We start from the raw sequence: 57,671 nt of genomic DNA, 5'->3' as shown, positions 1-57,671 counted from the left end.
TCCCGCAACACGTATCCGCCGACCGGCACTTTCTTCTCGCCGCCGGAATCCTTCTTCGTCGATTTGCTTGCCATCTTGGAGTGCTCCTGACATCTCGGTCGGGCTACTGGATCGGAGAGTGCACGGTGACGAGCCGGCTACCGTCGAGGAACACCGCCTCGACCTGCACACGTGGAATCATCTCCGCGACACCGTCCATCACGTCGTCGACCGTCAAGGCGTGCGATGCGTCGGCCATGACCTCCTCGAGAGTCTTGCCCTCCCGAGCTCCCTCCAGGGCGGCTGCAGTGATGACTGCGACGGACTCCGGGTGATTGAGTTTGAGCCCCTTTGCCTTTCGCCTCAGTGCGACATCCGCCAACATGAGGATTGTCAGCTTGTCGAGTTCTCGCGGTGTCAGATGCATTCTGAACGCTCCTTGTCGATCATGCGGTAACTCCCTGTCGTCGAATACATGTCAGCTCCCCTGTTCCGTCGCTTCGGTGAGAGGTTCGGCCGCTTGCTGGACGAAACCGCTCCTCCTGCCGCCCGAGTACTCGTTGATCGCGTCCAGAACCGCCTGTGCATGTTCCGAGGCGACCAGCACCTCGACACGCAACCGCTCGGTGAACACGACGTCGTTGCGTTGTCCGCGGAACTTGAGCGAGGCCGAGTCACTCGCGGAGACATGCGCTTCCGATACGACTATCGACTCCGCTCCGGCGGCCAGCAGCGCCTCCCGTAGCTTCTCAGACTCGATGGTCTGCAATACCGCGGTGATGAGTTCGTGCTTCGGGGCGCCGAGGTTCGGAACAAGTTTTGCCCCCTCGACCAGGACCCCCGAGTCGAACCCGCTGGTCTGCGGCGCACCACCTGCGTCGACGAATGCGGCGTTGTAGCGGTATGCGTCCATGCCTTGCTGACGACGGTCGATGTCCACCTGGTCTTTTGGGGCCAGCTTGAGACCGATGGTCTTCTCGATGCCCGTGGCGATCAGCCAGGTCACCACGAACGAGAAAGCGATGACGACGATCAACGCCAGCGCCTGCTCGCCGAGTAGTCCTGCCCCGCCGCCGAAGAAGAGTCCGTCGCGGCCGATCGAATTGATGGCTTTTTCGCCGAACAAACCGAGAAGGAGTGAACCGAGGATGCCGCCGATGAAGTGGACCGCGATGACGTCGAGCGCGTCGTCGAACTTGAAGATCGACTTGAGCGCGAGCGCGAAGTGGCAGACCAGTCCGGCAAGCGCGCCGATCGCCAACGCGGAGAAGGTGCTGACGAAGCCGGCGCAAGGGGTGACGGTCGCGAGACCGGCTACCGCGCCGGTGATTCCGCCGATCGCCGTGGCCTTGCCCTCGGTGTACCTTTCGATGACGAGCCAGACGACCATACCGCCCGCTGCGGCGATGTGAGTGTTCATCAAGGCCTGTGCCGCAACACCATCGGCAGCCAATCCGTCGCCCGCGTTGAATCCGAACCAGCCGAACCACAGGATGCCTGCGCCGATCAACGCCAGAGGCACCGAGTGCGGGACTGCCTCGGCGTTGGGCCATCCCGGACGTTTACCTACCACCAGCAAGATTGCCAGGGCGGCGGCGCCGGCGGATGCGTGGACGACAATTCCGCCGGCCCAGTCCTGAGCTCCGCGGAGCGCCAACCAGCCTTCGGGATTGAAGAGCCAGTGCGCAATCGGGGGGTAGACGATGATCGACCACAGCACGAGCAGAACGGCCCAGCCCAAGGGCTTGAGCCGGTTTGCGGTCGCACCGGTGATCAGCGCAGGCGTGATGATCGCGAACATCATCTGATAGACCACGAACGCCAGAGTCGGTACCGCGACTGCACCTTCGATCAGGTGGAAGCCCGGGGCGGCGGCAGTGTGTATGTCCTGCAAGCCGAACAATTTGAGGTCACCGAGGAAGCCGGAACCCCAGTCTCCACTGAACGCGAAGCTGTATCCGAACACGACCCAGGTAATCGAGACGAGTCCGAGTGGGACGAGGTTCTGCTGCAACATGACGAGCGCACTGCTACCACGCACCAGACCGGCGTAGAAGAAGGCGAGTCCGGGAACCATGAAGAGAACCAGACCCGCGGAGATCAGCACCCACGCCGTGTCCCCACTGTCTATCACTGCTTCGGCTAACACCATTTCCATCGACATCGACGACCTCCGAGCATTATTCGGACCTGAACAAAGTCATTGGTTAGAGCAGCAATTCGCGATGTTCCGGTTCGCTGCGACAGTTACGCTACGCCCCATAGTTGCACCTTCTCAGCAAAATCGGGGGAACATCCGGTTTTCACGTTTAGTAGAGCATTGTTCTGGGAAAAGATGGGACTTTGCCTAAACATTGCGGACGCTCCACAACCTACAATTGCGGGACTAATTCTCGCCGAAAGTGGTTTAAATCTTGCAAAATGGGGAACGTAGCCGCAGGTAAGCGCCACTTTCGGAGCAGAAATGCCGTTTCCAGCTCGGGACTTAGCTCCCTAACCAAGACAGCTGCGAGCGCCTTATTTGATTACCAACGTCGGTGACCCGCCTATCCAATCGGGTAGGTAATTTCACCGAACATCTTCTCACCTGTTCAGATGATTAACCTTCACCGCACTGAGGGCAATCCTGTCGTTAATATGTTCTTCATCCGTACTGGATATTTCGACCGGAAAGTCGAAGATCACCTTTCGATAACCTTTAAAGGTGAAATAATTTTCGCTGTAACTATTTTGTTATGCAGAACCTAGAGGGGAGGATTGATCCCACCAGGCGAGCACTCGGATGCCGGACAAAGTCAGCCACTTCGACGGCTCCCCCGCCTTTGTGTCGACCTCGAACCACACCCGCCCCGGTTGGCGACCGGCCTGGAGCCACGTCCCATCCGAGGCTCGAGCGGCCCGGATCATCTCGATCGCGTCCGCCATTCGCGGATCAGGCTCATTTCCATACGACAACGACGCTTCACGGAAGTAGTCGGCCGCATTGAGCACGTTGTAACGCCACCGGAATGGATACGCGAACCGTCCGACCCAGGGCCCCAGCGGTTCGCCGGTCGAGAGTCGCCGGAACAGACCGCGCCGCAGTAAGAATTCCTCACCGGATCGCCGAGCCGCGCGCGTCTCATCTGTTCCCCCGGTCGCGATCTCGTACGCGAGAAGCCCTTTGAGTGAATTGAGCGTCGAATGGAACGACGATCGGGTCGAACCTTCGATCCACTCACAGTTCCACCCACCATCCGGAAGTTGATGCCGCACAAACCAATCAGCCAGTTCATCAACGGGCATGCCGAGCCAAACACCGTTTGCCACCGTCCAGGCGTTGATGCAGCAATCGACCTCACCGTCCCAGTACGGCCGGCCCTCGTACTCCCAGCGACAGTTCTCCGCGAGCAGTTCTGCAGTACGACGCTCCCGCAGAACACTGGCGTCGAGGCCCCACTCACGCAAGGAGTTGAGCGTCCAAGTAGTTGCTGTCCAGGGTTGCGAACCTTCTTCTGCTGCTTCGGGTCCCACGAAGTCGAATTCTGCCGGGAAGAACGCCCCACCCGCCCATTGGCCGTCTCGATCCTGCAATGAAAGCAGGCGTGCACCAAATCCTTTGGTAGCGATCGACGCGCGCGTCGCCGCCCACACAGTGGGCGCTTCGTTCAGCAGGTCGCGCTCCACCTGCCACCGAATCGCCGGATCCGAATCGAGGAGCCACGCGAGCAAGTCGGCTCGGGGTGCCATCTGGCAATACTATCGAAAGGCGAAGCAGGCCATCCGGTTAACACATTTCTCGACGTCTGATGCAATGGTGAACTCCGGACCCGTTGCGTGGCCTACACCGGATAACCCAACGCCGCCCGCACCGCCACGATGTCGGCGGCAGCGACCTGCATAGGCTTGTCCCCCAACCGAATCAACGTGCCAGTGGGCAGTTCCTCTACCACCGCAGATTGGGGCAGCGCGCTGCGATCGAACGTAACTCCTGAATGGAAGTATGTTTCCCATCCCACCTCGACCTCAGCTTTCGACCGCTTCTGAAGATCTATGTAGTCGCCGATGCTCCACCGAGCTCGATCCGGTTTCCAATGCTTGACGATAACTTTCATGATCGCGTCTCCGATGTCAGGGCCGAGCAGCTGCCGGGTGCTGTCGGTGAGCTGCGTCTCCGTCGGCAACGACACCCGGACACTGTTGGGGGCGCTGGTTTCTAAGCCGCCGACCCCGGCGATAATCCGCCGCGCGGTCCCGTCCTCGGGCGACAAACCGATGCTGTACCCCGGTCCGGGGGTGTCCGAATACCCCATCTCCTTCGAGCGGGAATGCTCGAAGATTTTCACCAACCCGTCCACACTGAGATCCGCGGGGCCTTTGTCCAGTTTTTTGGTGTACACCCACGGCAACGCCAACTCCGGGTCGATCTCTTCCAGATCGTCGAGGAAGGCCCGCATCGTCTGCGCCACTTCCTGACTCGACTGCACCCGCGTGCCCCAATATCCGATCACGGTCGGCCATCGCCCGACTATGCTCATCGCCCCGTCCTTTCCAATCCGACCTGATCTCCATAGCCCGACACTGCGCGCACTGCCACGATGTCGGCGGCATGGACGTGCATAGGCTTGTCTCCCAACCGGATCAACGTGTCAGTGGGTAGTTCCTCGATCACGGCGGCTTGGGGGAGCGCGCTGCGCTCAAGGCATGCCATGACATAGTTTCACCACGGCAAAGCATATGTAGGGCAAGTTGGTTCAGCCGAGCCATTCGGAGATGGTGGCGTTGTCGATGCCGCCACCGAAAGAGTGGAACACCAACAACGCTTGCCCCGACATCACCAGGCGGCCGTCCTCGGTGAGGCCGATATCGAGCATCCCCGCTTGCCCATGCACCTGACACCACACGAAGTCGGGAACCCGCAACAACCCCGACGCCGGGTCCGTATCGAGGTCCGCCGGATGAAGGGACACTTCACCGAAGACGTTGTCCTCGAACGCTTCCGCGGTCTCACGGTCCACCAACACCAGCGGGCCGGCACCGATCAGTCCGTCGGTAGGTTGCCGGGTCAACACGAAGTGCGCCCTCTCCACGGTCGGCGGCGAGGTTGCGGTATCGACAACTGTGCGATCCCCGACAAACCCTGGCTGTTCCGGGACGACGACCCAGTGGTCCATTGATTTCTCCTCTTGAAGTGTTGTGGTCGAAGTAAATTCGAGATTCTTGTACTCACATGGCTAGCCGTTGCCCAGGTCTTCGAGAACGTCGGCGAACACCGCCGGTAGCGCGCAGTGCTCACGTACCGTGGCACGTCGATGCTCGTCGAGCCACCGCAGTGTCCTCTCTCGATCACCGGCAGCAGCGACCTCACGAAACTGTTCCCAGAACATGACAAGTGGACCTGCCGGGTCGGCAGCCCGGCCGCGGAAGTATTCAATCGCGTTGTCGATAACCTCGAGCGGTGAACCGGTGTCAGTGATCACACGCAGCCCCGCCAAGATTGTCCAGCGTGCTGGACCCGACTGATTGCGCTCAAGGTACTGCTTCTCACGGAGTGGGGTGAGTGCCTCCACCGATCGTGCGTCGAACAGCTCGGATGCTGGCCCCTCAGCCCACCAGATCACTAGCTCGGCAGCGGAGACGGTATCAAAGATATCAATCTGGCGGCCATGGTAGTCGTGTCCGCTATGCCTGCTGTCGTAGTGGTCCTGCCACTCAGTGAGTGTTCCGGGATCGAGGGGTTCGATGAGTGGTAGGTGAGTAATCGTCAGTTTCTCACGGTTGGGAATCGGATCGATCCCGACGGTGTCGAAAAACCATCGCACCGGAGTGTGCAGCAGCTTGGCTCGCAACCCGCTCCCGATGATCGTCCAGTTCGGCCCGAGCTTCTTAACCGCCGCTCCCAACACCTTCTCCCACGCAGCGCCTCTCCCCTTTTTCGGAGTCAGGTCTGCGATCGCATCTATCGCCATCTCCCGCAACTGATCCCGGTCCATTCCCAGGGACTCCAGGACCTCAGTGACCGATTTCGGCGACTTAGGCTTGTCATCGCTCATGTGCATGCTTGCCATAAAGGACCATTCGTATTATTTGGTAGACGAAAAGGAGCGACTGTGCGCACCGCCAGCGGTTCTCCGACGCGGCGCGCGATCCATCCGATTCCACTCCCTCACGCCTACTTCCCTCGGCTACGAGTCCTCTGTATGGGAGATCACATCGGCAAACGCAGAATCCCGAAGCCCGTATGCATCCTTTACAGAACGACGTCGTTCTTCGTCCAGCCACTGCAATGTCGCTAGTCGGTCTCTGTTTTCCGCAACCGCGCGAAATTGTCGCCAGAAACTTTGGACGTGGCCACCGACATCACGGCGAGCCAACTCCCAGAGGACGCTGTCGATGACCTCGATTGGCGAACCGGTGTCAGCTATCACCCGCAGTCCAGCCGAAATCATCCAATCCCGGCGTGGCTTTTCCTCGCGGTCGGCATAAGCCTGCTCGGCTGCAGCGACCAAGTCAGGAAGCGGCGGTGCAGCAAAGAACTTGGTGGACGGACCAAGCGCCCACCAGCGCACGATCTCCGCAGCACCGCGGGTATCGAAGATGTCCATCTGAATATTCGGTGGTGCAGAATCTGTGGGACCAGGTTGATATGAACTCTGCCGAAAGGTGATAGTGCCCGGCGTGAATTCTCTCATCAGGGGGACATGACTGAAGGTCAGCTCTTCCCGATTCGGTTTGGGATCCAACCCAATGGAATTGAACCACCATCGCACTGGTAGATGGATCAACTCCGCCTGGGTGCCAGAGCGTGCCACAACCCATTCTGGGCCAAGGTTGCTCGCCGCAGCCTTCAACACCCGCTCCCATGCGGAACCGCGCCCCTTCCTCGGGGTCGACATGGCCAAGCCATCGATTCCCTCGAGGATGGAAGCCAACTTCGCTCTCCGGTGTATCAAACGATCGAGCGCTGCCAGTGGCTTTCTCCAGGTAAATCACGATAACGCAGCAAGAAGTCGGAAATGTTCCGCCCCACGATAGGCCAGTCCTCACGTCCGTCGAGAGTTGAAGCTAACAGAACATTGAAGTCGTTTTTTCTTGTGTCGAATACAATGAAATCTGGCTCGACCACCATTGTGCCGATTATTATGTCACTCTTCAAGAAGCGCCCATCCTCGTCATCCCAGAATTCCAGCTCGCGTTCCGTAACTTCTCGAGCTTTGGGCGGAGAAAGGAGTGTTATTCCGTCCTTTCCTAAGCCCCTATCGTGGTGAAGTCTGCATTCTCTCGCGCTTCTCCATAAATCGAAGAGATCTCTCGGCAGGGTATCTAGGTTCCAATACTGAGACACCTCTTCAGCCTCTGCCGGCGGGTCGTATGTGTTGTAGACGTCGAATGATCGGCCTGGATGCGTCGGGACTAGGACCCGCTGGATGTCGGGATAGGACTCCAGCGCATCAGTTATAGATATCGGCATAAAATTCCCACCATCGAGTGAAGAGTGCATGTATAGAAGTGGGCAGGGGAACTAGATTCCAGAATTCATTCGTACCTCCGTACTTTCGGGGAAGTATGTGATGCACCTCCCAGCGCCTTCGACCGCGCCGGAATCTCCCACATCGACTGGATCGCCGAAGGGTTCGACGCCATAGACAAAGGCCGCAGCCGGCCGCCCGCCTTCGAAAACGGTATGGTCTCCGCTGACCGCCTCACTACCGACCCACGAATCATCCGCACAATTAGCCCCGGCCTACCTGGCAGTCCGGACATCATCCCTCAGTATCAAGCACTATCTGCGAGGGTTCCGGAATCGCGGGATCCGGGCGTGCAGGTTCATTCACGGACGGAACAGAGGGTTGATCATGCTCGGCAGGTGGAACGGTACCGTCGATGGCGGGTATGCCGCGCGGTGGCACTCCACCCGGAGCGTCGATCAGCTGGTGCGTAGCCGGATCGGGATCGCGGCGCGGTAATTGCGGGCAGGCTGGTCGGTCCGCGCCATCCCTACCTGCAGGCAGCCCCGAGTGCGCCCAACGTAGGGCTCACAGCCGTCTGAAACCTTTGGGTAGAGGAATCTCCGGTCGTTCGGTCGGCAGTCCTGCTGCTGCGCGGATGCTTCGGATGTCCTCGACGGTTAACGGCGTGGACAGATTCTTCTGGATGACGATTGTGCCGTCATGGTAGGGAAATGCCTCCACGCTGGGCGGGAGCTGCGTTTCCTTGATCGGCAACTCAGGACCGAAGTAGGTGCAACTGCCCACGATTGCGTCACCCGGTACGTTGCGCTGAGGCGATGATTCGGTTCGGCGGTAGAGCACGGTGACACGCGAGTCCCAGATGTCGGCTAGTCCCTGTACGAGCTTCGATGCCAGCGAAATCAGTGATTCGTCGGCAAAGGCACATGCGAATGCGCCGGACCCTGAGGTGCCCCCGAAACTAACAACGACTTTGACGTCTCCAGCGGGTGAATACAGGGTCATATGTCGTCCCAATGAGAGGGGATACATACCGCCGGTGGCATCAGGGGATCGTCTGCGCTCGATCAATGCGGCTTCGATCGATTTTTCCGTCGGAGGCACAAGGATCTGACGGATATTCGACGCCAAGGCTTGCTCGACTCCGGCACCGTCGGGGAGGGCATCGCCTACTGTTTGGTACAAGTCGACGTCGAAGACAGGATCGATGTCGCGAAGCAATCGTAGCGAACGTGCAACGAGCGCGGCCGTGACGGCCTCGCTTTCAGGCGCACCCTTTCGTGGAATGACCTTCAATGTCAAGCCCGCCGTAGGATTGCGGCGCAGTGATGATGTAGGCACTCTTCACTCCCCTCCAAATACGATGATGTTGATGTTCTCCAGCCCGATTACCTCGTCGAACGCATCCTCCATTATCTGCGCAGCTTGTTCTTGCAGAAACACCCATTGGAGGTGTGCATCGCTGCCCGCAAGAGCTATGGCTCGGACCTGTCGCTCAGCTTGCTCAAGCATGCCATCGACAATATTGTCGCGCATGAAGTCTGGTACATGCGGTCTGAACAGCATGTCGTAATTACCTTTGACCTCTTGAAGAATATTGAGTTCTCGGATCCAGTTGTCGATACTGATGCGCCCGGTTGGTCTGAAAGGCGCCGGAAGGTAGTAAGTGAACGCTGGGTCAACTCCGGTAACCAACTGCTGAAAAGCTGCGTTGGGTGTCAAATTGCCGTTCTGGTCGAACATCGACGCGATCTCTGATGGATAGGCGTTGTCCCAAATACCGTGACCGCCCTCAGGATCTCCGAGTATCGGAATACGACCTGCAGGAACGTCTGCGGGTTCACCGGTTTCGATTCCGCCAGGATCCGTCTGCGTGTTTGTAATCGGAAGCGATACGCCTGGTTCGCCAGAATCGGGCTGTAGCGGCGGGGTAGCGACAGTCGGCCGGTCTGTCGGACCTGGAATAACACCTGGCTGCTCGATCGTGCTCGGATCGGTGGCGAAGGGGTCGAATTCCGGTGGTCCGGGTTGCTGCGGAGCGCCGGGAGCATCCGGATTCACCGGCACATGACCGACATCGGGCAAAGTCGGCACACTCGGTTCCTCGACGTGACCTGGCGAGGGAGCCTTCGGTTCTGGGTTCGACCCCGGATCAGCAACCTCACCGGGCGAGGGTGATTCCCACTCGCCACGATCGGGATCGCCGGGCGAAGTGGGTTGCGAGGGTTCCGGAATCGTGGGATCCGGGCGTGCAGGTTCATTTACAGACGGAACAGAGGGCTGGTCATGCTCGGCAGGTGGAACGGTGCCGTCGATGACGGGTATGCCGCGCGGTGGCACTCCACCCGGCCGGGGAACACTCTGCGCCGGAACAGACGGTGCGCTGGTCGGGGGCCGGGTCGGTGTTGTCCGGTTCGAGACGATCAGGTCTTCGGCCCGGACTGCGCCAGCAATCAGACGCCCCCCCCCACGCAATGGTGGGAGAACGAAGCTCATGATCTCGCCGGTGTAAGGCTGATCGAAAGCAACGCCCGGGTCCAGATAATGCGGGTCGCCGATCAGAACGGGTTCGCCGGTGCTCCAGTCGTACAGGTACAGAGTGGAGGTGTAGTTGTCGAAAACCCGATGCGGGCGACCCTGCTCGTCGTAGGTGACCTGCAGGTCGTGCTCTTCTCCCTGGGCGTCGGTGTACGTCCAACTCCACACGTTCGGCACTTTCGAGGCTGTGCCAGACCAGCTGGTTCCGTTTTCGTCCGTGAAGGAGGTGTCAGTGACGACAGGTTCGGTGGTGTAGTCCTGCCCGCCGATGTTCGAAGTGATCGGCTCCTGGGTTTGATTGGCGAGTATTGCGTCGCCGACAGGGTTTCCGGTTCCTGTTTCGGTGATCGGTGGTTCGGAGACCTCGGAGTTAGGGTCACCGGACATGAGATGGCCGAGGTCTGAATCTGCCGGGTCCGCAGGTTCTGTGGTGTAGTCCTGCCCGCCGATGTTCGAAGTGATCGGCTCCTGGGTTTGATTGGCGAGTATTGCGTCGCCGACAGGGTTTCCGGTTCCTGTTTCGGTGATCGGTGGTTCGGAGACCTCGGAGTTAGGGTCACCGAGCATGAGCTGCTCGAGGCCTGAATCTGCCGGCTCCGGGGGGGTGGCGGCGAGGACGTTTTGTGCGTCCCTGCGTGCTTGTTCGCCCTCCGGGGTCATCGGGCCGATGAAGTTCGCCTGCGCTTCGAGCGCAGCACGTTCTTCCGGTGTCAGCTCCGGGTCGGCGAGGATCGGGTACAGCAGGTTCTCTATGCCCGCGGTGTCGACGACCTGGACGAGTTGCCCGTCCCGGATCTCGTAGTGCGTCGGAACAGGAGTGCCGTTGGCGTCGTACGCCCACGGGGCATCGATTGTCGAGACCGGATTCCCGTCGGCGTCGAAGACGGTGACCGTGCCATCGGGGTTGACACTCATGTGACCGCCGGGCGGCACCGTCACCGGAATCACGGATTCGTGCGACGACGTTTCGTCGTGGATCAGGAAGAAGAACCGGCTTCCGCCGGTGATCGGATCGAACACCCGCAACGAGGACTGCCCGCCAGGTGCGTACGCAGTCAACGGCGACACGACAGTCCCGACCGCCTGGGAGAGTACTGATTCGGGCGTGCGGGGGCTGAAAGGTCCCGGCCGCCCGCGCACTCCGATACCCGCAGCGGTGAACGCCGCAGCGCCGATCAGGGCGAGTTCGAGATACCGGTCACGGCCCGAGTCCTCCCCGGCGGTGGAAACATCTGCTGCCGGGTCCGGAACCGTTTGAGCCGGTGCGATATTCGAATCCGAATCCGCGGGGATCGGTCCGGGACCACGATCGGTGGTGGTTCCCTCACCCGGGGTGGGTGTGGGTGAGGGAACCGCTGATGCCGATGCATTGGGGAATGCACCGACACCAGTTTCCGAGGCCGGGGACTCGGAAGCAATGGGCGGAACCTCGATCGTCGGCACAGGGACGATGGGGGTGCCGTTGTAGGTGGGAAAGTTCGTCGGACCATTGGCCCCGACATTCGGGCCACCGCCTGGAGCCTGTGCACCGGGGAGCCCGACGGTGGTCGTCGGCGCAGCTGTCGCCGTCGTGGACGGCGCGCTCAGGCACGGGTTGATGATCTCTGGCGGGATGGGTGCGCCAGGTGGCAGTGAGGCGATGAGATTCAGGTAGATCTGATGATCACGTGCCCGCACCGCCGCGCAGTCTTCTTCCGGCGTCGCGTTCGCCGGAGCGGCGGAGAGTGCAATTCCCGCACCGATCGCTCCGGCCGCTCCGGTCAACAGCGCCCCAGCGGCAAGCACTCCCGCGAGAGTCCGGCGAAGTCGTCTACCGGACTTCACCGGTGCGCACCACGATTGTCACTCTTCTTCGTTCGGAGTAGCGCGATGAGTTTGTCTGCGCCCCACCAGAACAACCGTCCGGAGATCGACATCCACAAGAAGAACGCCAGGTAAACCAGGACCGTCCCGTAGTCGTTCGCCCAGCCGGCAAGCTTCCCGATCACCGCGAATGCCGCGATCAGCAACCCCAGTCCGACTGCCGTAGCGATCACAGCCTTGGAGAGTGGACTGAGTTCACTCTCCGGATCCCAGTCATCAACGTCTGCAACGTCTTTGCTATCGACGGCAGCGGGTTCCGGTTGGACACTGCGACGTTCGGCGTTGTTGACGGTCATGGCTGGAACTCCAAACAGGATGGGAGAGCGGGGACAACGAGTCGCCGGTACTGGGCGTGTTATCAGTTCCAGTACTGCTCCGTCAGCACTATGTGCCCCTCACTGGCGGGGTGATTCGGGTCGGAGACAAAGACATTGGCATGCCCACCACGCGCGGCTGCTTCACCGAGCACAGCTCCTTCGAGGGCGTCGACCTTGCCATCGGTAACAGTTATCGCGGAACCAGGCGCCAACCAGACCCCCCTCAGCGAACCTGGAACGATGTTCGCAATCGCATCAGGAATCGGGCTCGCCGCCAATGCCGCGGTTTCCGCATTCGAGAGCGACAGACCGATCCGGCCATGTTCCGGTTCGACGATCGGAGTTGCGGCAGATGCCACGCCGGCGCCGAGAACACCGATCAGGGCGATACCTGCGGTGAGAGTTCCGGCAGTGGCCAAGGTACGAATCTTCATGATTTCTCCTTTGTGGGCGTGATGAGTAACCACCCCTGGACGGGGCGGATCGGGAATAGTCGCCAGCAGCGCTGACGACGGCTGCGTGGGTTAGAGCCAGGTGGGATCGGAGTACACGAACAACGTGTTGTCGGACGTCGCCGTCGACACCGAGAGTTGTGCGTACGAGCGGATCGTCACCGGCCCCATGCACGCATCAACCTTCACGTGCACGTTCTCTGCCGTGATCGACGCCTTCGACGACTCGAGATCCTTCTTCCCCAACGGAATCGTCGTGATCGTGCCCGGCGCAATCGTCGACTGAATACTCGGATTCACCGACGCATTCACACCCACGTTCGCCGACGGGACACCCGAAATACTCACACCGACAGACGGGCCGAGCGAAAAGCCAAGCCCCAAGCCAAGTCCGGAGGAAACATCGATCTGGCAGCCGATCTGCAATCCCTGCTCGACATAACCGGTCTTCACCGCCGAATCGCCCGCACCACCGATCGTGCCGGTCACCTTCGCCGACACGAACCCCTCACGAGTGAACGCCGTCGTCGCCAGATTCGGCACCGGATTCGCCGACAGTTTCGTGGCGACAAGATCCAACGACCAACCGTCATCGGTGACAGTGCTCGCGAACTTGTCCGCCAACGCCGTCGGCGTTGCCGATGCGCTCCCTGCGAAGACCACACCCGACGACAGCGCGGCAACCGCACACGCCGCGAGCCCTACCGCGGCCCTCGATCGACGGTGGGATACGCCATTTTGCGATTCGATCGACATGAACTGCTCCTCCACGTGACACAGCAACCAGAGCGGTAGCCGACAACTAACTGAATTAGTTACCGGACGGTACCAATCGTCCTGTTTGCCCGCCAGCGCGCCATCTCCCCCATCTTGGATTTAGGGTGAACTTTCGGTAACAGATATATATCGACAGGCTTATCAGCAGCGAAAAGGACCTAGGTCCCACTATGAGCAAGGTCACCGCTTGCGGACGAGAAGATCCCTCAGAAACAGTGCGGCAAATCGAATTGAATCCGCATTTCGCGGGCCTCAGAGCAGTTGAAGACCGAAAGTGCGGGCATCAAGCCAGCGCGCGTACTTGAATATGAAACAAACAGGCATTACTTGGCAATCAATCGTGAAGTACGGCGCCCGAGCGGGGCCTGGGAGCGCAACTCTGCACAGCTCACGCGGAGATACTCACTTCATGGTCGGCGCGAACTCGTAGGACCCACTCGCATCGCATCGTTAGCTTGTCAATCACTGAGACGTGCAGACGACGCGCCGAAGTAGTACGCAAGTACGAGAAAAGGCTCTGACCAAGACCGCAGTCCTTGATCAGAGCCTTACCGACTCGGGGTCGAAAGTTATGCCGGTTCTCTCATGATGCCGAGATGCCGCGCAGTCCCGGACACCCCGGGAACCTCCTGCACCGGAGACCAGGTGTTCAGCCCGTCCGTGCTGTCGGAGTAGAGATACTTTCCTTCGGTATAGGCGTCGAGATAGATCCGCCAGTCGCCGCTCGGCAACTGAACCACGGCCGGACCTTCGACAAGCGAACCCCAATTCCCGGGCGGGACAAACGAATAAGGTCCCGTCACCGACGGAGCGACCGCATGCTCGACGACCTTCCTCGTCTCGTTCTTGGTGAACGCGTGATAGGTCGATCCGACTTTGACCACGGTGGTGTCGATGTGGTCCGCACCGATCCCGGCGAGCGGAACAGGCGGGCTCCACAACCGGAGCGACGGTTCCAACGCCGTCATCAGATACGGCACAAATCCTCCACCGGTCGACATCGACAGGATGACGTTGACGCGATCGCCGTCCACAAACCATTCAGGCGCCCAGGCCTTGGTGACGAATGGTGACAGCGACGGTCCGTCGCTGAAACCAGCCGAACCCGAGAAGCCCGGGGGGCTCGCAGAACCGGTGCCGTCTCCCGTGCCAGGCATCAAGGCGCAGCAAAACGGAACCGGATAGTTCCCCAGCGGCGTCCAGTTGATGCGGTCGCTGCTGCGTGCGAACCCGATGTTCGCCCCACCACCCGTCGTGTAGGTGAGGTAGTACAACCCGTCCGTGTTCCGGAAGATGCTCGGATCACGCACGAGCCCAGACGGCGGCCTGTACGCCGACTGCTGGACGAGCTGAAAGCCGGTGCCGTCGGCCGACTCGTAGACATCCATGTCGCGGTCGCTGGCATTGCTGAACGCCACCATTGTGTATTTCCAGTCAGGCGGCGGCGCGGCGCTGCTGGCAGGGGCTGCGACCAGCAACCCCGCGACGACGAGGATCACCAGCGATACAACAGAAAGGCCGGTCCGTTTTGTCGGAATCACCGATGAAGTATGTATGACAGCAGGCCCTCCATGGGTAACTTCGGTCGGAGGCAGAGCAGGATCGTTACCTAAGTCGATTCGTCTTGTAGTGACGGCGGGACGGCGGCAAGGTCGGCCGTTAGCATCACGCCATGGAACTTGGGGTGCATTTCGCGCTGTCAGACAGCGTGGCAGCGGAACTTCTGGACGCGCGCGGCGACGACGACAAACTCGGCGCTGTGGTCGAGGACATCGAGGAGACGGGCCGATCCGAGTTCTCGTGCGACACGGACAAGGCGTGGGATCCGATCCTGTGCGCCCTCTCCAGCACAGGGTACGAGCGCGTGTCCGAGAACTGGCCGGCCTACGGCGTGATCTTGGGGGACGAAGACCTCAACACCGACACCGACGACCAACTCGTCACCTACCTGGCACCCGATCGGGTCGCCGAAGTCTCCTCGTACCTGGCGGAAGTCACCGAATCCGAGTTCGGCGTGCGCTACGACGCGATGCCACTCGACGACCGCAACCCGGAGTACGGTCCCGACGAGCGCGGGTACGCCTGGGGCTGGCTTCAGGAAGTGGCGGACTTTTTCCAGCGCGCGGCCCGAGAGCGTCGCCACGTGGTATTCACCGTGCGGTTCTGACGCCCACTACCCAAGCAGTGTGACTCCGAAAACAGTAAAGGCTCTGACCTGGACCGAAGTCCGAGGTCAGAGCCTTTGCTTTGGCGGAAGCGGAGGGATTTGAACCCCCGGTGGGTTTAACGCCACGTTCGCTTTCAAGGCGAGCGCGGGGAGAAATTCAGGATCCAGCAAGAGTTTGTCCTGGTCAGGTAGTTTACCTACGCGCGACCAATCCACACCTGACTATAACCCTCTCTATGTGTGTCACATCTGTGTCACATCAAGCCATCGTGACGTCACCTCGGATACTCGACAGTGACCAGCCCAGCCCGGCGCCACGCCGAACCACCCTCAACGAGAGGTTCGCCCGGGCCTGGACATCCCATTGTGCCTATCGCGCTGCACGGCTATCAACGAGTGCAGTGGCCAATCGCTGGCCGGAACCCCCACGACGGACCATATTCGGGAACCAACCGACCGACCGGGGGCGATCGCCCGACCACCACGTTCGATGCTTCGACGCCGAGCTCCCCGACGAGCGATTCGAGTTCGTCCTAGTGCACCACTCGTTGTGTCTATCACCGCAGCGCGAAAGGAATTCGCAGTGACCCGGCAGAGACGGAGTAGCCGCGAGCTCCGTCGAAACGTGCGCGACATCGGCCAGCACATCAGATCACGTAGACAACCTCGACGCTCTCTCCTTCAGCTCGCCAGAGGCCGACTGTCGCGATTCACACGGAGTCCATTCGTACGTAATCACTGTGAGCTGCCCGGTACCGGGGTCGAACGGGAGGACGCGAAAGTTGCCGGAATCGGGGTGGACATTCCCGCGTTCGTCGAATTGAATGCCAGACCAGATTCCCATGAAGCACTGCCCAGGGTATGCCTGCGCGTGCGCCACCTCCCCCCTCGTCACGAGCACCGCCGCGCCCGCCGACTGAGTGCCCTTCGCCTCGAGGAAGAGAACCCTGTCATCTTTGGTCGCCACGGCGTCGTACGGATGCCCGAGGTGAGTGTCGGCTACCTGCCACCCTCGACTCCGAAAGTCGTCCATCAGACGTTCCTGAGCCGCCGTCTCCACCTTGAGGCGAACGTCCAATTCGTGCTGGAAACCCTGACCTGACATCGACGGCGGAATGTCTGGGATGTTGCTCGGGTCGGACTCTCCTCTTGGTTCTGAATGCGTAATGAGAGAAGCACTCGGCGATTCAGTTTCACTGCCCGTGACGGCAACTGGCTTACCGATCGGGTCTGGGAACTTGCCCGCCTCCAGTTCATAGGCATCCCGGATTGTCTCAATCCACTTCCCGCACCGAAGCCGGACGGTACCGGACGACGGGGCACCACCCTGTTGTCGGGCCCAGGCGTCATACCCTTCGAATGTCGGACTCTCCACGTCGTTGAGGTAACTACGCACCCAGTGAAGACAATCCTCGCGCGTCCAGCTTCGGCTGTATTCACCACGAGGTGCTCTGCGTGCCTCAACGCCTGCCTCCTCGCATGCCGCAGACCATGATCCGAAGATCTGTATGAGGCGGGCGCTGGAAAGACCATCATTCCGGTGGCTGTCGTAGAACGGTCCGGACAATGGCGTCCCGCCGTCAAGAGACGCGACGCCGCGAATGCCCCCGAGGGCATGATCCCGCTCAGTCGCAGTCGTGACAATCTTTGCTCGGCGCCGGCGGGCCGACTCGGCCGATCCGAATAGTGATTCGACTTCCCGTACTGATAGCCCGGACCTGCGCGCCAACTCGTCCAAGTGGAAGTCTGCGTCAGCGCTCGCGAGATCGTGCGCTTGCTGAACCTTGAACTGGTGTCGGGCCGCGTCGCGTGCCTCCTTGAGATCTTTGGCGCTGAGTCCCGTGTGTTTCTTAACAACCTGCCGAACCCATTCGCGCGAGACATCGAACGCACGGCTAATGACGCTGAAGTCCTCTCCGTCCAAGGCTCTTCGGAGCATTTCGGACTCCCGATTGGCGATCACGACGTCCGGACCTGGCGGTTCGACCGGCATGGATTGCCCGGCCGATTCCACAGCGTGGCGGACGGTCAGTGCATCGATGCTGAAGATGGCGCATACCGTCCGAAGGGAGACGCCTCTACCTATCGCCGCGACGATTGCCGTATTCTGCTCTGCAGGCGGGAGTGTCTCCATGAACTGTATCCTTGCAAAGATCGCATACGGGCCGAGGAGGTGGCCCTTGGCTTTCCGCGCTACTAAGCTCTGATCGTTTCACTAGTCGCGAACCTTATTCTGCGGAGACAAGTTTCCGGATGCCTCCGGCGTTGAGTTCGGATACGCGGCCGGTACCGTGACGACAATTCGCGGGCCATAAGGCGCACGCCTGGCTATCGCGACAAGTGCAGGGCTCGGTTGCCATGGATGGCCACGACGGACGGTCGTCGCCGCGAGCAGTCTCGAAGTGTCCGGCCGTCAACTCCACTTGCCGGACCCTGGGTGCCCACCCTGGACTGTGCGGCGCCCTGCAAGTAGCGGGCTACTAGCGACCATGCCCCAGTGCGCCTCGCCCACCGCACATCCCCTTCCCGCTGATCCCGCGATTGCAGGTAAACGGTTGCGCTCTGTCAGAGTTGTCCAGGAACGCGGGACGGACCTTCCCGGCGCGGGTTCTCCCGCGTTTGGCGATCATGAGGTGTCGTAGTGGGAGGCGTTATGCCCAGACGGAGAGGTCGAGGGCGTCGGTGGCATCCACCGCCCTGGCATCGTCCGGGGCAAGGCAACACCCGATGGGCGCCGCCGGGCGGCTCGTGAAGACTTTACGCTTCGTTACATGGGCCGCTTCTTGGGCAGCGCTTTCTTTGCCAGCATCTTCTTGGCTGGAGGGCTTCCCTTCGATGGTTCACCGAATACGTGCTGTGCGAGCTGTCGCCAGGCGGGCACATCAACCCCAACCCGGTCGTCCGTCCACACCAGCGTTCCTTCCGGCCCGCCGCCGTCAGCGAACGGCAGCACACCGTTGGCGCGATACCACTGCTTTTTCTCCTCCCAGTTCGCGGCGTACTGCGGATCGTCGAGCATTCCCAGATGCTCCCAGACGATGCGGCGCCCGGTGGTGGTCTCGATGGTGAAGTCCGGGTACCGGAGGGTTCCGTCGGTGCCGACCAGCTCCTGCTCGTACACCCACCGACCCGGCACCATCGATTCGAGGATGTCGGCCAGGATCACTTCGTTCTTGCTCCGCACCAGGACACCGGTGCCGGTGACGTGGACCAGGTTCGAATCGACCCGGTGGCTGGTTCCCGCGACCACGATCTGCTGTGGGGTCGGCGGGCGAAACAGGTCGGTCAGTCGTGCTGCGGTCTCGGATGCGGACGGTCGAGCCAGCGTGCGCAGGTCCCCGACCGCACCGTCGTGAAGGATGATCACCCGGTCGGTATGCCGGGTCAGCGCGGTATAGAGCAGCTCTCTCGACACCCGGGTCCGCGACGGCAGCATCAGGAAGGTCGTGCCGAATTCGGATCCCTGCGACTTGTGCACGGTCACCGCCCAGGCCAGTTCCAGCGGGGGATCCTCGGACGAGGACGGCCAGTAACTGTAGGTCCAGCCCACCTGGGACGAGTACTCCACCTTCGCGGGAACGTTCTTCTTCTTGTTGAGCCGGCCGACGACGACCCCGATCTCACCGTTGGCGACGTAGTCGAGCCCGGTGCCTTTGGGCCATGCCTTCATCGTGCTGTTGCGGGTGTGCATGACCTTGTCGCCGCGCACGATCAGCTCGGGTCCGATCGGTTTGGGAATGTTCCACCCCCGCGTCTGGGCGGCGAAGGTGGTATCGCTGGCGCGGAAGGTGCGCTTGAGATGCCGATTGAGTTCGACGCTGCCGAACTGGCGGGACCGGGTGGGGGTCAACACTTGCCATTGTTCCGAGTGTTCTCCGGCCCCGCCCTTCCCGGTCTCCCAGTTCAGATAGGGATCGTTCCAGGTGCCGCCGTAGGTCAACGCGAACGCGGTCTGCGGGTCGGGATGGGTGGTGAAGTCGAGTTCCTCGTGGAGAAGGTCGATGAGAGTCTTCTCGGGACTGCGACCGGCCCAGCTCACATGACGAACCGTGGTCAGGTCCGAGGTGGCGCGCAACTGCTCCCAGATCGCATCGTCATCGGGGCCGAGTTCGTCGCCGCCGAACCACTTCGCCAGGGCCAGGTCGGCACGACCGAGACCGCCCTGACGGCGGGTCACCTGAAGCTCGACGTAACCCGGCCCGACACGTGCGACCGTGGAGAACCGGTCGGGACGTAGATGCTGAACGAGATCGACGAACGGACGGCCGGGACCGATGGGCGGAAGCTGGCGCGGATCTCCCACCAACACGAGCCTTTTGATGCTGGAGAAGGAATCGAGGGTGGCGGCGAGCATGTCCTCGGTGAGCATGGACGCTTCGTCGATCACCACCAGGTCTGCGCGTTCGCGGGTCGACGGCTCGCCGGTGACGCGGTATTGCCCGGCGCTGCCGTCGTACCGTCCGGACCTGCTCAGGTGGCTGGCAAGGGTGCGGGCCGGATACCCGACCTTCTGCTGCAGCTGGACCCGCGCCTTGCCGGTGGGCGCAAGTAGGATCGGTGCGCTGCCCGCAATACCCGGCAACGACACCAAGGCCCGCAGCAGCGTGGTCTTTCCGGTTCCCGCCGGTCCGATCAGCACCGAAAGCGGGGAAGCGTAGAGCTCGCCGAGCCCGGCTGCCTTCTCCCGCCGGGCAGCTTCCTCCTCCGGGTCATCACCGACGGGAGCATCGATGACGGCGTCGATGACTGTGCGCGCCTGGGTCAACGAACCGAAGCGTTCCGTGGCCAACCGCGGGGTGAGCCAGTCCCGGATCACCTCGGCCACCTCGGCCAGGCGCGTGAGCTTGTAGGCGGGCACGTCGTCGCCCACGACCGTCCCGAGGATCGGTGTCCATTCCTCGCTGTCTGCAAGGGTCAGGGCGTCGAGGTCCTGCCCCATCAACACCTCGTCGTTGAGCCCACACGACGTGGCAACCGGTATGTCGCCGGCGCGGACCACTGCCTCGGTCTGCGGAAGGACCGTGTTTCCCTCGACTGCGCCCCGTTCGAGCACATCGACCAGCAGGGCTTCGATCCGGCGCCGATCGAGGTGATCGTCCATCTGCGCGTGGTCGGGCAGCGGTGAGGACCAGGACACGTGCTCCGGCGGAAAGCAGGCCCGGTCGATCGTCGTGAACGGCACGTGCCGTGGATCGGTATACGTGCAGATCGCCGCGTAGTACGGGTTGACGAGGAACTCCTCGAATGTCAGTTCGACGAGGGTGTCACCGCTCATGATCATGGTGACCTGCTCGGGAGAGACGTCGAACGCCGACAATGCACGTAGGGCCGCATGCCGAGCCTGGGGCAGCTTCATCCAGATCTTGCCGATCGACGGTCCGATCACCGAGCGCACGTCGGTCGGGAACTGTGCCGGGTCGGCGAAACCGGCCTCGAGAAACTTCCACGGATCGCCGCCCTCCGGGATATGCGAGAGCACCAGTCGCGCGGCGCCGTGCGCGGACGGCACCTTCAGGTGCGCCAGGACGGAACCGAGTCCGGGGGTCGGGCCACGCAGCTGCCACAGGCGTCCGAGCTGCGCATCCACCCAGTCGGTCGCGTTGGACGACACCTCGATGCCCAGCTCGATCAGCCCTCGGGCCGCGGCGGACAGGCTGAGCAGCGACTCGATCGCGGCGTCGTCTGAGAGATGCTCGGTCACATACGAGAACTCGACGTCCCGGCCCTCCGGTGCCCACGCCAACGCGGTCTCCACGTCGACACCGTTGTCGAGCAGTCCGATCAGTTGTTGATACGGGAGCAGGATTCCGTCGGTCATGTCCGGTCGCAGGCTGTGGCTTACCGCGGTCTCCCACATCGACGATTCAAACGGTGACTGGCCCTGGTGGCGCCACATGCCTGGAAGGGAGACACCGGTGACACGAGCAGCCCCAACGAGCAGCCTGCGGGTACTGCCCTCCTGGAACGGGGAATGTTTGAGATAGGCGAAGACCAGCGACTCCCCGGCCGAGACCGGCTCGAAAAAGGACCGGATGATGGCCTGTTGATTGGTGCCGTCCATGACCCACCTGGGTTGGAACCCGAGGAGTGTGCCGATCCGGTCTTCCGCCTCGGGATTGTAGTCGGTGCGCCACTGCGACCAGATGTCGCCTTCGAAGGTTTCGCGGTTAAGCCAGCGGAACGGGACCGATTCGAATGCGTAGCCGGGTACGGCGACCGGGGTCGGTTCCAGGGTTCCAGTCAGCTTCTTGTTCGAGGCATAGGGGTGGGTCTTTGTCACGGTGTAGCCGTCGGCGGACATGAATGTCGCACGTTCGTTCAAGCAGGGCAGCCGCTCCGAGATCAGGTTCGCCATCGGTGTGCCCGCGTTCCCGTGCTCGTATTCGTCGAGTCGGCGGTCACCGATGTTCTTGAGCAAGATGCACGACGAATTGTCCAGGGGGCGATCGCAGAGGTGTCCGTCCCACGCCCGGTCTCGCCACGGCACGCGCATCGACAGGTGCTGAATCGGTGACATTCCCACACTGTGCCACGAGGCATCGGGTGGGTCCTTGTGACACGACCGAGCCGGGACTCTTCGCCACAGCGACGAATGCCTGACTCCGATGCAATTTGTCCTCGACGCCCGATTGCGCTCTTATGTCAACCAAACCACTGGCTTTTCATTGCGCCGCCGCATACTCGGGCCTTTCCCGTTCCCAATCCACGTTGCGCCTGAGTTGCACTGGGCGGAATGCCGGGCGGCCTTGGACGCCGACAACGTCGAGGGTTCCGCTTACTCGCCCCGGGCATCAAGGGCGCGGACCGGTTCTCCGTATCCCGGCCGGCGACCTCGGCGGCGTAGGCCGCCAACGCGTCAGCGACGGCAGAGAACTCAGCGAGCGCGGCGCTCAGGTCCTCGACAATCTCTTGAGCGATGATCTCCGGCGGTACCCCGTCGTCGGCGTCGGTCAGCGACGGGTCCTTGAGCCACGTGATGTCTAGGTTTGCCTTGTCCCGGGCGACTAGCGCGTCGTACGAGTAGGGCTTGAACCGCTCGGATTCGACACGAGCGGATCGATCGTCGGCGTTGAATGCCTCGACAAACGGGGCGAAATGCTCGTCGCGCAGCGGCCGCTGCTTGAGCGTGAAATGTTCGCCGGTGCGGAAGTCGTACACCCACAGCTGGTCCGTCCAGGGCTGGCTGGGCCGGGCCTGCTTACGGTTGAAGAACAGCACAATTGCCTTTACGCCGCCCGCGTAGAAGATGCCCGTCGGCAGGCGTAGCAGGGTGTGGACGTCGTACTCCTTGAGCAGTCGTCGGCGGATGGTCTCGCTGGCGCCGCCCTCGAACAGCACGTTGTCCGGCACGACCACCGCGGCGCGACCGTCGATGGCGAGCATTGACGCGATTTGCTGGACGAAGTTGAGCTGCTTGTTGGTGGTCGTGACCCAGAAGTCCTGACGGTTGTATGCGACATCCTCGCGAACCACCGTAGCGCCCCAGGGGGCGAGGACCTCGCACTCATGTCTCGACGCGAAGCCGACAGTCGAGGCCGCATGCTTTCCGCTTGGCGCGAGACAGCAACCGCCCTCGCCGCCGGCCTTGGCCGGGATGGCGTCGAGTGGCTCGACGACAACGGTGACGCCGACACGGTCGAGCGTCCGTAGGCGCGGCTGGCACCTGACTGGGACATCGATGTTGATCAGGTGACGGCGTAACCCAGCTGATAAGCCGCACTACCGATCAACCCAGCCAACGCGGAATGCATCAGCGGCAGCGAGATTTCAGGCCGAACGGGCAATGCATCACTGGCCCGTTCACACAGACCAACACAAACACTCCCCGCAAAACCAACCCCGATAGACGATCCCATCAAGATCATCGTGCGCACGACAGATTACACGAGCCCAATCCCGAATCCGACCGAGCGCCGATGAGCCGACGGCAAGCTCTTGTCCGCCAATATTTTCTTCAGTGCCAGCCTTGCCATCCTCGCTGTTCACGTCGCCCACGCTGGCCCAACTAGATGAAACTCGTCCAACAAATCATCCACGGCTAGAATAGATTTCGAGCATATTGTAACTCTTCGAAAAATTTGGGATGGCGCATTTTTTCAGGCCACCGCCGCTAAGTAATAACCGCTAAGTAATAACTCGGCCGACTAACAAATCAAATAACCGAAGGGCGCTTGAGTCGGAGAAGCCCTACCCAAGCAAGGCCGCCAACGCGTCCACTTCGGATGCATCGGTGTGGGCGTACGTTCGCAGGACCAGCGTCCCGCCATCCGCGGATGGAGCCACGCGGCAACAGCGGATGGAGCTGCTCCCGCTGCAATCAATCGTGACGCCGCCGTGTGCCGAGCGGCATGAAGCCGGCGGTGCGGTACGCGCGCGTACCGAAGTGCTTCCTTCCACCAGTCATCCAGAGTCCGCGGCGCCACTGGTCGACCATCCCACTGTGTGAGCACATGGAGATCTCGAGCCCTCCCCATTCAACACCCGCTCGCTTCCTGGCGAACTGCTGTCGTTCTTGCGTGCCCCGCAGGACGGTCAGCACTGAGGCCGGGAGCTTCAACGATCGCCGTGCACTCTTGCTCCTGCCATTCTTCTGATCGATGGTTTGACCGGTGACACGAACCCGGGTCCGCACTGCCACCGTGATTCGACCGGGATCCAAATCAATTGCGCTCCAGCACATTCCGGCCAGCGCACCTCGCCGGAGCCCGATCAGCGCGAGATGCACCATGGGCGCGTGGACCACGGCCATGTACTCAGCCGAACGCTGGCCGTCGAAAGCGGCAGATCGGTTTTGGAGTGCAATTCCAGCAGCCGCGCGACTTCCTTTTCAGTGAGCCGATCGGAAAGATCGAGAGCGCCCTCATAGGTGTCAACACCGTCCTTTTTGCGAAGCGGTTTCACATATTGGATAGGATTCGCGCTCAGTACGTTCCGACGCTCGAGATCCTTCCAGACAGCCTTGGTGCGCGCCAGCATCGGATTGATTGACGTCCGCTTCCACTCACGACCCCCCGGCCCACTACCAGCTACGAGGTCCCGGACGAGCTGCTCCACCTCCCATCGCTGATCGTCCGCACATCGCGACCACCAAAGCGGGTGACCAAGGCGCCAGCGCAGCCGTGAGAGTAGTCGGATTAATGCGCTGCGCGCCGAGCCAGCCTGCGACCGCCTCGGCCACCGTCACAACTTCAGCTTCGTCGGCAGCAGCGGCCGTAGCCTCAGTGAATGCTGTGTCTTGCACCTTGTCGAGATACTCCCCCCACGAGTGCCGCCGTAGCGAACCGGCGTCGGGCCTGGCGCCTCGAACCATCTGGACCCGTCAGCCGCACCCGGACTTCGTAACGGATGTCACCGCTCGGCAGCGTGACTTCCTCCACTCCTTTGCGCAACGCCATGGGTGCGATCCTAGTGAGGATGTGTCACATCTGTGTCAGACCGAATACATTGTCGGATAATCGGTCGTCAGGGGCGGTTATTCGAAAACCGCCCCTGACCTTGGCGGAAGCGGAGGGATTTGAACCCCCGGTGGGTTTAACGCCACGCTCGCTTTCAAGGCGAGTGCATTCGGCCGCTCTGCCACGCTTCCGTGGGCGATCCTATCGGGTGTTCCCACGGACCGCGAAAACGGCTCCAGAAGTCAGCGCTCGCCGATGGCTTTGTCGACCTTCTCGAAGACGTCTGCCAGCACGTCCAGTTCCTGGGGAGTCAGCAGATCGACCAGATTGTTCCGCACCCCGGCCACGTGAGTAGGCGCTGCCTCGGCGAGGCGACGCCTACCCTCTTCCGTGATCCGCGCGAGCACGCCGCGACCATCTTCGACGCAGGTGTCTCGCACGACGATGCCCTGAGATTCCATCCGCCTGATCTGGTGCGTGAGGCGACTCCGCGAAGACAGCACGCCGTCTGCCAGGTCACTCATCCGCAACGACCCGTCAGCTGACTCCGAGAGCATGACCAAAATGCGGTAATCGGCCAACGACAGGTCGTGTGAATCCTGCAGTTCGCGGTTGAGAACCTCCATGAGGCGCTGATTACCGTCCATGTAGCCGCGCCATGCACGCATCTCGCATGGCGTCAGCCACGGTGTCTCACCGTGCGCCGCCTGCGATGTCTCCTCGGTTGTCGCTTCAGCTGTCACAGGTTCCAAGTTTAGACCTGTGTCCGCCCGTCACAGTAAGACTCACCCTAAAGTCACGAATTGGACATCAGGATCGAACGGTCGATTTCGGCAACCGATGCCAGCCCCGCCAGTCCCATAGTGAGATCCAGGTCGGCCAGGAGACTGCGCAATGCATGACGCACTCCGTCCGCTCCGGCCAATCCCAACCCGTACACCCACGGCCGCCCGTACAGCACTGCGTCGGCACCCAAGGCCAGAGCCTTGATTACGTCTGCGCCACAACGAATTCCGGAGTCCATCAGGATGTCCACCTCATGCCCCACCGCATCAGCGACGGGACCGAGAGCATCGAGTGCCGAAATCGACCCGTCAACTTGACGCCCACCATGGTTGCTCACGACAATGCCGTTGGCGCCGGCTGCGACGGCCTCACGTGCGTCGTCGGGATGGACAATTCCCTTCACCGCGATCGGAAGTGTCGTCCACTGGCGAAGTTTCGCGATATCGGCAATCCGCACCGCATGATTGCCGAACAACGACACCCACGTGAGAACCGCGATCTGCAGCGCTTCTGCGCTCTCCTCGGGCGGCGTCGCCAGTTTGGCGCGGAACACCGGATCCGACAGGTAGTTGGCAATACCCTTCGCCTGCAGGAACGGAAGGTAACCGAGTTCGAGATCCCTTGGACGCCAACCCATACCGGGAGTGTCGGCAGTCAGGACGATAGCCTTCGCGCCCGCCGTCTCCGCTCGGCGGACAAACGACTCGGCAAGTTCGTCGTCGGCCGGCCAGTACAGCTGGTACCACCAGTTCTCGCCGGAGGCCGCCGCTACGTCTTCGATGGTCGAGGATGCCGCCGTCGAGAGAATCGATCCGATCCCCAACTCGGCGGTGACCGAACCGACCGCAACCTCGGCGTCGTCGTGGACCAAGCCGAGCACGCCCACCGGAGCCGTCAGGATCGGTGCAGCCAACCTCGTCCCCAACACCTCGACGCTCAGGTCGCGTGCGTCGGGCGCCGCAGTCCCCCGCAACATCCGCGGCACGATCGCATGCTTGTCGAACGCCCGCAGATTCGACACCGCGGTCCGTTCGGTCGACGCGCTACCGGCGATGTACCCGAAGGCCTCCGGTGAGAGTTGCTCGCGCGCGGCATCTTCCAAGCCTGCCGCAGTCATCGGCAAAGCCGGCTTCGCGCCGCTCAGTCCCGTCAGACAAATCTCGTTCTGCATGTTCCCGAAGTAAGTCACGTCCGCGACGGTAGCGGCAAAACACCCGTCAGCGGGGAGATTCGCTAGCGTCGTATCCATGTACGCCATAACGATCGATCAGCCCGGCGGTCCCGAGGTCATGAAATGGGCGCAGCAGCCCGATCCTGAACTACCTCGCGGGCACGTACTCGTCGAGGTCGCCGCGACCGCAGTCAACCGCGCCGACCTGCTCCAACGTCAAGGCTTCTACCCGCCGCCGCCCGGCGCGAGTGACATTCTCGGCCTCGAATGCTCGGGTGTGATCACCGAACTCGGCGAAGACGTCACCGGTTGGTCCGTCGGCGACGAAGTCTGCGCACTGCTGGCCGGCGGTGGCTATGCCGAGAAGGTTGCGGTCCCGGCAACACAACTTCTCCCCGTTCCCGCTGGCGTCGATCTCCGTGTCGCAGCGTCACTGCCGGAAGTTGCGTGCACAGTGTGGTCCAACGTCGTGATGCGCGGCGGACTACGACGCGGACAGGTACTACTCGTCCATGGCGGTGGCGGCGGAATCGGCACCCACGCCATCCAGGTCGGCAAAGCCCTCGGCGCCCGCGTCGCAGTTACCGCGGGTTCGGAGGACAAATTGAACCGCTGCCGCGAATTGGGCGCGGATATTCTCATCAACTATCGCGACAGCGACTTCGTAGCATCACTCGCCGAAGCCACCGACAACCACGGCGCCGACGTGGTTCTGGACAACATGGGAGCGTCGTACCTCGGGCGCAACGTCGACGCACTCGCCATGGACGGCCACGTCGTGATCATCGGAATGCAGGGTGGCCGCAAGGGCGAGGTCGACATCGCCAAGCTGATGGGAAAGCGCGGAAACATCACGTCGACGGGCCTGCGTGGGCGTCCGCTCACCGGCCCCGGCGGTAAAGCGGACATCGTCGCCGACGTCCGCGCGAAGTTGTGGCCGTTGATCGCAGACGGATCGGTTCAACCGATCGTGTCGACCGAACTTCCGATCACCGAGGCGCCATTAGCCCATCAGTTGCTGGATTCGCCGGAAACCGTAGGCAAGGTCATCCTCACCGTGAAGTGAGCCGAGCGGGATCGATCAGCCCAGGGCGCCGAGTTCGGCGACCAGCTGATTGATCTCGTACCGCGTCGTGTACGGCGCAAGGCCGACGGTGACCGCGCCGCCTTCGTCGTTGACGCCGAGGGCGTCGAGCAGCCTGGAACCGCCGTGCGTACCGCTGACCGTCGCGATGCGCTTGTCGGCCAGATGCGCGGCGACCTTGTCTGCCGCCATGCCCTCGAGCGTGAAGCTGAGCGTCGGCACCCGCGTGGGTGCGCCGCCGATCACCATCACGTTGGGTAGGGCTGCGAGAGAACGCATCAGGTGATCGAACAGACCGTCCTGGTAGTCCTGCAGCGAGCTGATCGAGGTTTCGAGGCGCTCACGCCTGGTTCCCGTTGCCGATTCGTCCAAGCCCGCCAGGAAATCGATCGACGACGTGAGACCGGACAGCAGCGCGAACTGATGACCGCCCACCTCGAGTCGCTCGGCGCCACGCGCGTACGGGTTGAGCGACACGGCCGGAATTCGGTCGAGCAGTCCGGGATCGCGGAAGACGAGTGCGCCCACCTGCGGACCGCCCCACGACGGCGCGCTGACGGCAACGATGTCCGCCCCGAGATCAGCCATGTCCACATGCGCATATGGCGCTGCACCGACGGCGTCGACCACCATCAGTCCGCCGAATTCGTGCAGACGATCAGCTGCGGCGCGGACGTTCGGAGCCGAACCGACGACCGGTGATGCGGCCGTCAAGGCCACCAATCGAGTGGTCGAGGTGATGAGATCGTTGAACTGCCAACTCGGGAGCTCACACGTTTCGATTTCGACCTCTGCCCATCGCACCTGAGCGCCGTAGCGACTGGCCACACGAAGCCAGGGCGCGACGTTCGCCTCTTCGTCGAGGCGCGAGAGTACGAGACCGGTTCCGAGGCCCAACCGCGAACTGAGCGACTCGGCGAGCCAAGCCAACAACACCGCTCGGTCTGATCCGAGAACGACTCCCGCAGGATCTCCGCCGACCAGATCGGCGACCGCGGTGCGCGCACTCTCGAGAATGGCAGCACTACGACGGTTCGAGACGTGGCGACCGGAGGAAGAAGATGCAGAGGCACGGAACGCGGTGGAGACCGTCCGCGAGACGGCGTCCGGGATCTGCATTCCGGCCTGCGGATCGAGGTGGATCCAGCCGTCACCGAGTGAGGGAATCAACCCCCGTACGCGGGCAACGTCGTAAGCCATGCTCGACACTCTAGGTGCAGACGCCCGCTTAGTCGAAGGCAGTCACCCAATTACCCGTCAGTACAGTTATTCGATAGCTAACTTTTTGGGGGTTACGCGGCGTTTGTCGCCCACACACGACAAGATGGAAGCATGACGAACCCCGACAAAGAGCAGGTACTCGTTATCGGACCCGACGGTCGACCCGTCGCGATGCCGGTGGCCGAGGCAGAGGCCGCCACCTCCGGCACCACCGAAGGCGCGGAATCCGAAGCCGAGTCCGTCGCCGAGATGGTCGAGCAGCCGGCGAAGGTCATGCGAATCGGCACGATGATCAAACAACTCTTGGAAGAAGTGCGCGCCGCGCCGCTCGACGACGCCAGCCGCAAGCGCCTCAAGGACATCCACACCTCGTCCATCCGAGAACTGGAACAAGGCCTGGCACCCGAACTCCGTGAAGAACTCGAGCGACTGAGCCTCCCGTTCACCGACGACTCCATTCCCTCGGACGCCGAACTGCGAATCGCGCAGGCCCAACTCGTCGGCTGGCTCGAAGGACTGTTTCACGGAATTCAGACCGCACTGTTCGCGCAGCAGATGGCAGCGCGCGCTCAGCTCGAACAGATGCGTCAGGGCGCACTGCCTCCCGGCATGAGCATCGGGGCTCCGCATTCGCCTGCCCATCCGGACCAACAGAGCCCAGGAACCGGCCAGTATCTGTAACTCGGACCACCACGAAGTCCGCGGGAAAACCGGCTCCGACGCCAGGCCGGTAGGCTCGACCTCCGTGTCAGCATCCGCAATCGAATCCGAGACGCCGGGCGCACCCGCGCCCGTGTCCGACTCCCAGACGTTCCGTCGTGCGTTCAAAGACCTTCGCGACGGTCTGAATCAGCGTGAGTTGTGGCTCAGCCTCGGCTGGCAGGACATCAAACAGCGCTACCGCCGGTCGGTGATCGGTCCGTTCTGGATCACGATCGCCACCGGCGTTCAGGCCGCCGCGATGGGTCTTCTGTACTCCGCGTTGCTGAACATTCCGCTCAAGGAGTTCCTGCCGTACGTCACGGTCGGGCTGATCGTGTGGAACCTGATCAGTGCAAGCATTCTCGAAGGGTCCGAGGTCTTCATCGCCAACGAGGGCCTGATCAAGCAGTTGCCGTCGGCGTTGAGTGTGCACGTATATCGCCTGGTTTGGCGTCAGGTGCTGTTCTTCGCGCACAACTTCGCGATCTACATAGTTCTTCTGTTCGCGTTCAGTATCTGGCAGAACATGAGCTGGACGGCGCTCGCGGCAATACCGGCATTCGTGCTGATCGTCGCGAACACGCTGTGGGTCTCGATCGTCTTCGGTATCTTCTCCACCCGGTACCGCGACATCGCCCCCATCCTCGGCAGCCTCACCCTGCTGCTGTTCGTGCTGACGCCGATCATGTGGACGACGCAGGCTCTCAAGGATCAAAGTCCAGAAGCCGCAGGGCGCGTGCGACTCGCCGAGCTCAACCCGCTGTACCACTACCTCGAGATCATCCGAGCACCACTCATCGGGGCCGACCAGCAGGCATACCACTGGTACATCGTCATCGCCTTCACCGTCGTCGGCTGGGCCGTCGCGATTCTGGCACTCCGCAAGTACCGGGCACGCGTGCCCTACTGGGTCTAGAGGAAACACATGAGTCAGCCAGTCAGCATCCACACGCAGAACGCGTGCGTCGACTTCCCGATCTTCGACGCGAAATCCCGCTCGCTCAAGAAGGCCTTCCTCGGCAAGGCCGGAGGATCCATCGGCCGCAACGACTCCGATGTCGTCGTCGTCGAAGCGCTCCGCGACATCACGATGACGCTCAAGGAAGGCGACCGCATCGGGCTCGTCGGCCACAACGGCGCCGGCAAATCCACCCTGCTGCGCCTGCTCTCCGGAATCTACGAACCGACCCGGGGATCCGCCAGCATTCGCGGACGCGTCGCACCCGTCTTCGACCTCGGTGTCGGCATGGACCCGGAAATCTCCGGGTACGAGAACATCATCATCCGCGGCCTGTTCCTTGGTCAGACCCGCAAGCAGATGCTCGCGAAGATGGACGAGATCGCCGAATTCACCGAACTCGGTGAATACCTCTCCATGCCACTGCGTACCTACTCCACCGGTATGCGCGTTCGCGTTGCCATGGGCGTCGTGACCAGTATCGATCCCGAGATCTTGCTTCTCGACGAGGGCATCGGTGCCGTCGACGCGGAATTCATGAAGAAGGCCCGCATCCGGCTGCAGAAGCTGGTGGAACGCTCCGGCATCCTGGTATTCGCCAGCCACTCCAACGAATTCCTCGCTCAGCTGTGCAACAGTGCGATGTGGATCGACCACGGCCAGATCCGCATGCAAGGCGACATCGAAGACGTCGTACGCGCCTACGAAGGTGACGACGCCGCCGAACATGTGCGCCACGTGATCAAGGAAATGGAACGGGAGAACACCCCGTGAGCGCACCCGAGAAAATCATCGGGGTCGTCGTCACTCACAAACGTCGTGAACTGCTGGCCGAATCCTTGAAGGTTCTCAGCACCCAGTCGCGTCCGCTCGATCATCTGGTTGTCGTCGACAATGCCGACGAAGCCGATGTGAAAGAGCTCGTCGACAACGCTCCACTGCCGACCAGTTACATCGGTTCTCAGCACAACCTCGGCGGTGCCGGAGGATTTGCTCTTGGCATTCTCTACGCGCTTTCACTCGGCGCCGACCGCGTCTGGCTCGCCGACGACGACGGCCGCCCGGAGGGGCCTGAGGTCCTGGAAACACTGCTCGACTGTGCAATTCGGAACGACCTGGCCGAGGTCTCCCCCGTCGTCTGCGACATCGACGACCCCGACCGCCTTGCCTTCCCACTTCGCCGCGGCACGTCGTGGCGCCGGTTGCGTTCCGAGCTCGGCGACGAGGATCTCCTGCCCGGCATCGCGTCCCTCTTCAACGGCGCACTGTTCACCGCCGACGCGATCGATGCCGTCGGAGTTCCGGATCTACGCCTGTTCGTCCGCGGCGACGAGGTCGAGGTACACCGTCGCCTCGTGCGCTCCGGCCTGAAGTTCGGTACCTGCCTGCAAACTGCTTATGTCCACCCCAACGGCGCGGACGAGTTCAAGCCGATCCTCGGCGGACGCATGCACACGCAGTACCCCGACAACGACACGAAGCGCTACTTCACGTACCGCAACCGTGGATACATCCTCTCCCAACCGGGAATGCGGAAACTGCTTCCGCAGGAATGGGTTCGGTTCGGCTGGTACTTCCTGATCACACGCCGCGATCCGGCCGGACTGCGCGAGTGGATGCGATTGCGCAAGCTCGGCCGGGAAGAGAAGTTCGAACGTCCGAGTTAAGTCGGCCGCCCCGAGTTAATTCAGTTGCACAGTCGCGTCTGCGGCTGAGACGATTCTGATCCGACGCATGGTGCGTCCTGAGATTTTCGAGGAGTGAGTATTGATGACTGTCGTGTTCCGCAGTTTCAGCACCGTCAACATTCACACTTCTTCGTACTCGAGGACACACTCACCATGCCGGAAAACAGCGCGCCCCTGACCGAATACGGTTGGAACGCAACACTCTCGAACACATTCACTGCCCTGGCCCCACCGGACTCCGCACCCGGGCGCGTTCTTCGCGTCGACCGAGGGCGGTGTGACGTGACCGTCGCCGAAGGCACAGTTCGCGCACTCAGCGGCAGCGATCCACTCTGTACGGGTGACTGGGTCGCCGTGGCCGAGTTACGGGACTCACGCGAACCCGAGATGCACACGGTCACTTCGATACTCCCCCGATCAAGCAGCATCGTTCGATCCTCGGCATCCGGAAAATCGGAAGGCCAGATTCTGGCGGCCAATGTCGACACCGTCGTCATCGCCACGGCTTCGGACGGCGACGTCGATCTCGGGCGCATCGAGCGACTACTCGCACTCGCCTGGGAAAGTGGTGCAACCCCTGTCGTCGCACTCACCAAATCGGATGCAGCTCACTATATCTCCGACACTATCGCCGAGGTCACTGCCATTGCGCCCGGCGCAACAGTGCTGGCCGTCAGTGCCGAGACCAACGAAGGAATGGATGTACTCGATGCAGTTCTGGACGGCACCGTGGCGATACTCGGTCCATCAGGCGCCGGTAAGTCGACGCTCGCGAACGCCCTCCTCGCGGACACCACAGACGCCGATCGACTCGAGACCGGTCGCGTTCGGACCGGTGACGGAAAGGGACGCCACACCACCGTCACCAGAGAGTTGATCTCATTCTCCGGCGGCCGGACACTGATCGACACACCCGGCCTGCGAGGGGTCGGCATGTGGAACGCGGCGGAGGGGATCGAGAAGACGTTCCCCGAGATCGAGGAGCTGATTGCAGAGTGCCGGTTCTCCGATTGCGCACACAACTCCGAGCCGGGATGCGCAGTCCTGAGCGCACTCGGGCGTGGCGATATCGATGAGCGGAGGCTCGCGAGCTACCGGAAACTACAGCGAGAGAATGCATGGAACGCCGCGCGAAGCGATGCTCGTCTGCAGGCAGAGAGGACGCGGGAGATCAAGGTGATCTCCCGACAACTCAAGAGTCACTACCGCGGTCGGGACCGGTAGCGAACAAAGCCTGGCAGCATGGGAGTGATCCCGACGAGAGGTTGCCATGTTCGAGCAGTTCCGTTCCAGCGCCAGAACCAAGCTTCAGCGTGCGGTATCCGAGGTGGTCGAGGCCGCCGACCGGCGCAACGCAGATCGCACGCAACAGATCCTCGATGCGCTGACGCTCTCACGTGACGAACTGGCCGAGGCCCGCGGTGACATCGCGGGCCTCCGGTCCAGGATCGACGAGCTGGAATTTCGCCAGCGTCGGGATCTGGCCTACGCCGTGGATCTGGAAGCGACAGCGTCGACTGCCGAGTTCATCCTCGAACACCTTCGCGTCGCGGAGACATTCGGCCACCCGCACGACACGCTGCGCCACGCATTGGGCTTGATCGAAATACCCGGCATGGCACTCGAATTCGGCGTCGCCAGCGGAACCACACTCAGGATCGTCGCGGAGGCTTTCACCGAACGCGAGGGGACCGTCGCAGGTTTCGACGTGTTCTCCGGCCTTCCGGAGACCTGGCGCACCGGGTTCCCGGTCGGCGAGTTCGCTCAGGAAGCCATCCCCGAAGTGCCTGGAGCGCAACTTGTTCCGGGCCTCTTCGAGGACACCTTGCCCTCGTTCCTGAACGACGAATCCGGCCCCGTTGCGTTCCTGCACCTCGACGCCGATCTCTACTCGTCCACCAAGACGGTGCTCGATCTCCTCGGCGACCGCCTGGTACCCGGGTCGATCGTCGTCTTCGACGAATTCTTCAACTATCCCGGGTGGCAGCAGCACGAGTACCGGGCGTGGACGGAGTTCGTCACACGCACCGGCATCTCGTTCGAATACCTCGGGTACACCGTCGACAACGAGCAGGTCATCGCCAAGATAGTGCGTTGAGGCTCACTTCTCGTACAGTCGAGCCCAGTTCTCGCGGCTGGTGAGCTGCGGGAACTCGCGAGCGAATGCTTCAGCCACACTTGGCGCTTCGGCGAGGAACCGCTTCATGACGCCGGCGAGGCGACCGCTCATCTCGGCGGCCTTCTCGCTGTCGAAGCGGCGTTCGCGCACGCCTCCCTGCGAAGCATCGGTGACGAAGACGTGATCGAAACGTCCGACGTGCCACCACTGCGCATCTTCGTACGAAATCGCCACCGGACCTCGCTCGAGGTGATTGCGAGCCTGCATCACAGCGCGTTTCGCCAGAACGAGGTCCGTCCACAAACCGGGTTTCGGGCTGGGCGCAACGCGGCGGATCGGCAGCCTGCCCGGCAGCTCCGACGCCGGGCGGGTCACAGTCTCGGGGAAGCGCTTACGTTCCTGGTTGATCGCGGCAAGCGCCTTCTGCCCACCGTCCGCCAAACCTGCCGGCCCCTCGAGGAATCCCTCGATCGCCCGGAGTTGCGTATGTGCAAGGCCGTACTGCAAACCCACGATCGAGTGCGAAATATCCCGGGAGAGCTGCTTCGCGAGGGTTTTGGGTGCAAACCCTGGGTCCAGCGCAGCGGTGATCAGACCGTTGCGCGTACTGAAGTAGTGCGCGAAACCGTCGACGTCCTTCCAATAGAAGTCCGCATGCCACACAGCAGCCGACGGCAACGTGATGGTGGGAATCCCGGCCCGCCCGGCCCGCAAGCTGTACTCGACGTCGTCCCACTGGAAGAAGACCGGCAGTGGCAAGCCGATCCGCTCGATGGCTTCAGCAGGAATCAGGCAAGACCACCAGCCGTTGTATTCGGCGTCCACGCGACGTTCCGGCAGTTTCTCGAGCACACTCCGGTTACGAACACCGTGCTCATCGGTCGGTACACCACGCTGAAGCGTGCCCAGATCCACGCGTTCACCCGAAGCCAGCAGGTAGTCGGGGTTGAACAGGAAGAGCATCTGGGCACCGATCAACGCCGGCTCCGTCGTCATGTTCGCGAACGCACTCAGTCGAAGAACCGATTCGGGTTCGCACAGAATGTCGTCGTCCATCAAGATCACGTCGGCGTGCGGCCCGGCCGCCGAAGCCTCGTACAGGCCCCGGGTGAATCCGCCGGCACCACCCAGATTCGCCTGCCGCAGATATTGCAACCGCGAACCGAACTTCTTCGACACTTCCTGGAACAGCTCACGGCTCTCTACCGGATCCGTTCCCTGATCGACGACGTACAGAGCGTCGAGCAACGCGAGTACACGCTCGTCGGACGCGAGGGCCTCGACCGTGCGCGCACAGTCGTCCGCACGATTGAACGTGCAGATCGCCACGGCTACCGGGCGAATCGACTCCGGCGAGACGACGGTCCATTCCACATCGTCGACCACTGCGCCGCCACCCTGCGCTTCGAACTGCAGCCACAGTGCCCCGCCGTCGACGAAAGTATCGAGCGGGGCGGTCATGGACACTCGCTCGTCGCCGGTCACGACGACGTTCGTCACGATACGACGGTGGCCACCGATGTCCGAGGCCTGGATCTGGATGCGGCAAGCGGTATCGGCCACGACATGTGCAGTGACGGTGACCTCGGTGACATTGGTCCAGCGCTGCCAGTAGCTGGCCGGAAAACGACCGAAGAAGGTATTGGTGTGCGCGACCGCGCCCGGCTGAAGCCGCAACTCGAACCGCGATCGCGTCGACATACCGACCTTGGTCACCGCATACAGTTCGTCACTGGCGACGGGCGAAGTTCCGGTGAACAACGTCCGCTGCGCCAGCAGTCGATCCGACGTCGCGCTGCGTTCGATCAACTCGACTCCGGAATCGGACTGGTCATCGGTCGTGTTCACGGTATCCACGCCCCGCAGGGTATCGCGAATCCGCACCTCGGCGCCCCGGGCACCGAGTCACACCAGGTCTACCCGTGATTACTCACTGCAGCGGCGGAGCGCAGCTCGGTCTTTCGCCGACGAAGCGACAACAGACCCTTCGCCATCTGGACCACGTCCTTGGGCGAGATACGGCTCGCGTGCGCCAGATGATCGTCGCTGAGTCGGATCGGGACCTCGACCGGGCGCACCCCAGCCAATTCGAGCGCGTAGTCCAATTCGGTGGTGAAAAGGAATCCACGCTCGGTCAGCGAGGGTGCGATTCGACGCAGCAAAACGCCGTCGACGATGAATGTCCCCTGGGGGTCGCCCGTGCGGGTACCCAGCACCACCCGTCGCAGCGTCGCGAATCCACCCGTCATCACCGAACGCAGCAAGCCACGTTCCACCTCTGAGTCCGAATGAGCCTTTGAACCGATGACCACCGGCGGGACGGACCCTAGATCCGCCATCACGCGGTCGGCGCCTTCGATGTCACCGAAACCGAACGGAAGGTCGTCCGCGGTGAGCAACACGCGTCGTCCACGAGAAGCAAGCGTCCCGGCGCGAAGCGCTGCGCCCATCCCTTTGTCGCTGCTCATCGGCAGGAAGGTCACTCCAGGCCAAGACCAGGAAGCTGCCAGAGCAGCACACACGTCGGCAGTGTTGTCCGTCGAACCGTTCTCCACGACGATGATCTCGACCTGACCGGCGCTCTCGGCCGGGCGGCTGGTGAAGTACTCGGCGAATTGACGCACCGTCGACTCCAGCACCTCGCCTGAGTTGTATGCGGGGATGATCACCGAGAGTTCCGGCGTAGCTGGTTCCCCACGAACGGGTTCCGTTCGCGATGTCGCCACGTCCCGATCTCCTTACTTCCCCGACTGCAGTTCGAACTCGTCGGAATACTACGCTCCGAGAAACAAGGCGCAGCCCAGGCTCCGAGAAAAGAGCACGACCCAGGCTCCGAACAACAGCCATCGACTCGAAGAGGAAAGCACATCGTGAAATCTGACTTACCGCTCGCACAACGCGTGGTGCCGCCAATTCTTCTCGCCGCTCTGGTGTCGATCGTCGCCGCCATCCCACTGATCTCCAATCGGTGGTTCTACTACTGGGACGACAGCGCAGCAGCTTTCACGCCTGGTTGGCACACGATCGGCGAGCGAATCCTGTCCGGGTCATGGCCGACGCTCATCCCCGAATTGTGGGCCGGCGGCAATGTCACAGCCGAAGCCCTTTACGGGACATACAATCCCGTGATCCTTCTGGATTCGGTTGCCATTGCACTCATTCCGAACCTGGGAATCGGAATCACCCTGGTCAAGATGCAATTCATGGCGATTCTCGCGGTAGGCGTTTATCTGGTGGCCCGCCAGTACGGCGCCAATCGGTCGATGGCTTTCATCGCCGGATTTGCCATGCCGTTCGCCGGATACACGCTCTATTTCGACGCCTCCAGTTGGGCGTCCGGGCTGATCGCCTTCGCCTGGATCCCCCACGTCTGGTGGTCTACCCGCGCCAGCGCCCTCGGCCGAGTGAACCCCCTGGTACCGATCGTTTTCGGCTATCTTGCGATGACCACCGGAAACCCGTACGGCGCTGTCGGTGTCGCGGTCGTCTACCTCGCTGTCATAGCGGAATGCATCGCAATCAAACGCGCAGGCAGCATCAAATCACTGATGATCAGCGCGGCAGCGATCATCATGATGTCGCTGATCGTGTATCTACCGTTGCTCTTCACCACCGGTGTGTCGGTGCGTACTCAGTCCGGAATCGCGAACGACGGTTCGCTTCGACCCGATCTCGGTGACCTGCTCAACCTCTCCGGCCCGTCGAACCAGCCGTACGTCACCGCTTTCGCTTCGCCTGCCATGACGATTCCGCTGGTGTACCTGGCTTGGTTCCTCATTCCGCTCGCACCGTGGATTCAGTGGAAGTCACTGAAGAAGTTGGGCCGCCACAGCGTCTCGCTGTTCGTCTTCGGCGGAATTTACGTCGTACTACTTCTCGGACCGTCGAATCTGTGGCTTTTCCGTTGGCCCGCGCGACTGCTCGAGTACGGTCAACTGCCCGCCATCGTGGTCACGGCGGTCGCCCTCTCTGCCGGACTGCATCGTGATCGAATCCGGACAAGATCAATCATCACCGCGGGATTGTTGGCACTTCAGTTCTATCTTGCCTGGTCGAATGTCCCGGAAGACATCGGTATTCACTCGGCATCACTGATAATCACCGTGGTTCTCACCGTCTTCGGGTTGGTCGTGGCCTACCGAAAGCCCCGCTACCTCGCCGGTGCACTCGCTGTCGGCATCGTCGTCGTGCTCAGTGCTCAGACCAATTTCTGGTTCACCGGAAACTACAACGTGACACCGTGGAAGTTCCCCAGGCAGGTGGCATTCCTGGAGTCCAAGTTCGAGGACCGTTACCAGGGAACCACTTTCGCGATTGCCGACCCCGTCAACATCCCGCCGGACAACGAAACCGGGCAGTGGGGTGACCTCCTGTTCGGCAACGCCTGGCAGCCTGCCGGAGTCAATGCCGTCAACAGCTACGCCGGAATCAGCTACAACGATTTCGTTCAAGCACTGTGCTTGAACTACTACGGCGGCGTCCAGTGTCCGGACGGCGTCGACCGACTGCTCGCTGAATCGCCGGGAACGGGTGTGTCCTGGCTCGACGCGATGCGAGTCGACACGGTCGTCGTTCAGAATTCCGGACCGTACGGCGGAAAACGCGCCCTCGACGCCCTACCCGAGGGCGAGTGGACCGTATCGCCGGATCGGGTGGTCACGGTCGGCCATCGCACCACCGAGCATCAGTGGCCCGACGGTCGCGTATCCGCAGCGACGCCTGGTCTCGACGTACGTGGCGATGCCGCCGCTACGGACACCAGGGAAACCGTCGAGTACACCGGGTCCGGCACAATTACATTCGCCCTACTGGCCTGGCCGGGCTGGACGGCGACTGTCGATGGTCAGACGGTCGAGACGAAGGCGAGCCCCGGCGGGTTGTTGCAGGTCGATCTACCGCCGAGTGCCACGTCCGGATCCGCCCTCACCATCGAATTCAGTCCACCCGGAAGCACTTTCGGCTGGACTGTCGCCGGCGTCGGATTACTCCTGGCACTGTCTCAAGGTGCCTGGGCCTTCCGACGCCGACGCAGCGGTCAGGACGACAACGCTGCAGCCAACGCAGATTCCGTCACCTCGTGAACCGCGCGGTGAGCGGGCAAAATCGACGCCCGCTCACCGTCTGCGTCACCGGTGCCCTGCACCAATCCGAGGAAATGCGTCAGCTGCGCGGCAAGCGGTTCCTCGCTGTAGCGGATCGTCGGAATTTCGATGACCGTCTGCTGCTGGTAGCCGTCCCGATCGGTAGGCATGTTGTCGTCGATGTGCCGGTAGATCGTGATGTCGCGACGCAAGAGATCGATCTCGATGAGTCGATCGGCCTCGAGCAACGACAGCTGGCGAATCTTGCGCTGACTGATCCGGCTCGCGGAAATCGTTGCAACAGCACCTGATCCGAAGCGCAATACGGCGTCGGCGCAATCTTCCGACCGGTTCTGCACGGACGTCGGGTGGAAGTAGCCGAACTCCCCTTTTGCCAAACTGGGTTCCGAGCCGGCAAATCCGATGGCAAGGTCGATATCGTGAATCAGCAGGTCCGTCGCGACACCCGTCGGAATGCGGGAAACGAACGGCGAGTGGCGGATACCGTTCACCTGCCACACATCGCCGGAGAACTCACGGGCGGTGCGGACAGCGGGATTGAACCGTTCGAGCAGTCCACACATCAGGGGAACACCGGACGCGCGCGAACGATCGACCAGGTCGACGCTCTGCTCGTACGTCGCAGCCAACGGCTTCTCCACCAGGACAGGCTTCCCCAGATCGAGAACCCGCCCGGCCAACTCGTAGTGCGCCGGCGTAGCAGCGGCGATCACGACGGCGTCGATACCGTCGAGCGAGTCGAAATCGGCGGCCCAACGCGTATCGAACCGCGCAGCAACAGCTTTGCCCTGCTCCTCGCGCGGCTCGATCAGCAGATCCAACTCGCACAGCGGCGACTGCGCGATGACCCGCGCATGCAGCGAGCCCATCTGACCGGATCCGACAAGAGCGATACGTGGCTTGCTAGCAGTCATTTTTCAGGCCTCCATGGCGCCGCGAACCGCGGCAACGATCTGATCGACGTCGCCGGCGGACAACGCAGCGTGGACGGGGATGCTCAGGCACCGCGACGCGACCGAAGTGGCCACCGGCGTCTCGTCGATGACGACGCGCGGATGTTCGCGGTAGCACTCGTAGTCGTAGACGGCCTTCGGGTAATAGATGCCGCTACCGATGTCCTTCGCGGCCAGACGCTCACTCAACTGGTCGCGAGTGATCGGTGCGTCTTCGGCCAGCAGCAAGGTGAACTGATGCCAGACATGTCCACGACCGGACAGTTCGCTCGGCAGGATCAGTCCTTCGACGTCCTTCAGGCCGACACGCAAGGCCTCCGCATTCCGGCGGCGCGCCTCGACCTGCTGCATGTACGTCGCCATCTGGGGCAGAGCCAAGCTCGCCTGGAGGTCAGTCATCCGGTAGTTCTGGCCGACCATCTCGTACTGGTAGCGCGCCCGCATGCCCTGGTTGCGCAGGACCCGAAGTCGATCGGCGATCGCGTCGTCGTCGGTCGTGATCATTCCGCCCTCGGCGGTCGTGAGGTTCTTCGTTGCATAGAACGAGAAGCAACCCACACCGAAACTGCCGGCGCCTCGCCCGTCGAACGTCGCTCCGTGGGCCTGAGCGGCGTCCTCGACGACAGTCAGACCGTTCTTCGATGCCAGCGGCATCAAGGCACCCATGTCAGCCGACTGTCCGTACAGATGAACCGGCATCAGAACCTTCGTGCGGTCACCGATTCGATCGGCAGCGACTGCCGGGTCGATGTTGAAATCGGACTCGGAGATATCGGCAAACCTCGCGGTCGCGCCTGCCTCGAGAATTGCATTGAGGGTGGCCACGAACGTGAACGGCGTGGTCAGAACCTCGTCACCTGGCTGAAGATCCTGGACCTGAAGAGCCGCGATCAATGCGGTCGTGCCGTTGTTCACCGCCACCGCGTGTCGCGTTCCGACCAGCGCCGCGAACTCGTCCTCGAGCCGCTTCACCTTGGGTCCCTGCGCGACGATTCCCGATCGCAGAGTGTCCAGCACCTCGCGCTCGACTTCTTCCCCGAACGAGATACTGGATATCGCGATCACTGAGTTACCTCCGATAGATTCATCCGACCGTCGTCGGAACGAAATACCCCGACAACCCAGGAAGCGTATCGAAACACGATTCGATACTTCGAGAGGATTCCGGAACCTGCATGTCTGAACGAACCGACTGCCACATCCATCCGACCGCCGTGATCGGCGCCGACGTACTGATCGGGGCGGGAGTCACGATCGGACCGAACGCGGTACTCACGGGCCCGCTCGAGATCGGCGACGACTGCTGGATCGGCTCGGGAGCGGTCTTGGGAGCTCCCCCCGAGATCCTCGGCGCTCTACATCCGACGTCCTGGTCCGTCAGCGCCGGTCTGGGAATTCGAATCGGTGCTCGAACGACGATCCGCGAATTGAGCACAGTCCATCAGGGAAGCGAACGCCGCACCGAAATCGGCGAAGACTGCTTCGTGATGAACAGAGTGGGAATCGAGCACGACGTGCAGATCGGTGACCGCTGCGTCGTGTCCTCCGGAACGACGCTTGCCGGGCACGTCAGCGTCGGAGACGGCGTCAACCTTGGCATGCACACTGTCGCGCACCAACGACGCGTCGTCGGCTCCGGATCCATGATCGGCATGGGAACCGTCGTGGTCAAGGACGTCCCGCCCTTCTCCAAGGCCTTCGGCAACCCGGTGTCGTTGCATGGTGTCAACCGGGTCGGAATGAGTCGGTCGGGAATCGCGGAGGAGGACATCGCCGCGATCGAAGCCGTGTACGCCGCGGGCAGCTTCGGCACGTCACCGGCCATTCCGGACTCGCTGTCGGAGGCCTTCACCTGGTGGCGGGAACGCGCCGACAAACCGCTCGTGGTTTAGCGGGACAAATCCTGGTTGGTATCGTCTGCAAAATGACGAACGGGCGGGATGCAGGCGCGTGAGTACCTCTCCCGAATCTGAACAACCGGTCGAAGACGTCGAACCGGCCGCAGAGCCGAACGCTCTACGCGGCCTTCTCGTCAACGGATTCAAGGTCCTCGTCACCCTCGCGATCGTCGTCGCGATCATCTTCGCGGTGAAGTCCCAATGGTCCGAGGTCAAGAACACGATCACCGAACTGAACTGGTGGACGCTTGCCGCCTCGTCGGTGTTCATCTTCCTCGGTATGGGTGCCGCAGTGCGGGCCTGGCAACACGCACTCGGCGCCCTCGAACAACCGATTCCGGCCTTCGACGCCGCTCGCGCCTATCTGGTCGGCCAACTCGGCAAGTACCTTCCCGGCAGTGTCTGGGCCTTCGTTCTGCAAACGGAACTCGTCAGGCGCGCCGGTGTGTCCCGTGCCGCAGGCTTTGTCGCAGTGCTGGTCACGGTGGGGTTGAGCACAACTTCGGCGCTGGTCGTCGGCCTCTTCGGTCTACCTGCCCTGTTCGAGGTCAGCACGGCGGCAGCGGTCGGCGTGATCATCCTCGTACCGATCGCATTGGTCTGCGCCTACCCGCCGGTGCTCACACGCCTGGTGAACCTCGCGCTGAAACTGCTCCGCCGCACGCCGCTGCACAAGCCGCTCACGATGCACAAGATTGCGCTCGCATTGGGCTGGTGCGCAGCAAGCTGGGTGCTCTACGGCATCCAGTTGTGGCTGCTCGCGTCCAGTTCGGCCGGCTTCGAAATCCGTGGGCTCGTCCAGTGCATCGGCGCACTCGCCCTCGGTATGTGCGCGGGGGTCCTCGTCTTTGTCGTCCCGTCCGGAATCGGTGTCCGCGAAGCCGTCATCGTCGCAGCGCTTTCACCGTTCATGGATGCCGGCGTCGCGCTCGGCCTCGCACTGGCGTCGAGGCTGCTGTTCACCCTCTGTGAGGTCTTTGCCGGCGTCGTGGCTGCGCTGTCGGGATCACGAGGCCTGCGCAATGCACTCGTGCACGAGCGCTCGCGGGTGCCGGACCCCACCAAAGCCTGACGTTCGGTCAGATCACTTTCTCGGCCGCGGAATACTGCGTCTCGACGCCGGCCTTCTGCGGACGCCACCACTGCTCGTTGTCGCGATACCACTCGACGGTGGCTTCCAGTCCGCTTCGAAAATCGCGGTACTGCGGCTTCCACCCAAGTTCCTGCTGCAGTCGCGTCGAATCGATCGCATACCGCAGATCGTGACCAGGGCGGTCGGTGACGAAGTCGAAATCGTCCGGCTTGCGTCCGAAAATTTCGAGCAGGGTCGCAATCACCGTCCGGTTGTCGGTTTCACCGTCGGCGCCGATCAGATACGTCTCGCCGGACTTCCCGCGGTCCAGGATGTCCCAGACGGCGCGGTTGTGGTCCTCGACGTGAATCCAGTCGCGGACGTTGCGGCCTTCCCCGTACAACCGTGGACGCACTCCGTCGAGCAGATTGGTGATCTGGCGTGGGATGAACTTCTCCACATGCTGGTACGGGCCGTAATTGTTGGAGCAGTTCGAGATGGTCGCCGCGATCTCGAACGAGCGCACCCAGGCGCGCACGAACAGATCACTCGACGCCTTGGACGCGGAGTACGGGCTCGACGGGTTGTACGGTGTCGTCTCCGTGAACTTCGCCGGATCATCCAGTTCGAGGTCGCCGTACACCTCGTCGGTCGAAATGTGGTGATAACGGACCCCGTGCGAACGCACTGCCTGCAGGAGCGAGAAGGTTCCCATGACGTTGGTGCGCAGAAACGGTTCGGGGTCGGCGAGGGAATTGTCGTTGTGGCTTTCGGCCGCGAAGTGCACGACTGCGTCGGAGCGCGAGACAAGATCGTCGACCAGCGACTCGTCGGCCACGTCGCCGTGGACAAACGTGATCCGGTCCTCGACGGACGCCAGGGACTGGCGATTTCCGGCGTAGGTCAGAGCGTCGAGAACCGTGACTTCCACGTCGGGACGCGTCGCCACCGTCTGATGAACGAAATTGGCACCGATGAAGCCGGCACCCCCGGTGACCAGTAGTCGCACGTCATCTCCTCAGGCTCATCGGACGAACCCCACTTTAGCGGCCGGGCGTGTCATGTCCGTTTGCGTCGGCAGGCAGGAGTGCAGGACACTGCACGCATGCGCGGAATCATTCTGGCCGGTGGCACCGGGTCGCGGTTGCACCCGATCACCCTCGGAGTGAGCAAGCAACTCTTGCCTGTCTACGACAAGCCGATGATCTACTACCCGCTCTCCACTCTCATGCTCGCCGACATTCGCGACATCTTGATCATCACGACCCCACACGACGCCGAACAATTCCGCCGGGTTCTCGGCGACGGCTCACAATTCGGCGTCAACCTCACCTATGCAGTGCAACACGAACCGAACGGCCTCGCAACGGCATTCACCCTCGGCGCAGAGCACATCGGATCCGACTCCGTGGCGCTCGTCCTCGGCGACAACATCTTCTACGGCCCCGGCCTCGGAACCCAACTCAGGCGTTTCTCCGACATCGACGGCGGAGCCGTATTCGCTTACTGGGTCTCGAATCCGACCGCCTACGGCGTCGTCGAATTCGACGACTCGGGTCGCGCCGTGTCCATCGAGGAAAAGCCGACGTCACCGAAATCCAATTACGCAGTCCCCGGCCTCTATTTCTACGACAGCGACGTCGTGGACATCGCACGCACTCTGAAGCCCTCTGCGCGTGGCGAATACGAAATCAGCGACATCAATCAGCACTATCTCGAAGCTGGCAAACTTTCTGTCGATGTCCTCCCCCGCGGAACCGCGTGGCTCGACACCGGCACACCCGATTCCCTGCTCGAGGCAGCGAACTACGTGCGGACCATCGAACACCGCCAAGGCCTCAAGATCGGTTCCCCTGAAGAGGTTGCGTGGCGTCAAGGATTCATCAGCTCCGACCAATTACGCACTCAGGCAGAAGCATTGGGCAAATCCGGGTACGGCAACTACCTACTCGAGCTGCTCGAGCACGGCAAGGAATGGTGATGTGGAAATCCGTCCACTGAAGATCGCCGGAGCTTGGGAAATTACACCGAAGCAGTTCGGCGATAACCGCGGTGTCTTTCTCGAATGGTTCAAAAGCTCCGCCTTCACCGCCGCGACCGGCCGCACTCTCGACCTCGCGCAGGCCAACTGCTCGGTTTCCGAAGCCGGTAGCCTCCGCGGGATCCACTTCACCGACAATCCGCCCGGACAGGCGAAGTACATCACCTGCGTGAAAGGTGCCTTCCTCGACGTTGTCGTAGACCTGCGCGTCGGATCACCGACCTTCGGCGAGTGGGATGCGGTGGTGATCGACGACGTCGATCGACGAGCGGTGTTCCTGGCGGAAGGCCTCGGCCACGCGATCCTTTCACTCGAAGACGGATCGACAGTGATGTACCTGTGCAGCGTCGAATACTCCCCCCACCTGGACCGCGATCTCGATCCCTTCGATCCGGAACTCGCGATCGAATGGCCGAGAACAGACCGTAAGGGCAACCCTCTGACCTACGAGCTCTCCGCAAAGGACGCTGCCGCGCCGTCCCTGGCAACGCTCCGCGCGGACGGCATGTTGCCCGGTTTTGTGGCCGAAGATTCGCCGAATCGGTAATCTTCACCTTTCACGACTCGATGGCATGACACCGGCGGGACGGACGGCTGGATGACCAAACGTGCGAGCAGACGCGGCCTGTGGACGGCCGTCGTTCTCGCAGCCGGCCTCGGTGGTCTCGCGCTGGTCGCACCGCCCCTGACTCCGGGAACGATCGAGTCCGCACCGGTCACCGTCATCACGACCACCCCACCCGCGCCGGTTGTTCCACTCACGCCGGAGGAGCTCTCGGCCCGGGTGGTCCCCACCATCGTCACCATCACGGCGCCGGCCGGATTCACCACCACTGCTGGGACCGGGATCGTGCTCTCCCCTGACGGAGTGGTGCTCACGAATCACCACGTCATCAGCGGAGCTTCGGACGTCACTGCCGTCAGCATGTCCAACGGGCTGATCTACGACGCCGAGATCCTCGGGTACGACAGCGTCAGCGATCTTGCCGTCCTTCGACTCGCGGGCGCTGACGATCTGCCGGTGGCTGTGGTCGGCAAATCAGCAGAAGCCGCTCGCGGGGACTCCGTCACCGCAATCGGAAATGCGGAAGGCGGCGGAGTACCCGTCCCTGCTCCCGGCGTCATCACCAACCTCGGTGTCACCGTCAACACCCGCAACGTGTCCGACGGATCGCGAAACCAGTTGAAGGGCCTCATCGAGGTCGACGCGGACATCCGGCCTGGCGATTCCGGTGGCCCCCTGGTCAACGCCGTTGGCGAGCTGATCGGCGTCAGCAGCGCGGGCAACGCCGTCACCGACCGCACCGAAACCTCACCGGCGCCTCAGTCCTACGCGATACCGATCGACACCGCACTACCGATCGTCGAGCAGGTACTCGGTGGCCGCTCCTCCGAGACCGTGCGTGTGGGACCGACACCCGTACTCGGTGTCGCGGTGAAGGATCACGCGGACATGCCGGCCGGCGCCGAAGTTGTTGCCGTGAGCTTCGATTCGCCGGCCGAGCGGGTGGGGCTGACCAAAGGTGCGGTCATCACCGAGTTCGGTGGCAGCCGGATCGCGTCGTCCGCTGATCTCAACGCGGCGATGAGCTCGCGCCGCCCCGGCGACACCGTCGCGGTGACGTGGGTGGACGCAACCGGGCAACCCGGGACCGGTTCGCTGGTCCTCGACGAGGGGCCACCTCGCTAGTCTTAGAAGGCGCCAGCCGTGAAAGCATCGTGGCATGACCACGGTTCTCCTGCTCACCTGTGACGGCGCCGCCCGCGAGGCGGATGTCGAAAGCAAACTCGTCATGGAAGCTCTCACCTCCTACGGCATCGCGTCGACGATGGCGCCGTGGTCGAGCCCGTCCCTCCTCGATATCGACGCCGACCTGGTTCTGATCCGGTCGACCTGGGACTACACCCAGCGCCTCGACGAATTTCTCGCCGTTCTCGATCAGCTGACCGCTCCGATCGCCAATCCACTCTCGATCGTGAAGTGGAACGCACACAAGGGATACCTCACCGAACTTGCCGCGGCCGGCGTCCCCATCGTCCCCACCGCTGTGATCGCTGCCGGAAAGAGCGAAACACTCACCCTCCCTTCGTTCGAGGGTGCCGACGTCATCGTCAAGCCGGCAGTGTCCGCCGGCGCTGTCGGAGTGGGAAAGTTTGCCGCCGGGTCCGAGCAGGCCCACGCTCACCTCAGCTCGATCCTCGACGGCGGTAACGACGCGTTGGTCCAGCCATTCGTCTCGGACGTCGTCGACGGTGAGCGCTCGATCATCCACATCGGCGGACGCTACTCACACGCTGTCCGGAAGATCCCGGCCGCCCACGACTTCCGCGTGCAGGAATTTCACGGCGGAACCAACCACCTCCACGAACCGTCCGCCGCCGAACTCGCGGTGGCCGACGCAGCACTGGCCGCGACCCCATGCGGCCCCGGCGAATTGCTTTATGCGCGTGTGGACGTCGTGGGTCCGGTGGATCAGCCACTCTTCATGGAAGTGGAACTGATCGAGCCCGAACTCTTTCTGCCATTCGCCCCTGGATCTGCCGACGCCCTCGCACGGGCAGTTGTCGCGTCACTAGGTCGGTGACGCGCCACGGAGTGCCTTCTTGTCGATCTTCCCCAAAGCAGTGAGCGGCAGCGCTTCCAGAATCGAAATCTCCTTGGGCGCCCAGATCGGACCCTTGTGCGATCTCACGTGCGCGATGAGTTGATCGGGTGTGACCGACCATCCCGTCTTCAGTACGACTGCGGCGGTAACAGCTTCTCCCCATTGAGAATCGGGGACACCGAATACCGCACATGCTGCCACCGCGGGATGATGTCCGAGTGAGTCCTCGACTTCGCGCGGGTAGACGTTGAATCCACCACTGATGATCGTGTCTTTGATGCGGTCGACGATCGAGATGAGCCCACTTTCGTCGATTCGAGCAACGTCGCCGGTGTGCAACCACCCATTCGCGAGCGCTGCAGCGGTTTGTTCAGGTTTGTTCCAATAGCCGTCCATCACGAGCGGACCTCGCACACAAAGCTCGCCGGGTACGCCCGTCGCCGTCTCGTTTCCCTGCTCGTCAAGCAACACCACTTCGACACCTGGCATCGCGCGCCCACAACTCCCCAAAACTGCGGGATCGTCCGTGTGCTCACGTGTATCGAGTACCGTCAACGCATTCGGGGCTTCGGCCTGACCGTAATGCTGGCTCAGGATCGGCCCGAACACCGCCCCTGCCTGCTCGAGCCTGGTGGGGTCGATGGGTGCAGCACCGTAAAGCATCCAGTTCAGCCCAGACAGATTCGCATCCGACAGGCGTGGATGGTCGAGTAAGGCATAGAGCATCGTGGGAACCACGAATGTAGCTGTGACTCCGCCATTTTCGATGGCGTCGACAACTCTGTCCGGGTCGAACGACCTGTGCAACTCGAAGCTTGCACCTCGCAGCAGACCGGGTGCGACGAGCAGACCGGCAGCATGAGACATCGGCGTAGTGAGCAGCATGGTGGTTTCAGCCGGCCACTCCCACGTGGTGCAGGCCCAGGCATTGGCGACCAAGGATCGGTCCCTGAGCATGACGCCTTTCGGCTCACCGGTGGTTCCACCGGTGTAGAAGAGATACAAAGCTCGACCCTGACCGCCTAAGCCTGAACCTATTCCCGCCGTACCCAATTCACACGCTGATTCGAGGGCTGACAGTGACATCACTCGAGTCTGTGCCGCTTCGGCGCGTACCTGGAACTGTCCGTCGGCAACCAACAGGAGATCGGTACCACTGTCTTTCAGCACCATCCTGTCGTTCTCTTCGGTCGCGAGCGGATGGAGTGCCGTGTAGCGCACGCCCGCCAGACACGCCGCGGCCATGACCGTGAATGCTTCAGGACACGGCCCCGCAAGCAGGGCGACCCCGGCTCCGTCCGGCAGAGCGAAGCTACTGAGGACACCTGCAATCCGCTCGATCTGTTCCGCAGTCTGCCAATATGTCAGCTCGGCCCGATCACCGTTCCGATCCGTGAATCGAAACGCGATGTGGTCTGGTCGGCGTCGCAGCGCCGACAGAATCAGATCCGCATATCCCGCTTGCACCTGCAAGCCTGGCGCCATCGGTTCATCGTTCATGATGTCCGCGTTCATCGTGGCCCTCCCAAGATCGTGACCGCGGCGACGGCTTCCTCGATGCCGTAGAGACCTCCGCCGTTCTCTGCGACCGCGATTCGAGCACCCGGAACTTGTCGCCGCCCTGCTTGTCCACGCAACTGCGTGACAAGTTCGAAGACCTGCGCCAGTCCCGTTGCCGAGACCGGATGACCACGGGACTCGAGCCCACCTGACGGATTGACCGGACGCACGCCTCCCAACGAACTCGCACCGGACGCCGACCACGCGCCGCCCTCACCGATCGGGCAGAACCCCAGATTCTCGACCTGCTGCACTTCACCGAAGGCCGTGGCGTCGTGGACCTCTGCCACATCCACATCGCCTGGCCCGACTCCGGATTCCTCGTATGCGCTCATTGCTGCACGGCGACCGATGTGACTCTCCACGTCATCTGCGGTCCGATCCGTGCCTGACACCAAGCTGCAACCGAGTACCTGCGCCGCCCGCCGAGAGGAATCGTGCCTTCGAGCAAAGTCCGCACTGGTCACAATGACCGCCGCTGCACCGTCACTGACGGGCGAGCACATCGGAACTGTCAGAGGCCACGCGACTCGCCTTGCGGCAAGCACCTCTTCGACGCTGAAGAGTTTGCGAAAGTGCGACCGCGGATTGTGCACGGAATGCGCATGATTTTTGGCTGCTACGGACGCGAGCTCGAACTCGGTGGTTCCGAATCTCTCCATGTGCGCCCGGGCAAGAGAAGCGTAGATCTCCATGAACACCGACCGCTCACCCTGCGATCCGAGTGCATCCGGCAGCGGAGCGGACAGCGAAGCAAGGCCCGCGAGCGTCTCGTCGCGATGCGCAACGTCGAGTGCACCGTCGAACACCTCCAGACTTCGAGCCGGATCCGAGCACACCAGCTTGTCCACCCCGACCGCCAACGCGACCTCGGACAGACCGGCGCGAACGTGGGCGATCGCCAGCCAGAGTGCAGTCGCGCCGCCGGCGCAGGCATTTTCGACATTGACGACCGGGACTCCCCCGAAACCGTATGGCCTCAAGGCAATCTGGCCTGGGATCATGTGCTGCCGGTCGATCGCCTTCTGGCTGACTGTCGCGTAGAAGACCGCACCGACGTCACCGCGGGTCAGGCCCGCGTCTTCGACGGCATCGATCGCCGCACGCCCCGCCAATTCCGAGGCCGCGGTATCCGCGTGCCGCCCGAAGAGAGTCGCGCCGACACCGAGAACCATGACTTCGCCGCTCACGCCACCACTCGATTCCTCAATACACCGAGGCCGGTGACCTCGAGTTCGACTACGTCTCCCGGTTCCAGGAACCGCCCGTGCTCCAAGCCGCATCCACTCGGCACGGTGCCGGAACAGAAGACTTCACCCGGGTACAGCCGCGTGGAAGTCGAAGCGAACGAAATCACGTCCTCGAAACGATGGTCCATGTCGGCGCTGGTTCCTCGGCTCACCTCGTCTCCGTTGATTCTCGCGGTCATCTCGAGTTGGTAGGGGTCACCGACTTCGTCGGCCGTCACGATCCAGGGCCCGAGGACATTCGCGTTCGAAAAGTCCTTGCTCTTACTGAGACCGAGTCCGGTGGAGATCTCCTCGAGCTGAGTATCGCGGGCGCTGAAATCGTTGAAGATGGTGTAACCGAAGATATGCGCAGGGGCATCCGCGCGTGAGATGTCGGTTCCACCGCGCCCCAGCACACAGGCGAATTCGAGTTCGTAATCGCGCAGGCTCGAGTACTCGGGCCACACGACGTCAGATTTGTGTCCGGTCACCGCCAATCGGTTCGCTATGTAATACAGCGGGCGCTCCAACTGGATCTTCGGCAGTTCGACGTCCTCGAGTGCGACCCCTTGAATTCGGGCGCGAGCGTTGCGGAAGTGATCCATGAAGCAGCCGAAGTCTCGGATCTGGACCGGCTGAGGAAGCGGCGACATCCAGCGCACATCACCTGCGTCGACGATTGCACTTGCCGGCGGCTCGTCTGCGAGCCGATCCAGGGTCTCCCGTGCCGCCGGACCACCTTCGATGATGGTTTGCATGGTTTCCAGTTCTGGAGCCGGTTTTCCCGTCACATCATGATGAGCTCGCTCGAGTAACAACAGTTGCTCGCCGCTGCCCGTCACCAGAGCCGTCTGCTGAGTCTTTTCGTATTCGACGGTCGCAAGTTTCACTGTGAGTCAATACCTTTCACTGAATTGTTCGTTAGGTGAGGCAGGAATTTTGCTCAGACGAACGCGACCACACGAGCCGGGGCAGCGCTGGCTCGCGCAAGCTTGATCGGGAAAAACGCCACGTGAAATCCCGAGGGCGGAAGCGCGGCGAGGTTCGCCAGTTGCTGAACGATGAATACTTCACGTTCGCGTCCGGCCCGGTGCCCGTCCCAGAGAACCGAGTTGTCCCCGGTGTCACGAAATTTCTGCGCCATGACTGCAAAGCTCAAGTCCCAGCCGGCAGCGTCGGTGCCCAGCACCTTCGCGCCTTGCTCGGCGAGAAACAGCGTGCCTTCGCGACTCATCCCTGGATACTGAAAGAACCCTGGATCAGCCAAGGTGAAGCTCTCTTGTCCGGTACGGAGCAACACGGCACCACCCTGGGGAACGGACGCACCGTTTTCCGCCAGGGCAGCTTTCAGCGCGTCCACCGAGATCGGCTGATTCGCCTCGCACCGGCCGCGCAGGTCGAGCACCACTGTCTCGCAGAACAATTCATCCAACGCGATGTCTGTGATCGTGCGAGAAGGCTTACCCTCCGAGGTTGATCCGTAGTGCAACGGCGCGTCGACGTGTGTGCCCAGATGGCTGTTGAACTCACTCAACATCTCCGATCCCCACCCCTCACCGTCCGGAAGATCATGAACTCCGCACTGCAGTGCTGCCGCGAACTCGTCGCGTCCGGCACCTGCGGGGTGCGAGTAGGTCACCGAGGGGGCAACGACGGAAGCCAGTGCCTTCAAACCCTCGGGGAGCAATTCCCGATCGGCCGGATCGAGAGTTCTAGTCAGATCGATGAGTTCCATGTCCGCCCATTCCGTTAAGTTATTGGACGCTCAGCATAGAACTGGACGATCAACATAGGCAAGAGGGTGTCGCGAGAGGAATACGGCCGGCCGATGGCCGGCCTCGTAGCATGAGTGCGGTGCGCAGGTCTCGGCCCCGACGGGCGCGTCGACGTCACCGCGTGCCGGAATTGGCTGCACTCGAGAACGAAAGAAGGCAGGAACACCGAATGGCGTCGACACGCAAGCAGGAGATTTCCGAGGAAACCAGACGGCGACTGGTGAAAGCCGCGGCCGAACTGGCTGCCGAAGGCGGGTCGACCGCGATGTCCGTACAAGCCGTGGCAGAAAGATCCGGTATCAGCAGAGGGTCCGTGGCCTGGCACTTCGGATCGAAGGACGGGCTTCTACGAGCCGTCGTCGAGGACGCATTCCGGTGGGGCATGGAAAAGCTACGCGCAGAGTTGGCATCATCCTCGGCGACTGGAATCGAAGCATTGATCGAAGCCAACTTCGTACTGATGTCATACCCCGAGGCACGAATTTTCTCGACCATCTTGATCGAAGCCGTGATTCCCGGGTCCACCATCCGCGAGACCTACGCAGAGCAGTACGTCGCAATGCGAACGCTGTACGCGGACTACCTGCGTTCGATCGACACCCCGGTCACCAATCCGGAGTTGGTTGCCGTCACCCTTCTGGCCGGCACTCTCGGGATCAACCTCCAACATCGCCTCGATCCCGACAACGTCGATCGACGTTCAGCAGTAACCGAGCTCGAATCGATCTATGCCCGCGCGATGGCACCTACCACAACGTCAGGACACGAGAATCCCTAACCGGACCGGAAGTTCAACTTCCCGAACAACTTTCGCCCGCGACCTGGGGCGGGACCGCATCCAGCCTGGCGCGAATGAACCTGGCAACGTCACGTAGCGCAGCCCGGCTCTCCGGCAAGCCAGGCCAGACGGCGGGAAACGCGTGAACCTGGCCGTTCCAGATCTGCAGCGAGCACGGCACCCCCGCGGCGGCGAGCCGTTGCGCCATCACCTCCGAATCGACTCTGAGCACCTCGGATTCGGCGGCGATCAGCAACGACGGCGGCAGAGCGGCCAGATCGCCGTCGACGGGTGAGTTCGTCTGTCCGCCAAGCTTTCCGATCGCCATCAATGCCGACACCGGGGCGATCACGTCGCGTCGAGCGTTGGCATGGACCGATTTGGTGGTGCAATCGAGATCGAGGAGCGGTGAGAGCCCGACCAGACCGGCCGGAACCTCGAGCCCCGCGGAAACAGCTGCAAGTGCCGTCGCGAAGACCAGGAAGCCTCCGGCCGAATCGCCAACGAAGACAACCTTTTCCGGCAAGGCTCCCTGTTCGAGGAGCCACCGGTATGCATCGAGACAGTCGTCGACGGACCCGCTGATGCTCGTGCTCGGCAACTGTCGATATGCGATGTGCAGGACCGGAAGGCCGGTTCGCTTGGCGATGCTTGCAACGACCGGCCGATGCGTGTTGAGCCCGCAGCACATGAACCCGCCGCCGTGCAGGTAGAGAACAACACCGTCGCGCAGATCAGCCGTCGAGCCTGCCGTCCGCACGAGTTCACCGTCGAAACCTGGAAAGCGAATCGCTTCCCGATCGATCCCGGACGGAATGCGTACACCCGCGGCCGAGTCCAGCACTGCGGCGCGGCGCATGGCGCCAGGCGTCAGCGGCGCGATCCCGACCACGGGCCGAAGCATCCATCGACACGCGTTGTAGAGGACCTGCGATTCGATACTCGGCCTGCCGTATCGAGTTCCGGTCCTTCGACTGACTGTCGGCAACAGAGACATCTGTCCAGATTAGAAGCGATCAGGCACCGAAGAGGTCGACTTCGTCGAGATCGTCGACGATCGTGACCTTTCGTTTCCGCCCGCCGATGACCTTGCCCAGACCGCGCAGTCCACCGGACTGAGCTTTCGGGGCGGGTTCGATGCGCTGCGGCGCAACTCTCGTCCGCGCTGCGCGCTGAACAGGCTTGGGGGCGGGGGCTGCTGCAGGTGCCGCGGGTTCGGGAACCTCGGCTGGAACCACCGCTTCCGGCTCCACGAAGCCCTGAGCAACCGGGGCCTCGGGCGCGACCTCAGCGGCTTCCTCGACCTCCGCCACCTGCTCCACCTGCACCGGTCCGTCGATCACCGGGATGTCCGACGCCCAGCGGACCCGATACTCCAGACCGCGCGACGCCAGCTCACGCGCGAGATCGCCGTGCCAGACCCCGTCTTCGCCGTCGCCGTATGCCCGTGCGTCGGAGCTCACCCAGATGACGTCGACGCCCGGGTTGCGGTCGGCGAGATCGAGCACGGTCAGCCAGTTCAGCGTCGCCGGATATCCGTCTCGCTTCTTCTTGTCGGTATAGGGCCGACGCAGCGAGATCGCCCTCTCGGCCACCTCGACATGCGACACGTCGACTGGATCGACCACTTCGACGCCGATCGCCACGAGGTCTTCGATCACGTCGTCGACGTAGCCGTCGGCCTTGTCGTGAGCAGCGTCGACGAACCTCGTGAGGTCGCGCCGCAATCCCAGTCGGTCGTACATGCGCGCCTGGACGCTCAGGGCCGCGATCATCTCCGCCGATTCCTCGCGGTAGCGACTCGCAACCTCGAGGACGACCAATCGCGGCACGACGACGCGGTGTCCGAGTGCGCGAGCGTCGGCGATGGCAGTGTCGAACCGTGCGCCCCTGGTCAGGGCCGAAGAATCGAGAACGATGATCATGCGCTCGATTCTCTCTCGAGAAACCGGACGAATGCGCTAATCCACCCCGAACCGTTACTTGATCTTGAAGATCACTGCCCGCTGAACGATGAAGTTGATGACCGTCGCGGTGCCCTGCGCGATGACGAAGGCCAGCGGTGTCCGCCACCAATGCTCGTCGAAGACATGGACCATCAGTTCGTTGAGTCCGACCTGAACCGCAAAAGTGACCGCGTACAGCGCGACTACAGCGATGAAGCGGGCGCGAGAAGGCTCGGCCTTGAACGTCCACCGACGATTGATGAGGTACGCCGTCGTGGTGCCCGCAACGAAGCTCAGCGATTTTGCGGCGACGCGCGGCAACCCCAACGCGAGGAGCAGCACATACAGCCCGTAGTCCACGACCGCCGACAGCCCACCCGTCGCGACGAACCGGACGATCTGCGTTTTCAGGTCCAACGCGTCGTCGGCGATGTCCGTCGTGACAGGAATCTCGACGGGCAGCGGGACGTGGGGTTCGTGCTGGTGACTTGCAGGTGTTTCGGGCACGACGACGAGAGTAACCACTCGAGTCGGAGCCGTCGGCACTACTCCCAGGTAACCTCTACCTTGATGTCCACGACAGCAGAAGAGACGCCGCAGCCGGCTCTCCACACCCAAGCCCGCACCCTCACCGGTTGGGGACGCACCGCCGCCACCACTGCACAGGTGCTGTCCACCCCCGACGTGGAAGTGATCGCCAACGCGGTCGCCCAGGTTGCGGAACAGAACGATTCCAAGCCCTCGCATCTGCGACGCGGCGTCATCGCGCGCGGCCTCGGCCGCTCGTACGGTGACCCAGCGCAGAACGCCGGCGGCCTGGTCATCGACATGAATGCCCTCAGCCGCATTCACCGCATCGATCGCGACACCGCTCTGGTGGACGTCGACGCCGGCGTGAATCTGGATCAGCTGATGAAGGCTGCTCTGCCGTTCGGCCTGTGGGTTCCGGTCCTGCCGGGTACTCGTCAGGTCACGATCGGCGGCGCCATCGGCTCGGATATCCACGGCAAGAACCACCACAGCGCGGGCAGCTTCGGCAACCACGTCGTGTCGTTGGATCTGCTGACGGCCGACGGCAAGGTTCGCACGCTCACCCCCAAGGGCGGGCGCAACGACCCGAAGGCCGCACTGTTCTGGGCCACGATCGGCGGCATGGGCCTGACGGGCATCATCTTGCGGGCAACCATCAAGATGACACCGACCGAGACGGCGTACTTCATCGCCGACGGCGACGTCACCAACAGCCTCGACGAGACCATCGCGCTGCACAGCGACGGCAGCGAGGCCAACTACGAGTATTCGAGCGCCTGGTTCGACGCGATTTCCGCGCCCCCGAAGCTCGGTCGTGCGGCAGTCTCGCGCGGATCTCTGGCGAAGCTCGACCAGCTTCCGGCCAAGCTGCAGAAGAACCCGCTCGCCTTCGACGCACCGCAGTTGCTGACGTTCCCCGACGTCTTCCCGAACGGGCTGGCCAACAAGTTCAACTTCACCGCGATCGGTGAGGTCTGGTTCCGCAAGTCCGGCAAGTATCGCGGCAAGGTCCAGAATCTGACGCAGTTCTACCACCCGCTCGACATGTTCGGTGAGTGGAACCGCGCGTACGGATCCAACGGATTCCTGCAGTACCAGTTCGTGGTTCCGCCGGAGGCCGTCGACGAGTTCAAGAAGATCATCGTCGACATCCAGCGCAGCGGGCACTACTCGTTCCTCAACGTGTTCAAGCTCTTCGGCGAAGGCAATCAGGCGCCGCTGAGCTTCCCGATCCCGGGCTGGAACATCTGCGTCGACTTCCGCATCAAGCCGGGCCTGAACGAGTTCGTCACCGAACTCGACAAGCGTGTCCTCGAATTCGGCGGACGCCTGTACACGGCCAAGGACTCGCGGACGTCCGCGGAAACCTTCCACGCCATGTACCCGCGCATCGACGAGTGGATCGCGACGCGCCGCAAGTACGACCCCACAGGCGTTTTCGCCTCCGATATGTCCAGAAGGCTGGAACTGTGATCAACGCTGTAGGTAACCCGCAAACCGTTTTGCTTCTCGGTG

The 57,671-nt window shown here is 62.3% G+C and carries 55 protein-coding genes, 1 tRNA gene and 1 pseudogene (2 of these 57 only partly in view); 19 read left to right on the top strand and 38 right to left on the bottom strand.

Going from position 1 to position 57,671, the window contains the following annotated elements; genetic code table 11:
• From PCS43_RS12540 to PCS43_RS12465, 17 genes and pseudogenes are all read right to left on the bottom strand, one after another.
• On the bottom strand, positions 1-74 hold the beginning of the coding sequence (locus PCS43_RS12540) for an urease subunit beta (protein WP_003943812.1). It extends 364 nt beyond the left edge of the window; the window shows 74 of its 438 coding nt (coding positions 1-74); it begins with the start codon at positions 72-74; its stop codon lies beyond the left edge, outside the window.
• Positions 75-103: 29 nt separating this feature from the next.
• Complete coding sequence (locus tag PCS43_RS12535; protein ID WP_007731718.1) at positions 104-406, bottom strand: urease subunit gamma; 303 nt, start codon at positions 404-406, stop codon at positions 104-106.
• Positions 407-457: 51 nt separating this feature from the next.
• On the bottom strand, positions 458-2,137 hold the full coding sequence (gene amt, locus PCS43_RS12530; protein ID WP_228117877.1) for an ammonium transporter: 1,680 nt from the start codon (positions 2,135-2,137) through the stop codon (positions 458-460).
• Positions 2,138-2,712: 575 nt separating this feature from the next.
• Complete coding sequence (locus tag PCS43_RS12525; RefSeq protein ID WP_054827087.1) at positions 2,713-3,708, bottom strand: hypothetical protein; 996 nt, start codon at positions 3,706-3,708, stop codon at positions 2,713-2,715.
• A 92-nt stretch (positions 3,709-3,800) separates the two neighbouring features.
• On the bottom strand, positions 3,801-4,496 hold the full coding sequence (locus tag PCS43_RS12520) for an Imm52 family immunity protein (protein WP_228232375.1): 696 nt from the start codon (positions 4,494-4,496) through the stop codon (positions 3,801-3,803).
• Entirely contained in the window at positions 4,493-4,669 is a 177-nt protein-coding gene (locus tag PCS43_RS12515) for a hypothetical protein (protein WP_155277918.1), read from the bottom strand. Before PCS43_RS12515 ends, PCS43_RS12520 begins: the two co-directional genes overlap by 4 nt.
• 43 nt (positions 4,670-4,712) lie before the next feature.
• Positions 4,713-5,132: a hypothetical protein gene (locus PCS43_RS12510; protein ID WP_030535789.1), complete on the bottom strand. Its 420-nt coding sequence runs from the start codon at positions 5,130-5,132 to the stop codon at positions 4,713-4,715.
• A 60-nt stretch (positions 5,133-5,192) separates the two neighbouring features.
• On the bottom strand, positions 5,193-6,011 hold the full coding sequence (locus tag PCS43_RS12505) for a hypothetical protein (protein ID WP_136471673.1): 819 nt from the start codon (positions 6,009-6,011) through the stop codon (positions 5,193-5,195).
• 132 nt (positions 6,012-6,143) lie between these two features.
• Entirely contained in the window at positions 6,144-6,890 is a 747-nt protein-coding gene (locus PCS43_RS12500; protein WP_204855069.1) for a hypothetical protein, read from the bottom strand.
• Positions 6,891-6,907: 17 nt separating this feature from the next.
• On the bottom strand, positions 6,908-7,459 hold the full coding sequence (locus PCS43_RS12495; RefSeq protein WP_128637879.1) for a hypothetical protein: 552 nt from the start codon (positions 7,457-7,459) through the stop codon (positions 6,908-6,910).
• Positions 7,410-7,562, bottom strand: a pseudogene (locus PCS43_RS33445) (HNH endonuclease signature motif containing protein); the annotation flags it as partial. The pseudogene PCS43_RS33445 and the gene PCS43_RS12495, both read right to left, overlap by 50 nt.
• A gap of 432 nt (positions 7,563-7,994) precedes the next feature.
• Positions 7,995-8,768, bottom strand: a complete 774-nt coding sequence (locus tag PCS43_RS12490; protein WP_230793307.1) for a hypothetical protein — start codon at positions 8,766-8,768, stop codon at positions 7,995-7,997.
• Positions 8,769-8,771: 3 nt separating this feature from the next.
• Positions 8,772-11,789 carry a Tox-REase-5 domain-containing protein gene (locus tag PCS43_RS12485; protein ID WP_270923043.1) on the bottom strand — a complete coding sequence of 1,006 codons (3,018 nt, stop codon included), beginning with the start codon at positions 11,787-11,789 and terminating at the stop codon, positions 8,772-8,774.
• A complete protein-coding gene (locus tag PCS43_RS12480) occupies positions 11,786-12,124 on the bottom strand; it encodes a hypothetical protein (protein WP_047272170.1) in 339 nt (112 codons plus the stop codon). Before PCS43_RS12480 ends, PCS43_RS12485 begins: the two co-directional genes overlap by 4 nt.
• A gap of 62 nt (positions 12,125-12,186) precedes the next feature.
• Positions 12,187-12,579 carry a hypothetical protein gene (locus PCS43_RS12475; protein ID WP_020968150.1) on the bottom strand — a complete coding sequence of 131 codons (393 nt, stop codon included), beginning with the start codon at positions 12,577-12,579 and terminating at the stop codon, positions 12,187-12,189.
• Positions 12,580-12,669: 90 nt separating this feature from the next.
• On the bottom strand, positions 12,670-13,353 hold the full coding sequence (locus PCS43_RS12470) for an MspA family porin (protein WP_209910907.1): 684 nt from the start codon (positions 13,351-13,353) through the stop codon (positions 12,670-12,672).
• Positions 13,354-13,943: 590 nt separating this feature from the next.
• Positions 13,944-14,795 (bottom strand): glycoside hydrolase family 43 protein, encoded by an 852-nt coding sequence (locus tag PCS43_RS12465; RefSeq protein ID WP_003943973.1) that lies wholly within the window; start codon positions 14,793-14,795, stop codon positions 13,944-13,946.
• 251 nt (positions 14,796-15,046) lie between these two features.
• On the opposite strand from PCS43_RS12465, the gene PCS43_RS12460 reads away from it, so the two are divergent.
• Complete coding sequence (locus PCS43_RS12460; protein ID WP_073513397.1) at positions 15,047-15,541, top strand: DUF1877 family protein; 495 nt, start codon at positions 15,047-15,049, stop codon at positions 15,539-15,541.
• Positions 15,542-16,193: 652 nt separating this feature from the next.
• Here PCS43_RS12460 and PCS43_RS12455 read toward each other — a convergent pair.
• From PCS43_RS12455 to PCS43_RS12445, 3 genes are all read right to left on the bottom strand, one after another.
• Positions 16,194-17,675, bottom strand: coding sequence for a protein NO VEIN domain-containing protein (locus PCS43_RS12455; protein ID WP_270923042.1), 1,482 nt, complete (start codon positions 17,673-17,675; stop codon positions 16,194-16,196).
• A 633-nt stretch (positions 17,676-18,308) separates the two neighbouring features.
• The gene (locus PCS43_RS12450) at positions 18,309-22,058 is read right to left on the bottom strand and encodes an ATP-dependent DNA helicase (protein ID WP_073513399.1); all 3,750 of its coding nucleotides are present in this window, start codon (positions 22,056-22,058) and stop codon (positions 18,309-18,311) included.
• A gap of 125 nt (positions 22,059-22,183) precedes the next feature.
• The gene (locus PCS43_RS12445; RefSeq protein WP_073513400.1) at positions 22,184-23,014 is read right to left on the bottom strand and encodes an N-6 DNA methylase; all 831 of its coding nucleotides are present in this window, start codon (positions 23,012-23,014) and stop codon (positions 22,184-22,186) included.
• Positions 23,015-23,047: 33 nt separating this feature from the next.
• Between PCS43_RS12445 and PCS43_RS12440 the strand changes: the two genes are divergently transcribed.
• Entirely contained in the window at positions 23,048-23,191 is a 144-nt protein-coding gene (locus tag PCS43_RS12440; RefSeq protein WP_245361523.1) for a hypothetical protein, read from the top strand.
• Between the two features lie 1,059 nt (positions 23,192-24,250).
• On the opposite strand, the gene PCS43_RS12435 is transcribed toward PCS43_RS12440, so the two are convergent.
• The 5 genes from PCS43_RS12435 to PCS43_RS12415 form a co-directional block, all read right to left on the bottom strand.
• Entirely contained in the window at positions 24,251-24,517 is a 267-nt protein-coding gene (locus PCS43_RS12435; RefSeq protein WP_269616184.1) for a hypothetical protein, read from the bottom strand.
• 43 nt (positions 24,518-24,560) lie between these two features.
• On the bottom strand, positions 24,561-24,782 hold the full coding sequence (locus PCS43_RS12430) for a hypothetical protein (protein ID WP_143173118.1): 222 nt from the start codon (positions 24,780-24,782) through the stop codon (positions 24,561-24,563).
• Between the two features lie 255 nt (positions 24,783-25,037).
• Positions 25,038-25,127 (bottom strand) — tRNA-Ser (locus PCS43_RS12425).
• 51 nt (positions 25,128-25,178) lie between these two features.
• Entirely contained in the window at positions 25,179-25,604 is a 426-nt protein-coding gene (locus PCS43_RS12420) for a MarR family winged helix-turn-helix transcriptional regulator (RefSeq protein WP_020968140.1), read from the bottom strand.
• A gap of 128 nt (positions 25,605-25,732) precedes the next feature.
• Positions 25,733-26,971 (bottom strand): alpha-hydroxy-acid oxidizing protein, encoded by a 1,239-nt coding sequence (locus PCS43_RS12415; RefSeq protein ID WP_270923041.1) that lies wholly within the window; start codon positions 26,969-26,971, stop codon positions 25,733-25,735.
• On the opposite strand from PCS43_RS12415, the gene PCS43_RS12410 reads away from it, so the two are divergent.
• On the top strand, positions 26,970-27,959 hold the full coding sequence (locus PCS43_RS12410) for an NAD(P)H-quinone oxidoreductase (RefSeq protein WP_007731765.1): 990 nt from the start codon (positions 26,970-26,972) through the stop codon (positions 27,957-27,959). The two genes, PCS43_RS12415 and PCS43_RS12410, sit on opposite strands and share 2 nt — an antisense overlap.
• Before the next feature lie 15 nt (positions 27,960-27,974).
• Here PCS43_RS12410 and PCS43_RS12405 read toward each other — a convergent pair whose 3' ends face one another.
• Entirely contained in the window at positions 27,975-29,177 is a 1,203-nt protein-coding gene (locus tag PCS43_RS12405) for a cysteine desulfurase-like protein (protein WP_007731767.1), read from the bottom strand.
• A 132-nt stretch (positions 29,178-29,309) separates the two neighbouring features.
• Between PCS43_RS12405 and PCS43_RS12400 the strand changes: the two genes are divergently transcribed.
• From PCS43_RS12400 to PCS43_RS12375, 6 genes are all read left to right on the top strand, one after another.
• Positions 29,310-29,879 (top strand): bacterial proteasome activator family protein, encoded by a 570-nt coding sequence (locus tag PCS43_RS12400; protein WP_007731772.1) that lies wholly within the window; start codon positions 29,310-29,312, stop codon positions 29,877-29,879.
• Between the two features lie 64 nt (positions 29,880-29,943).
• On the top strand, positions 29,944-30,816 hold the full coding sequence (gene wzm / locus PCS43_RS12395) for a galactan export ABC transporter permease subunit Wzm/RfbD (protein ID WP_020968137.1): 873 nt from the start codon (positions 29,944-29,946) through the stop codon (positions 30,814-30,816).
• Between the two features lie 9 nt (positions 30,817-30,825).
• Positions 30,826-31,632, top strand: coding sequence for a galactan export ABC transporter ATP-binding subunit Wzt/RfbE (wzt, locus tag PCS43_RS12390; RefSeq protein WP_007731776.1), 807 nt, complete (start codon positions 30,826-30,828; stop codon positions 31,630-31,632).
• Positions 31,629-32,525 (top strand): galactofuranosyltransferase GlfT1, encoded by an 897-nt coding sequence (glfT1, locus tag PCS43_RS12385; protein WP_007731778.1) that lies wholly within the window; start codon positions 31,629-31,631, stop codon positions 32,523-32,525. The genes wzt and glfT1 overlap by 4 nt, the downstream gene beginning before the upstream one ends.
• A gap of 174 nt (positions 32,526-32,699) precedes the next feature.
• Positions 32,700-33,770, top strand: a complete 1,071-nt coding sequence (gene rsgA / locus PCS43_RS12380) for a ribosome small subunit-dependent GTPase A (protein ID WP_209910898.1) — start codon at positions 32,700-32,702, stop codon at positions 33,768-33,770.
• Positions 33,771-33,816: 46 nt separating this feature from the next.
• Entirely contained in the window at positions 33,817-34,644 is an 828-nt protein-coding gene (locus tag PCS43_RS12375) for a TylF/MycF/NovP-related O-methyltransferase (protein WP_209910895.1), read from the top strand.
• A 3-nt stretch (positions 34,645-34,647) separates the two neighbouring features.
• Here PCS43_RS12375 and PCS43_RS12370 read toward each other — a convergent pair whose 3' ends face one another.
• Complete coding sequence (locus PCS43_RS12370) at positions 34,648-36,513, bottom strand: glycosyltransferase (RefSeq protein WP_031332686.1); 1,866 nt, start codon at positions 36,511-36,513, stop codon at positions 34,648-34,650.
• A 68-nt stretch (positions 36,514-36,581) separates the two neighbouring features.
• Positions 36,582-37,391, bottom strand: coding sequence for a glycosyltransferase (locus PCS43_RS12365; protein ID WP_054827093.1), 810 nt, complete (start codon positions 37,389-37,391; stop codon positions 36,582-36,584).
• A 144-nt stretch (positions 37,392-37,535) separates the two neighbouring features.
• Between PCS43_RS12365 and PCS43_RS12360 the strand changes: the two genes are divergently transcribed.
• The gene (locus tag PCS43_RS12360) at positions 37,536-39,746 is read left to right on the top strand and encodes a hypothetical protein (protein ID WP_209910892.1); all 2,211 of its coding nucleotides are present in this window, start codon (positions 37,536-37,538) and stop codon (positions 39,744-39,746) included.
• On the opposite strand, the gene PCS43_RS12355 is transcribed toward PCS43_RS12360, so the two are convergent.
• Positions 39,701-40,681: a Gfo/Idh/MocA family protein gene (locus PCS43_RS12355; protein ID WP_007731789.1), complete on the bottom strand. Its 981-nt coding sequence runs from the start codon at positions 40,679-40,681 to the stop codon at positions 39,701-39,703. The two genes, PCS43_RS12360 and PCS43_RS12355, sit on opposite strands and share 46 nt — an antisense overlap.
• 3 nt (positions 40,682-40,684) lie before the next feature.
• A complete protein-coding gene (locus tag PCS43_RS12350; RefSeq protein ID WP_007731790.1) occupies positions 40,685-41,785 on the bottom strand; it encodes a DegT/DnrJ/EryC1/StrS family aminotransferase in 1,101 nt (366 codons plus the stop codon).
• A 110-nt stretch (positions 41,786-41,895) separates the two neighbouring features.
• Here PCS43_RS12350 and PCS43_RS12345 point away from each other — a divergent pair, with 110 nt between their 5' ends.
• Positions 41,896-42,612, top strand: a complete 717-nt coding sequence (locus PCS43_RS12345; protein ID WP_054831530.1) for a DapH/DapD/GlmU-related protein — start codon at positions 41,896-41,898, stop codon at positions 42,610-42,612.
• A 58-nt stretch (positions 42,613-42,670) separates the two neighbouring features.
• Positions 42,671-43,690, top strand: a complete 1,020-nt coding sequence (locus PCS43_RS12340; protein WP_058038039.1) for a lysylphosphatidylglycerol synthase transmembrane domain-containing protein — start codon at positions 42,671-42,673, stop codon at positions 43,688-43,690.
• Positions 43,691-43,697: 7 nt separating this feature from the next.
• Here the strand turns inward: PCS43_RS12340 and rfbB are convergent, their stop codons facing one another.
• Positions 43,698-44,699 (bottom strand): dTDP-glucose 4,6-dehydratase, encoded by a 1,002-nt coding sequence (gene rfbB, locus PCS43_RS12335; RefSeq protein ID WP_209910889.1) that lies wholly within the window; start codon positions 44,697-44,699, stop codon positions 43,698-43,700.
• 96 nt (positions 44,700-44,795) lie between these two features.
• Here rfbB and rfbA point away from each other — a divergent pair, with 96 nt between their 5' ends.
• Genes rfbA through PCS43_RS12315 form a run of 4 tightly spaced genes read left to right on the top strand, consistent with a single transcriptional unit; the run spans position 44,796 to position 48,316 of the window.
• The gene (gene rfbA, locus PCS43_RS12330; RefSeq protein ID WP_003943968.1) at positions 44,796-45,671 is read left to right on the top strand and encodes a glucose-1-phosphate thymidylyltransferase RfbA; all 876 of its coding nucleotides are present in this window, start codon (positions 44,796-44,798) and stop codon (positions 45,669-45,671) included.
• Between the two features lies 1 nt (position 45,672).
• A complete protein-coding gene (locus tag PCS43_RS12325) occupies positions 45,673-46,278 on the top strand; it encodes a dTDP-4-dehydrorhamnose 3,5-epimerase family protein (protein ID WP_054825475.1) in 606 nt (201 codons plus the stop codon).
• Between the two features lie 51 nt (positions 46,279-46,329).
• On the top strand, positions 46,330-47,421 hold the full coding sequence (locus PCS43_RS12320) for a S1C family serine protease (RefSeq protein WP_003943984.1): 1,092 nt from the start codon (positions 46,330-46,332) through the stop codon (positions 47,419-47,421).
• A 34-nt stretch (positions 47,422-47,455) separates the two neighbouring features.
• Entirely contained in the window at positions 47,456-48,316 is an 861-nt protein-coding gene (locus tag PCS43_RS12315) for an ATP-grasp domain-containing protein (RefSeq protein ID WP_209910886.1), read from the top strand.
• Here PCS43_RS12315 and PCS43_RS12310 read toward each other — a convergent pair.
• Genes PCS43_RS12310 through PCS43_RS12295 form a run of 4 tightly spaced genes read right to left on the bottom strand, consistent with a single transcriptional unit; the run spans position 48,305 to position 52,861 of the window.
• Positions 48,305-49,852, bottom strand: coding sequence for an AMP-binding protein (locus tag PCS43_RS12310; RefSeq protein ID WP_058038043.1), 1,548 nt, complete (start codon positions 49,850-49,852; stop codon positions 48,305-48,307). The two genes, PCS43_RS12315 and PCS43_RS12310, sit on opposite strands and share 12 nt — an antisense overlap.
• On the bottom strand, positions 49,849-51,087 hold the full coding sequence (locus PCS43_RS12305) for a thiolase family protein (RefSeq protein ID WP_209910883.1): 1,239 nt from the start codon (positions 51,085-51,087) through the stop codon (positions 49,849-49,851). The genes PCS43_RS12310 and PCS43_RS12305 overlap by 4 nt, the downstream gene beginning before the upstream one ends.
• Positions 51,084-52,016 carry a fumarylacetoacetate hydrolase family protein gene (locus PCS43_RS12300; protein ID WP_030535808.1) on the bottom strand — a complete coding sequence of 311 codons (933 nt, stop codon included), beginning with the start codon at positions 52,014-52,016 and terminating at the stop codon, positions 51,084-51,086. Before PCS43_RS12300 ends, PCS43_RS12305 begins: the two co-directional genes overlap by 4 nt.
• Before the next feature lie 53 nt (positions 52,017-52,069).
• A complete protein-coding gene (locus PCS43_RS12295) occupies positions 52,070-52,861 on the bottom strand; it encodes a cyclase family protein (RefSeq protein ID WP_051649531.1) in 792 nt (263 codons plus the stop codon).
• 209 nt (positions 52,862-53,070) lie between these two features.
• On the opposite strand from PCS43_RS12295, the gene PCS43_RS12290 reads away from it, so the two are divergent.
• Positions 53,071-53,679 (top strand): TetR/AcrR family transcriptional regulator, encoded by a 609-nt coding sequence (locus tag PCS43_RS12290; RefSeq protein WP_158170230.1) that lies wholly within the window; start codon positions 53,071-53,073, stop codon positions 53,677-53,679.
• A 13-nt stretch (positions 53,680-53,692) separates the two neighbouring features.
• Here PCS43_RS12290 and PCS43_RS12285 read toward each other — a convergent pair whose 3' ends face one another.
• The 3 genes from PCS43_RS12285 to PCS43_RS12275 are packed head-to-tail and all read right to left on the bottom strand — an operon-like array spanning position 53,693 to position 56,132.
• Positions 53,693-54,676 (bottom strand): alpha/beta hydrolase, encoded by a 984-nt coding sequence (locus tag PCS43_RS12285; RefSeq protein WP_030535811.1) that lies wholly within the window; start codon positions 54,674-54,676, stop codon positions 53,693-53,695.
• Between the two features lie 19 nt (positions 54,677-54,695).
• Positions 54,696-55,604 (bottom strand): PIN domain-containing protein, encoded by a 909-nt coding sequence (locus PCS43_RS12280; RefSeq protein WP_007731798.1) that lies wholly within the window; start codon positions 55,602-55,604, stop codon positions 54,696-54,698.
• A gap of 54 nt (positions 55,605-55,658) precedes the next feature.
• Positions 55,659-56,132 carry a GtrA family protein gene (locus PCS43_RS12275; protein WP_074447111.1) on the bottom strand — a complete coding sequence of 158 codons (474 nt, stop codon included), beginning with the start codon at positions 56,130-56,132 and terminating at the stop codon, positions 55,659-55,661.
• A gap of 63 nt (positions 56,133-56,195) precedes the next feature.
• On the opposite strand from PCS43_RS12275, the gene PCS43_RS12270 reads away from it, so the two are divergent.
• Together PCS43_RS12270 and PCS43_RS12265 are read left to right on the top strand one after the other, a co-directional pair.
• Positions 56,196-57,629 carry an FAD-binding oxidoreductase gene (locus PCS43_RS12270; protein WP_003943934.1) on the top strand — a complete coding sequence of 478 codons (1,434 nt, stop codon included), beginning with the start codon at positions 56,196-56,198 and terminating at the stop codon, positions 57,627-57,629.
• Positions 57,626-57,671, top strand: partial view of a decaprenylphospho-beta-D-erythro-pentofuranosid-2-ulose 2-reductase gene (locus PCS43_RS12265; RefSeq protein WP_007731800.1) — the start only. It continues 716 nt past the right edge of the window; only the first 46 of its 762 coding nucleotides appear in the window; its start codon is at positions 57,626-57,628; the stop codon falls past the right edge of the window. The genes PCS43_RS12270 and PCS43_RS12265 overlap by 4 nt, the downstream gene beginning before the upstream one ends.

The organism is Rhodococcus sp. C-2 (assembly GCF_027854095.1).
Taxonomy (GTDB): domain Bacteria; phylum Actinomycetota; class Actinomycetes; order Mycobacteriales; family Mycobacteriaceae; genus Rhodococcus_F; species Rhodococcus_F qingshengii.
The sequence above is the reverse complement of the archived record's forward strand: the minus strand, read 5'-3'. Positions and strand labels throughout refer to the sequence as shown.

Bases quoted from the DNA above. Each gene is read 5' to 3' on its own strand.
- PCS43_RS12535 (WP_007731718.1), bottom strand. From the start codon at position 406: ATGCATCTGACACCGCGAGAACTCGACAAGCTGACAATCCTCATGTTG.
- amt (WP_228117877.1), bottom strand. From the start codon at position 2,137: ATGGAAATGGTGTTAGCCGAAGCAGTGATAGACAGTGGGGACACGGCG.
- PCS43_RS12525 (WP_054827087.1), bottom strand. From the start codon at position 3,708: ATGGCACCCCGAGCCGACTTGCTCGCGTGGCTCCTCGATTCGGATCCG.
- PCS43_RS12520 (WP_228232375.1), bottom strand. From the start codon at position 4,496: ATGAGCATAGTCGGGCGATGGCCGACCGTGATCGGATATTGGGGCACG.
- PCS43_RS12515 (WP_155277918.1), bottom strand. From the start codon at position 4,669: ATGGCATGCCTTGAGCGCAGCGCGCTCCCCCAAGCCGCCGTGATCGAG.
- PCS43_RS12510 (WP_030535789.1), bottom strand. From the start codon at position 5,132: ATGGACCACTGGGTCGTCGTCCCGGAACAGCCAGGGTTTGTCGGGGAT.
- PCS43_RS12505 (WP_136471673.1), bottom strand. From the start codon at position 6,011: ATGAGCGATGACAAGCCTAAGTCGCCGAAATCGGTCACTGAGGTCCTG.
- PCS43_RS12495 (WP_128637879.1), bottom strand. From the start codon at position 7,459: ATGCACTCTTCACTCGATGGTGGGAATTTTATGCCGATATCTATAACT.
- PCS43_RS12480 (WP_047272170.1), bottom strand. From the start codon at position 12,124: ATGACCGTCAACAACGCCGAACGTCGCAGTGTCCAACCGGAACCCGCT.
- PCS43_RS12475 (WP_020968150.1), bottom strand. From the start codon at position 12,579: ATGAAGATTCGTACCTTGGCCACTGCCGGAACTCTCACCGCAGGTATC.
- PCS43_RS12470 (WP_209910907.1), bottom strand. From the start codon at position 13,353: ATGTCGATCGAATCGCAAAATGGCGTATCCCACCGTCGATCGAGGGCC.
- PCS43_RS12465 (WP_003943973.1), bottom strand. From the start codon at position 14,795: ATGGTGGCGTTCAGCAATGCCAGCGACCGCGACATGGATGTCTACGAG.
- PCS43_RS12460 (WP_073513397.1), top strand. From the start codon at position 15,047: ATGGAACTTGGGGTGCATTTCGCGCTGTCAGACAGCGTGGCAGCGGAA.
- PCS43_RS12455 (WP_270923042.1), bottom strand. From the start codon at position 17,675: ATGGAGACACTCCCGCCTGCAGAGCAGAATACGGCAATCGTCGCGGCG.
- PCS43_RS12450 (WP_073513399.1), bottom strand. From the start codon at position 22,058: ATGTCACCGATTCAGCACCTGTCGATGCGCGTGCCGTGGCGAGACCGG.
- PCS43_RS12440 (WP_245361523.1), top strand. From the start codon at position 23,048: ATGTCTCGACGCGAAGCCGACAGTCGAGGCCGCATGCTTTCCGCTTGG.
- PCS43_RS12435 (WP_269616184.1), bottom strand. From the start codon at position 24,517: ATGCTGGCGCGCACCAAGGCTGTCTGGAAGGATCTCGAGCGTCGGAAC.
- PCS43_RS12420 (WP_020968140.1), bottom strand. From the start codon at position 25,604: ATGCGTGCATGGCGCGGCTACATGGACGGTAATCAGCGCCTCATGGAG.
- PCS43_RS12410 (WP_007731765.1), top strand. From the start codon at position 26,970: ATGTACGCCATAACGATCGATCAGCCCGGCGGTCCCGAGGTCATGAAA.
- PCS43_RS12415 (WP_270923041.1), bottom strand. From the start codon at position 26,971: ATGGATACGACGCTAGCGAATCTCCCCGCTGACGGGTGTTTTGCCGCT.
- PCS43_RS12405 (WP_007731767.1), bottom strand. From the start codon at position 29,177: ATGGCTTACGACGTTGCCCGCGTACGGGGGTTGATTCCCTCACTCGGT.
- PCS43_RS12400 (WP_007731772.1), top strand. From the start codon at position 29,310: ATGACGAACCCCGACAAAGAGCAGGTACTCGTTATCGGACCCGACGGT.
- wzt (WP_007731776.1), top strand. From the start codon at position 30,826: ATGAGTCAGCCAGTCAGCATCCACACGCAGAACGCGTGCGTCGACTTC.
- rsgA (WP_209910898.1), top strand. From the start codon at position 32,700: ATGCCGGAAAACAGCGCGCCCCTGACCGAATACGGTTGGAACGCAACA.
- PCS43_RS12375 (WP_209910895.1), top strand. From the start codon at position 33,817: ATGTTCGAGCAGTTCCGTTCCAGCGCCAGAACCAAGCTTCAGCGTGCG.
- PCS43_RS12355 (WP_007731789.1), bottom strand. From the start codon at position 40,681: ATGACTGCTAGCAAGCCACGTATCGCTCTTGTCGGATCCGGTCAGATG.
- PCS43_RS12345 (WP_054831530.1), top strand. From the start codon at position 41,896: ATGTCTGAACGAACCGACTGCCACATCCATCCGACCGCCGTGATCGGC.
- rfbA (WP_003943968.1), top strand. From the start codon at position 44,796: ATGCGCGGAATCATTCTGGCCGGTGGCACCGGGTCGCGGTTGCACCCG.
- PCS43_RS12320 (WP_003943984.1), top strand. From the start codon at position 46,330: ATGACCAAACGTGCGAGCAGACGCGGCCTGTGGACGGCCGTCGTTCTC.
- PCS43_RS12315 (WP_209910886.1), top strand. From the start codon at position 47,456: ATGACCACGGTTCTCCTGCTCACCTGTGACGGCGCCGCCCGCGAGGCG.
- PCS43_RS12310 (WP_058038043.1), bottom strand. From the start codon at position 49,852: ATGAACGCGGACATCATGAACGATGAACCGATGGCGCCAGGCTTGCAG.
- PCS43_RS12295 (WP_051649531.1), bottom strand. From the start codon at position 52,861: ATGGAACTCATCGATCTGACTAGAACTCTCGATCCGGCCGATCGGGAA.
- PCS43_RS12290 (WP_158170230.1), top strand. From the start codon at position 53,071: ATGGCGTCGACACGCAAGCAGGAGATTTCCGAGGAAACCAGACGGCGA.
- PCS43_RS12285 (WP_030535811.1), bottom strand. From the start codon at position 54,676: ATGTCTCTGTTGCCGACAGTCAGTCGAAGGACCGGAACTCGATACGGC.
- PCS43_RS12280 (WP_007731798.1), bottom strand. From the start codon at position 55,604: ATGATCATCGTTCTCGATTCTTCGGCCCTGACCAGGGGCGCACGGTTC.
- PCS43_RS12270 (WP_003943934.1), top strand. From the start codon at position 56,196: ATGTCCACGACAGCAGAAGAGACGCCGCAGCCGGCTCTCCACACCCAA.